Raw genomic sequence first — 40,912 nt, forward strand, 5'->3', positions numbered from 1 at the left:
GCCGCGGCCAGCCGCTCGGTGGTGGCGCCGGGCAGCGCGGCCGCGCGCTCGTCGAGCGCGCGACGCACCTTCAGCGCGAATTCGAGTTCTCGGTTTGCGGGAGCGGAGCTCATAGCGTGATTCCTTTGGCCTTGAGCGCTAGCGCCAGGGCGTGGGTGGCTCGCGAGCAATGCGTCTTGACGCTGCCTTCGGAGCATCCCATCGCGGCTGCAGTCTCGGCGACATCCATATCTTCCCAGTAACGCATCAGGAACGCTTCCCGTTGACGCGCCGGCAATTTCTGGATCTCTTCGTCGATCAGGGCCAGAACCTGTTCGCGCTCGAGGCGATGCTCGCTGCTCTCCACGCCGGGATTGTCGTCCGCGGTCTCGAGCGTTTCGAGCGGGTCGAAATCGTCGTCGTCGGTGGTATTGAGCGACGAGAACAGCGTGACCCACGTGTTGCGGACCTTCTGCCGGCGAAACCAGTCGTGGATCGCGTTCTGCAGAATCCGCTGGAACAGCAGCGGCAGCTCGGCCGCCGGCCGGTCGCCGTATTTCTCCGCCAGCTTGATCATCGCGTCCTGCACGATGTCCAGCGACGCATCGTCGTCACGCACCGCGTACGCAGCCTGCTTGAACGCGCGCCTTTCGACGCCCGCCAGAAAGTCGGCGAGTTCCTTGTCTGATGCCATTCCGTGAAGGTATGCGCTGCGGACCGCTGCGTGGTGTGAAAGGTCGAAAAATTTCGTAAAACCCGCGGATGCTAACAAATTTTCGCGCCGCTTGGCACCGACGCGCGGCGTACGCGTTGTGCGCGAGCCGCGCCGGTCGTGCGTGTCCGGCCGCGCATGATGCGCTGCGGGATATTTTGCTTGACGGCGCATCGGCGAGCCGCTATCGTCGGCGATTCGCAACATGAAGTGATGGTCTCATTTGAGGCTGGCCCATGAAGCCCGCCCTTCAACTGGACGCGCCGCTTGAACCCGAGCCACAAGCCCGGCAGAGAGCACCCGATCAATTTTTTGCCGAAAATTCGAAAGGTCAAAATGAACATGCCCAGCGCGGAATTCTCCACGTCGGAACCCCTTTCCCCTCCCGATAGCGACTCCATCGGCGCCACCGTGCTCATGAAGGCACTGGCCGACGAAAACGTCGAATTCATCTGGGGCTATCCCGGCGGCTCGGTTCTCTATATCTACGACGAGCTTTACAAGCAGGACAAGATTCAGCACGTGCTGGTGCGCCACGAACAGGCGGCCGTGCACGCAGCCGATGCCTATGCGCGCTCCACCGGCAAGGTCGGCGTGTGCCTCGTGACGTCGGGCCCCGGCGTGACGAACGCGGTCACCGGCATCGCGACGGCCTACATGGATTCGATCCCGATGGTCGTGATCAGCGGCCAGGTGCCCACCGCAGCGATCGGCCAGGACGCGTTCCAGGAATGCGATACGGTCGGCATCACGCGCCCGTGCGTGAAGCACAACTTCCTCGTGAAGGACGTGCGCGACCTCGCGCAGACCGTCAAGAAGGCGTTCTACATCGCGCGCACCGGCCGTCCGGGCCCGGTGCTGATCGACATCCCGAAGGACATCTCGAAGACGCCGTGCCAGTACGAGCCCGTCAAGAGCGTGTCGCTGCGCTCGTACAACCCGGTCACGAAGGGCCACTCGGGCCAGATCCGCAAGGCCGTGTCGCTGCTGCTGTCGGCCAAGCGTCCGTACATCTATACGGGCGGCGGCATCATCCTCGCCGATGCGTCGCGCGAGCTGAACCAGTTCGCGGATCTGCTCGGCTATCCGGTCACGAACACGCTGATGGGCCTCGGCGGCTATCGCGCGTCGGACAAGAAATTCCTCGGCATGCTCGGCATGCACGGCACGTACGAAGCCAACATGGCGATGCAGCACTGCGACGTGCTGATCGCGATCGGCGCACGCTTCGACGATCGCGTGATCGGCGATCCGGCGCACTTCGCATCGCGTCCGCGCAAGATCATCCACATCGACATCGACCCGTCGTCGATCTCGAAGCGCGTGAAGGTCGACATCCCGATCGTCGGCGACGTGAAGGAAGTGCTGAAGGAGCTGATCGAGCAGCTGCAGACGGCCGAGCACGGCCCCGATACCGAAGCGCTCGCGCAATGGTGGAAGGACATCGAGAGCTGGCGCGCGAAGGACTGCCTGAAGTACGACCGCGAGAGCGAGATCATCAAGCCGCAGTACGTGGTCGAGAAGGCATGGGAACTGACGGACGGCAACGCGTTCGTGTGCTCCGACGTCGGCCAGCACCAGATGTGGGCTGCGCAGTTCTACCGTTTCAACAAGCCGCGCCGCTGGATCAATTCCGGCGGGCTCGGCACGATGGGCTTCGGCCTGCCGGCGGCGATGGGCGTCAAGATGGCGCACCCGGACGACGACGTGCTGTGCATCACGGGCGAAGGCTCGATCCAGATGTGCATCCAGGAACTGTCGACCTGCCTGCAGTACGACACGCCCGTGAAGATCATTTCGCTGAACAACCGCTACCTCGGCATGGTTCGCCAGTGGCAGCAGATCGAATACAGCAAGCGCTATTCGCATTCGTACATGGATGCGCTGCCCGATTTCGTGAAGCTTGCCGAAGCGTACGGCCATGTCGGCATGCGGATCGAAAAGACTTCGGATGTGGAGCCGGCGCTGAAGGAGGCGCTGCGCCTGAAGGACCGCACCGTGTTTCTCGACTTCCAGACCGATCCGACCGAAAACGTCTGGCCGATGGTCCAGGCCGGCAAGGGCATCACCGAGATGCTGCTCGGATCGGAAGATCTGTAACGGCGCGACGCGCGCAGCGCGCGGGGCCGCCGCCTTCACGAAGGGCGGTGCGGCACCGGGCGGCGCGCGGCGCGAGTGAATCGACACGGACACATTCTGGAAGAAGCGAACATGAGACACATCATTTCCGTCCTGCTGGAAAACGAACCGGGTGCGCTGTCGCGCGTGGTCGGTCTGTTTTCCGCACGCGGCTACAACATCGAAACCTTGACGGTGGCGCCGACCGAAGACCAATCGCTGTCGCGGCTCACCATCGTATCCATTGGCTCCGACGACGTGATCGAACAGATCACGAAGCATCTGAACCGCCTGATCGAGGTGGTGAAAGTGGTGGACCTGACCGACGGTGCACACATCGAACGCGAGCTGATGCTGATCAAGGTCCGTGCAGTGGGCAAGGAGCGCGAAGAAATGAAGCGGATGTCGGATATTTTCCGCGGCCGCATCATCGACGTGACCGAGAAGACCTACACGATCGAATTGACGGGCGCGAGCGACAAGCTCGACGCATTCATCCAGGGGCTGGACGCGGGTGCGATCCTCGAGACCGTGCGCACCGGCAGCTCCGGCATCGGACGGGGCGAGCGCATCCTGAAGGTGTGATGCCGGGCGGTACGCCGCACGGCACGCCGGGTGCGCCGTCAGGTCCCGGCCCGCAGTACTCCATTTGAACGAATCGTTGAATTTTTGAATTAGCGAAGGAACCACCATGAACGTTTTCTACGACAAAGACGCCGACCTCTCCCTCATCAAGGGCAAGCAAGTCACGATCATCGGCTACGGCTCGCAAGGCCACGCACACGCGCTGAACCTGAAGGACAGCGGCGTGAACGTGACGGTCGGTCTGCGCAAGGGCGGCGCGTCGTGGAGCAAGGCCGAGAACGCGGGCCTCGCGGTGAAGGAAATCGCGGAAGCGGTGAAGGGCGCCGACGTCGTGATGATGCTGCTGCCGGACGAGCAGATCGCCGACGTCTACGCGAAGGAAGTGCACGCGAACATCAAGCAGGGCGCGGCACTCGCATTCGCGCACGGCTTCAACGTCCATTACGGCCAGGTGATCCCGCGCGCCGACCTCGACGTGATCATGATCGCGCCGAAGGCACCGGGCCACACCGTGCGCGGCACGTACTCGCAGGGTGGCGGCGTGCCGCACCTGATCGCCGTGGCGCAGAACAAGTCGGGCGCGGCGCGCGACATCGCGCTGTCGTACGCGGCAGCGAACGGCGGCGGCCGTGCCGGCATCATCGAGACGAACTTCCGTGAAGAGACCGAAACCGACCTGTTCGGCGAGCAGGCCGTGCTGTGCGGCGGTACCGTCGAGCTGATCAAGGCCGGCTTCGAAACGCTGGTCGAAGCGGGCTACGCGCCGGAAATGGCGTACTTCGAGTGCCTGCACGAACTGAAGCTGATCGTCGACCTGATCTACGAAGGCGGCATCGCGAACATGAACTACTCGATCTCGAACAACGCCGAGTACGGCGAGTACGTGACGGGCCCGCGCGTCGTCACGGAAGAGACGAAGAAGGCGATGAAGCAGTGCCTGACCGACATCCAGACCGGCGAATACGCGAAGAGCTTCATTCTGGAAAACAAGGCGGGCGCACCGACGCTGCAGTCGCGTCGCCGCCTGACGGCCGAGCACCAGATCGAGCAGGTCGGCGCGAAGCTGCGCGCGATGATGCCGTGGATCGCGAAGAACAAGCTCGTCGACCAGACGAAGAACTAAGCACCGCGTGCTGTTCCGGCCCTTCGAACGGAGGGTCGGTGTCAAAAAGCCGCCCGAAGGCAGCAGTGCCCCGGGCGGCTTTTGCTATGCTACGTGCTTTGCAATTCACCGAACACAGAACGAATCCATGAACTATCCTCATCCGATCATCGCGCGCGAAGGCTGGCCGTTCATCGCGATTGCAGCCGTCATCGCGCTGTTGATCCACGCCGTCGGGGGCTTCGGCTTCGCGTGGCCGTTCTGGCTCCTGCTCGTTTTCGTCGTCCAGTTCTTCCGCGATCCGCAGCGCCCGATTCCGGCGCAGCCGAATGCGGTGCTGTGCCCGGCGGACGGCCGGATCGTCGCGGTCGAGACCGCGCACGATCCGTATGCGAATCGCGAAGCGCTGAAAATCAGCGTGTTCATGAATGTCTTCAACGTGCACTCGCAGCGTTCGCCCGTCGACGGCGCGATCACGAAGGTCGAATACTTCCCGGGCGCATTCCTGAACGCGGCGATCGACAAGGCGTCGACCGAAAACGAGCGCAACGCGGTCGTGATCCAGACGGCAAGCGGCAAGACCGTGACCTCCGTGCAGATCGCCGGCCTCATCGCGCGCCGGATTCTCTGCTACGTGCGTGCCGGCGAGCCGCTGTCGCGCGGTCAGCGCTACGGTTTCATCCGCTTCGGTTCGCGCGTCGACGTGTATCTGCCGCTCGGCAGCCGCGCGAAGGTGTCGATCGGCGAGAAGGTGTACGCGTCGTCGACGATCCTCGCCGAGCTCGAACAGTAAGCGGCGAGGCGCACGATGGCCGCATTCAAACCGCGCCGCCCGCGCAACGGCGTCAACCAGCCGCCGCGCTCGTTCCGCCGCAACAAGGCGCTCACGCCCGAGCCGGCACCGATCGAGAGCCGCCGCGCCGCGCGCCAGCGGTTCCTGAAGACCCGCGGCATCTATCTGCTGCCGAACGCGTTCACGACGGCCGCGCTGTTCTGCGGCTTCTTCGCGGTCGTGCAGGCGATGAACGTGCGGTTCGAAATCGCCGCGATCGCGATCTTCGTCGCGATGGTGCTCGACGGAATGGACGGCCGCGTCGCGCGGATGACGCACACGCAGAGCGCCTTCGGCGAGCAATTCGACAGCCTGTCGGACATGGTGTCGTTCGGCGTCGCGCCGGCGCTCGTGATGTACGAGTGGGTGCTGAAGGATCTCGGCCGCTGGGGCTGGCTCGCCGCATTCGTCTACTGCTCGGGCGCCGCGCTGCGTCTCGCGCGTTTCAACACGAATATCGGCGTCGTCGACAAGCGTTTCTTCCAGGGCCTGCCGAGCCCGGCCGCCGCCGCGCTGATCGCCGGATTCGTCTGGCTCGCGACCGACAACCGCGTGCCGATGAAGCTCGGCTGGCTGCCGTGGGTCGCGTTCGCGCTGACGATCTACGCAGGCGTGACGATGGTGTCGAACGCGCCGTTCTACAGCGGCAAGGCGCTCGACGTCCGCCACCGCGTGCCGTTCGCGGCAATCCTGCTCGTCGTCGTCGCGTTCGTGCTGGTGTCGTCCGATCCGCCGCTGATGCTGTTCTGCCTGTTCGTGCTGTACGGGCTGTCCGGCTACGTGTTCTGGGCCTACATGGCCGTGCGCGGACGCGCGAATCCCGCGCGCTCGTCGCAGCGCGATCACTGACGCATCGCTCTGCATGCAACGGCGGCCTCGAGGCCGCCGTTTTTATTTGTCCCTGTTTCGCTGGCGCGTGCGTCGCGCTTCGGGCGCCGTCCGATTGCGTACGTTGCGGAATGCCGCTATAGTCTCCGGCATGACTGCGTTCTCCCGCCTCTCCCTCCTTCTAGCCGGTGCGCCGCTACGCGCGCTAGCTTCGGCGCGCCTGCCGCGCTGACCGTTCTCGCCCTCCGTCAAGCCTCGTCTGTTGTTGAGCGTCGCCAGCGGTGGCGCGATCTCATTACGTTGACTTCCGTATAAAGAGCCCTGGAGCCTCCCCATGACAGACAAGCTGATCATTTTCGATACGACCTTGCGTGACGGCGAACAATCGCCCGGTGCGTCGATGACGAAGGAAGAGAAAATCCGCATCGCGAAGCATCTGGAGCGCATGAAGGTCGACGTGATCGAAGCGGGCTTCGCGGCCAGCTCGAACGGCGACTTCGACGCGATCCATACGATCGCCGGTCTCGTGAAGGACAGCACGATCTGCTCGCTGGCACGCGCGAACGACAAGGACATCCAGCGTGCGGCCGACGCGCTGAAGCCGGCCGAGAGCTTCCGGATCCACACGTTCATCGCGACGTCGCCGCTGCATATGGAGAAGAAGCTGCGGATGACGCCCGACCAGGTGTTCGAGCAGGCGCGTCTCGCGGTGCGCTTCGCGCGCAAGTTCACCGACAACGTCGAATTCTCGCCGGAAGACGGCAGCCGCTCCGACATGGACTTCCTGTGCCGCGTGCTGGAAGCGGTGATCGCCGAGGGCGCAACGACGATCAACATCGCCGACACGGTCGGTTACGGCGTGCCCGAGCTGTACGGCAACCTCGTGAAGACGCTGCGCGAGCGCATTCCGAACTCGGACAAGGCGGTCTTCTCGGTGCACTGCCACAACGATCTCGGGATGGCGGTCGCGAACTCGCTGGCCGGCGTGAAGATCGGTGGCGCGCGTCAGGTCGAGTGCACGATCAACGGTCTCGGCGAGCGCGCGGGCAACACGTCGCTCGAAGAAATCGTGATGGCCGTGAAGACGCGCAAGGACTATTTCGGTCTGGACGTCGGCCTCGACACCACGCAGATCGTGCCGACCTCGAAGCTCGTGTCGCAGATCACCGGTTTCGTCGTCCAGCCGAACAAGGCTGTGGTCGGTGCGAACGCGTTCGCGCATGCGTCCGGCATTCACCAGGACGGCGTGCTGAAGGCGCGCGACACGTACGAGATCATGCGTGCGGAAGACGTGGGCTGGACCGCGAACAAGATCGTGCTCGGCAAGCTGTCGGGCCGCAACGCGTTCAAGCAGCGTCTGCAGGAGCTCGGCGTGTCGCTCGACAGCGAAGCCGAACTGAACGCCGCGTTCATGCGCTTCAAGGATCTCGCCGATCGCAAGTCGGAAATCTTCGACGAGGACATCATCGCGATCGTGTCGCAGGAATCGGCGCTCGCGCAGGAGCAGGAACACTTCAAGTTCGTGTCGCTGTCGCAGCATTCGGAAACGGGCGAGCAGCCGCACGCGAAGGTCGTATTCTCGGTCGACGGCAAGGAAGTGGCGGGCGAGGCTCGCGGCAACGGCCCGGTCGACGCGACGCTGAACGCGATCGAGAGCGAGGTGGGCAGCGGCTCCGAGCTGCTGCTGTACTCGGTGAACGCGATCACGACCGGCACGCAGGCGCAGGGCGAAGTGACCGTGCGGCTGTCGAAGAGCGGCCGGATCGTCAACGGCGTCGGCACCGATCCCGACATCGTCGCCGCCTCGGCGAAGGCGTACATCGCCGCGCTGAACAAGCTGCATTCGAAGGACGACAAGCTGAACCCGCAGCGCTCCTGAGCCTCGCGTCGCGCGCATGCCGAAACGCCCCGAGCGGCCTTGTGCCGCCGGGGCGTTTTTTATGCGCGCGTCATTCCGCGGCCGGCGCGCGGAACCCCCAGCGTCGCGGTGCGCTGCCCGGCTGCGCGTGCGGGCGGCGGAACTCGACGGCGATCCCGCGTCGCGGCGCATCGGCGATGAACGCGTCGAGCAGTTCGAGCACGTCGTGATCGATGTAGTCGGCGCGCGTCGCGTCGACGATCACGGCCGCGCGGTCCGGAATGTGCCGCAGATGGTGCTTGACCTGAACCTTGCCGAGGAACGATACGTCCTTGCGGAACGACAGCAGGAAGTGGTCGTCGTGCTGCGCGAGCGTGACCGGGCTTTTCAGGTTCGCGACCGCGACCGTCAGCACGCTGCACGCGAGACCGGCGGCGATGCCGAACAGCAGATCGACGGCCAGCACGCCGGCGATCGTGGCCGCGAACGGGACGAACGCGGCCGGCCCCTGCTTGAGCACGGCACGAAACAGTGCCGGCTTCGCGAGCTTGAGGCCCGTATGGATCAGGATCGCGGCGAGACTCGCGAGCGGAATCAGGTTGATCAGGCCGGTCAGCGCGAACACGCTCACGAGCAGCAGCACGCCGTGCACGACGGCCGACACGCGGCTTTGCGCGCCCGCATTGACGTTGACCGAACTGCGCACGATCACCGAGGTGATCGGCAGGCCGCCGACCGCACCGGCGACGAGATTGCCGACGCCTTGCGCCTTCAGTTCGCGATCGGGCTGCACGGGCCGGCGCTTCGGATCGATCTGCTCGACCGCTTCGAGGCACAGCAGCGTTTCGAGGCTCGCGACGACGGCCAGCGTGATCGCGACGCGCCACACGTCGGGATTGGCGAGCTGCGCGAAGTTCGGGCCCAGCTCCGCGTGCTTCAGCGACGCGGCGAACGCCGCGAACGATTCGAGTTCCGGCAGCGCGACGCGGTGCGCGGCGCCCGGCGCGACGGACGGTGCGACTGCGCCGAGCACGAGCGTCGCGCCGATGCCGAGCACGACGACCGCGAGCGGGGCCGGCACCGCGCGCGCCCATGCGAAGCGGCGCAGCACGCTCGAATCCCATGCGACCAGCAGCGCGAGCGACACGACGGCGATCGCGGTCGCGGCCCAGGCGGCAGGCTGAGCGGACCACGACGCAAACGATTGCGCGGACGCGCCGCCGATGCCGAGCGCGAACGGAATCTGCTTGACGATCAGCAGCACGCCGATCGCGGCGAGCATGCCCTTGATGACGGATGACGGCACGTACGCGGCGAAGCGCCCGGCGCGCAGCATGCCGAACACGAACTGCAGTACGCCGGACAGCAGCACGGCGAGCAGGAACGCGGAGAAGCTGCCGAGCTGCGCGATGCCGTCGACGACGATCACGACGAGGCCGGCGGCCGGCCCGCTGACGGACAGCGATGAGCCGCTCAGCAGCGCGACGACGATGCCGCCGACGATGCCCGACATCAGTCCGGCGAACGGTTCGACGCCGGAGGCGTTCGCGATGCCGAGGCAGAGCGGCAGCGCGACGAGGAATACGACAATGCCGGCGACGATGTCGCGCGGCACGGTGGAGAGACGCTCGTTGAGTTTCATGATGGGCGATGTTGAGGGCGAGGAAAGGGGCATCAGCCGAGCGCGTCGGCCATCGCGGCCGGGGCGGCGGCGGGATCGGCGGCGGCGGCCGCATATCCGGAATCGAGCTCCTTGAGGCGGCCGTCGGCGAGCGAGAAGATCCAGCCGTGCACGAGCGGCGGCCGTTCGCGCTCGCGCACGATCGGCGACGCGCGCAGCAGCCGCACCTGCTCGAGCACGTTCAGCTCCGCGAGGCGATCGGCGGCGGCCGCATCGTCGAGCCCGTCGAGCTCGCGACGATGGCGCCGCGCGAGCGAGCAGAGCGGTGCGATCCGGCGCGCGACGTGCGGCAGATCGGCGGGCGGCGGCAGCAGCGATGCGCGTACGCCGCCGCATCCGTAGTGACCGCAGACGATCACGTGATCGACTGCGAGCACGCGCACCGCGTATTCGAGCACGCTCGCGGCGTTGTCGTCGTCCGGATGGAACAGGTTCGCGATGTTGCGATGAACGAACAGTTCGCCGGGCGCGCAATGCGTGATCGTCTCGGCCGGCACGCGGCTGTCCGCGCAGCCGATCCACAGCACGCGCGGGTTCTGTCCGCGCGCGAGCGCGTCGAAGAAGCCGGGCGTGCGTTCGCGCGTTTCGCGGGCCCAGGCGATGTTGGCAACCAGCATGCTCTTGGGGCGGTTCATCAGGACTCCTTTTATATCGAGACAGAGAAATATCGCTCAAAGCGACGCATCGACATGCTTTCTGAATTGAAAGGTTGGTTTCGACTGATATTAGGGGTATGCCCTAGCGCTTCGGGTGAGGAGAAACAAATTGTTTCAAATTGACGTATCGAGGTGCATCGGCGCACCAAAGCAACGCATGCAATCGCGACGACGGCGGTCGGCGCGGAAGCCCGCCATACAAAGCGGCGCGGCCGAACGTGCGGCCGCGACGACGCGAAAGCTGCGACGCGCGATTGAATCGAGCGGTGAAATAAAGCAAATGGCCATTCACGATCGCTTGTGAATGGCCATTTCGAAAAAGCGGCGGAAAATCGTCCGGAAATGAATCGGCGCGATTCAAAACAGATTGCGGCGATCGGGGTCGTGCAACGGATCGGGCGTCTTTTGCGTCATGCGCAGAATGCCCTGCGGGTCGAAATAAAAGCTGTACATCAGGTACCAGACGTTGTCCTCGAGATACCGGTACGTCCACACCTCGCGCTTCATCAACGGGAAATACGACGTCTCGACCGGGCGGCCGAAGTTGACGAGCACGTCCGTCTTCGTCCACTTGCCGATCTCGGCGCGATAGAACTCGCTCGGCTGCAGCACCTGGCGGACGTTGAGGATCTTGCCCGCCGCGTCGACGTCGGCCGCGACGGTGATTTCGCCCATCGGCTGCGTCGGCCACATTAGCCGCTTGCCGCCGCCGGGCAGATCGTAGATCTCGCGCGGCGGGCCCATGCGGGCGACGATCGCCGACGAGTCCTGACCGGCCTGGTATTGCTGCCACGGTTGCGCGCAACCGGCCAGCAGCGCCGCCGCACAGGCGAGCAGGACCGGCAGGCGCGCGGGAATGCGAATGCGCATCGGGATTCTCCAGTACACGGGAAAACAGTCCAGTTGTATCACGGACGGCGCACGCCGGCGCGCGGCGTTGGAAAAAATCGGTGCGGATCGGCGACGCGGCGGACCGCTTGCCGGCGTGCGGGCAGCGGGCCTATGATTCGGCGCTTCTCGGAACGGATCGAAGGGCGGAAGACCGATGCACGGATGGAAGCGTTGCGCGCTCGCATGGAGCGCCGGATGGACGATCGCGGCGTCCGCGTTCGCGGGCGGCGAGCCGGTGCGGATCGCGCTGATCGAAGGGATGTCCGGGCCGTTCGCGAATGCGGGGGCGGCGGTCGAGCGCAACCTGCGGTTCGGCGTCGAGCAGGTCAACGCGGCGGGCGGCGTGAAGCTGCGCGACGGCGCGCATCCGCTCGAGCTCGTCGTACTCGACAGCAAGGGCAGCCCCGAAGAGGCGCTGATGCAACTGCGCGCGGCCGCCGACCGGCACATCGGCTTCGTGGCGCAGGGCAACAGCTCGGCCGTCGCGGCCGCGCTCGTGGCGGCGCTCGACAAGCAGAATGCACGCGATCCCGACAACCGGATGCTGTTCCTGAACTATTCGGCCGACGATCCGGCGCTGACCGGCGCACGCTGCAGCTTCTGGCACTTTCGCTTCGACGCGCACGCGGGCATGCGGATGGCCGCGCTGGCCGACGTGATGGCGCGCGACCCGGCGCTGCGTAACGTGTACCTGCTGAACCAGGACTACAGCTTCGGGCGCGACGTCAGCGCGCTCGCGCGGCAGACGCTCGCGGCGCGCCGTGCGGACGTGCGCATCGTCGGCGACGAGTTCCATCCGATCGGCCGCATCAAGGACTTTTCGCCGTATGTCGCGAAGATTCGCGCGAGCGGTGCCGACGCGGTCGTCACCGGCAACTGGGGCAACGATCTGACGCTGCTCGTGAAGGCGGCGCGCGAGCAGGGGCTGAACGCGAAGTTCTACACGTTCTACGGCAACAGTCTCGGTGCGCCGGCCGCGCTCGGCGACGCGGGCGTCGCGCGCGTGGTGGCGGTCGCCGACTGGCATCCGAACGTCGGCGGCGCGAAGTCCGACGCGTTCTACCGCGCGTTCCGCGCCCGTTTTCCGGCGGCGCAGGACGACTACCCGGTGCGGCGCATGAGCGAGATGATCGAAATGCTCGCCGCCGCGATCGACCGTGCGGGCTCGGCCGACCCCGTCGCCGTCGCGCGTGCGCTGGAGGGGCTGTCGTTCGACGACGGCTTTCACCCGGCGCGGATGCGCGCGCAGGATCACCAGTTGATCCAGCCCCTTTACGTGATGGAAATGGACAAGGCGGGCACGCCGGGCGTGCGCTTCGACAACGAAGGCTCCGGGTACGGGTTCCGGACCGTGCTCGCGGTGCCGGCGGCGCGCACGGAGGCGCCGTCGACCTGCTCGATGAAGCGCCCGTGACCGCAAGCGCTTAGGCGCGACGCGGAGTTGTGCTACAATGCGCGCCGGTTGTAAGTCACGGCACGGCCATTCTTCCGTGTCCGCCTGTTTAGTTTGAAAGGAAATCACATGTCTGTTGCAGATATCAAGAAGTCGGAAGTCGTTGCTCAGTTCGCCCGCGGTACCAACGACACGGGTTCGCCCGAAGTCCAGGTCGCACTGCTGACCGCACGTATCGTCGAACTGACGGGTCACTTCAAGACCCACGCGAAGGATCACCACAGCCGCCGCGGCCTGCTGCGCATGGTGAGCCGTCGCCGCAAGCTGCTCGACTACCTCAAGGGCAAGGATGCCGACCGTTACCGCGCGCTGATCGAGAAGCTGGGTCTGCGTAAGTAATCGCGGGGCGATTGCCGCCAGCAAGATGCCTGTGTCAGTCCGCTGATGCAGGCATTTTGTTTTTGCGCGGTGCGTAGCGTCACGCGCACCGCAGGCAGTCCGGCCGTTCTCGGCGGGCTGCCGCAACGATCGATACCGGGGTCGGGATTTGTGTCATTCCAGCGCGCCGCTTTGCGAGCGCCGCGCTGGAATGGCATAAAAAACACACCTTGCTCCGGGTGATTCGGTCGGGACGCCGCCGCGCGGGATGACCGGCGCGGCGAACGAAATGCATGAATACAAAGGAGCAACCATGTCCATGTTCAACAAGGTCGTGAAGGAATTCCAGTGGGGCCAGCACAAGGTGCGCCTCGAAACCGGTGAAATCGCGCGCCAGGCGAGCGGCGCGGTGATCGTCGACGTCGAGGACACCGTCGTGCTCGCGACCGTCGTCGGCGCGAAGTCGGCGAAGCCGGGCCAGGACTTCTTCCCGCTGACCGTCGACTACATCGAAAAGACCTATTCGGCCGGCAAGATCCCGGGCGGCTTCTTCCGTCGCGAAGGCCGTCCGTCGGAACACGAAACGCTGACGTCGCGCCTGATCGACCGTCCGCTGCGCCCGCTGTTCCCGGAAGGCTTCTACAACGAAGTGCAGGTCGTGATCCACGTGCTGTCGGTGAACCCGGAAATCCCGGCCGACATCCCCGCGCTGATCGGCGCATCGGCCGCGCTCGCCGTGTCCGGCCTGCCGTTCAACGGCCCGGTCGGTGCTGCGCGCGTCGCGTACGTGAACGACCAGTACGTGCTGAACCCGACCCGCGAGCAGCTCAAGTCCTCGCGTCTCGACCTCGTCGTCGCCGGCACCGAGCGTGCGGTGCTGATGGTCGAATCGGAAGCCGATCAACTGTCGGAAGAAGTGATGCTCGGCGCGGTCGTGTTCGGCCACGAGCAGATGCAAACCGCGATCGACGCGATCCACGAACTCGTGCGCGACGGCGGCAAGCCCGAGTGGGACTGGCAGCCGGCGCCGAAGGACGAGGCGCTGATCGCCCGCGTGACCGAAATCGCGCAGCCGGAACTGCTCGCCGCGTACCAGATCCGCGACAAGCAGGCCCGCTCGGCGAAGCTGAAGGAAGTGTACGCAGCGACGTCCGCGAAGCTGGAAGAGGATGCGCTGGCGGCCGGCACGGTCGCGGCCGACAAGGCCACGGTCGGCAACATCCTGTTCGATCTCGAAGCGAAGATCGTCCGCGGCCAGATCCTGAACGGCGAGCCGCGTATCGACGGCCGCGACACGCGCACGGTGCGTCCGATCGAGATCCGCACGGGCGTGCTGCCGCGCACGCACGGCTCCGCGCTGTTCACGCGCGGCGAGACGCAGGCGCTCGTCGTCGCGACGCTCGGCACGAAGGGTGACGAGCAGATCATCGACGCGCTCGAAGGCGAATACCGCGAGCGCTTCATGCTCCACTACAACATGCCGCCGTTCGCGACCGGCGAAACGGGCCGCGTCGGCTCGCCGAAGCGCCGCGAGATCGGTCACGGCCGCCTCGCGAAGCGCGCGCTCGTCGCGTGCCTGCCGAGCGCCGAAGAGTTCGGCTACTCGATTCGCGTCGTGTCGGAAATTACCGAGTCGAACGGTTCGTCGTCGATGGCGTCGGTGTGCGGCGGCTGCCTCGCGCTGATGGACGCCGGCGTGCCGATGAAGGCGCACGTCGCGGGCATCGCGATGGGCCTGATCCTCGAAGGCAACAAGTTCGCGGTGCTGACCGACATCCTCGGCGACGAAGATCACCTCGGCGACATGGACTTCAAGGTCGCGGGCACCGCGCAGGGCGTGACGGCGCTGCAGATGGACATCAAGATCCAGGGCATCACGAAGGAAATCATGCAGGTCGCGCTCGCGCAGGCGAAGGAAGGCCGCATGCACATCCTCGGCAAGATGACGGAAGCGGTGGCCGGCGCGAACACGCAGCTGTCCGAATTCGCACCGCGCATGATCACGATCAAGATCAACCCGGAAAAGATCCGCGACGTGATCGGCAAGGGCGGCTCGGTGATCCGCGCGCTGACCGAAGAAACGGGCACGACGATCGACATCTCCGACGACGGCGTCGTGACGATCGCGAGCACGAGCAGCGAAGGCATGGCCGAAGCGAAGAAGCGCATCGAGAACATCACGGCCGAGATCGAAGTCGGCCAGGTGTACGAAGGCACGGTGCTGAAGCTGCTCGATTTCGGCGCGATCGTGAACCTGCTGCCGGGCAAGGACGGCCTGCTGCACATCTCGGAAATCGTCAACGAGCGCGTGAAGGACATCAACGACTACCTGAAGGAAGGTCAGCAGGTGAAGGTCAAGGTGATCCAGACGGACGAGAAGGGTCGCGTGCGTCTGTCGGCGAAGGCGCTGCTGAACGAAGCAGCGGCTGCGGCGCAGTCGGATACGCCGCCGCAGCAGTAAGCGGAACGGCGAACGAACGGCCGGCTGCGCGAAAGCGGGCCGGCCGTTTTTTCTGTAGCATCGTTGTGCGGCGCAGCAGCGCCGGCCATGCGTCCGCGCGCGGCGGACGCGCATCCGATCCCGATCCAGGAGCGACGAAACCATGAAAGCGATCGAAATCACCGAATTCGGCGCCCCCGACGTGCTGAAGTTGACGGAGCGCCCGCGCCCCGAGCCGCAGCGCGGCGAAGTGCTGATCAAGGTGGCGGCGTCCGGCGTGAACCGGCCCGACGTGTTCCAGCGCAAGGGCGCGTATGCGCCGCCGCCGGGCGCGTCCGATCTGCCGGGTCTCGAGATCGCGGGCGAAATCGTCGGCGGCGATCTGTCCGACGCCGCGTTGAATCCGTTCGGGCTGAAGCTCGGCGACCGCGTGTGCGCGCTGCTCGCGGGCGGCGGCTATGCCGAATACGCGACCGTGCCGCTGCTGCAGTGTCTGCCGGTGCCGCGCGGCCTCACCGACATCGAAGCGGCGTCGCTGCCCGAGACGTTCTTTACCGTGTGGAGCAACGTGTTCGATCGCGCGCAGCTCGGCGCGGGCGAGGGCGGCGAGCAGGAAACGCTGCTCGTGCAGGGCGGTTCGAGCGGCATCGGCGTGACGGCGATCCAGATCGCGCATGCGCTCGGCTTTCGCGTGTTCGCGACGGCGGGCACGGCGGAGAAGTGCCGTGCGTGCGAGGCGCTAGGCGCGGAGCGCGCGATCGACTACAAGACCGAGGACTTCGTCGAAGTCGTGAAGTCGCTGACCAACGATCGCGGCGTCGACGTGATTCTCGACATGGTCGCGGGCTCCTACGTGCCGCGCGAACTCTCCGCGCTGGCCGACGGCGGGCGGCTCGTGATCATCGCGCTGCTCGGCGGCGCCAAGGCAGAAGTCAATCTCGGCGAGATCCTGCGCCGCCGGCTGACGATCACGGGCTCGACGCTGCGTCCGCGGCCCGTCGAGTTCAAGGCGCAGATCGCGGCGCAGCTCAAGGCGCGCGTGTGGCCGCTGATCGAGGACGGCCGCATCAAGCCCGTCATCTATCGCGTGCTGCCTGCCGCCGAGGCCGCGCAGGCGCATGCGCTGATGGAAAGCAGCGAGCACATCGGCAAGATCGTGCTCGATTGGGGTACGAGCGCGTAACGGCCGCGGCTGCCGGACTTGACATGCGCGGTTTGACCGGTTCAAGCCGCGCGCAGTAAAATTGCGGGTTTGCTTCGCCAGATCAAACCTGACGGCCGGCTCGCACGGCACGTCGATGACGAGACAGACACGATGTCGAAACAGAGAACAAAGCGGGTGATCGGCAACTGGAAGATGCACGGCCGGCTGGCCGGCAACCAGGCGTTGCTGAACGAAGTGGTGCAGGGTGCGGGCGCCGTGGCGGCCGACACGGCGATCGGCGTGTGCGTGCCGTTCCCGTATCTCGCGCAGGTTCAGGCGCAGCTCGGCGGCGGCCGTATCGCGTGGGGCGCGCAGGACGTGTCGGCACACGAGCAGGGTGCGTTCACCGGCGAAGTCGCGGCGGCGATGGTCGCTGAATTCGGCGCGTGCTACGCGATCGTCGGCCACTCGGAGCGCCGCGCGTATCACGGCGAGCGCAACGAGACGGTCGCGGCGAAGACGCAGCGCGCACTCGCCGCGGGGCTGACGCCCGTCGTCTGCGTCGGCGAGACGCTCGAGCAGCGCGAATCGGGCGCGACCGAGCAGGTCGTCGGCGCGCAGCTCGATGCCGTGCTCGCGGTGTTGAGCGCGGACGAAGCCGCGCGCATCGTCGTCGCGTACGAACCGGTGTGGGCGATCGGCACTGGCAAGAGCGCGACGTCCGCGCAGGCGCAGGACGTGCACGCATTCCTGCGCGCGCGGCTCGCGGCCAAGGGTGCGGCCGACGTATCGGTGCTGTACGGCGGCAGCGTGAAGCCGGACAACGCGGAAGAACTGTTCGCACAGCCGGACATCGACGGCGGCCTGATCGGCGGCGCGTCGCTGAAGGCGGAAGATTTTCTGGCGATCTGCCGGGCCGCGCGTTGAGCGGTCGGCGATCGAATTGAACCATGACGGCGGCCGGCGAGTCCGGTCGCCCGATCCAATCGGGTGGATGTGATGCTGTTATTCAAGACGCTGATTATTGTCGTGCAAGTGCTGTCTGCACTGGGTGTGATCGGACTCGTGCTGCTGCAGCACGGCAAGGGCGCCGACATGGGCGCCGCCTTCGGCAGCGGTGCCTCGGGCAGCCTGTTCGGCGCGACCGGTTCGGCGAACTTTCTGTCGCGCACGACCGCCGTGCTGGCGACGGTCTTTTTCGTCGCGACGCTCGCGCTGACGTACATCGGCTCGTACAAGTCGACGCCGTCGGCCGGCGTGCTCGGCGGCGTGGCGACCGCACCGGCACCTGTTTCGGCGGCATCGACGCCGGCTGCGCCTGCGTCCGCTGCGGCCGCCTCGACGGCGAGCGCGCCGGGCCAGGACGTCCCGAAATAAAAAATTAAAATTTTTCCGTTTGTGCGTTGAACAATTCTGGAAGTCAGGTTAGAATTTAATTCTTGAAGCGATTCGCGGGTAACAGCAGTCAAGCCCGGGTTGCATGCAGTGCCGACGTGGTGAAATTGGTAGACACGCTATCTTGAGGGGGTAGTGGCGAAAGCTGTGCGAGTTCGAGTCTCGCCGTCGGCACCAAAGTTACTCAATGCCAGCCGCTTCTCGTGGCTGGCATTTTTCATTTGTGGGGTGCGCTTTCGGATGTCTTGCGATCGCATGCACTCCGAAATGATCCCTTCCGCCGGATGGTGGTATTCTCCGGACGCTCAGAACCAACCGATAGAGGATTGCCTTGAACCTCGCAGCCTATTACCCCGTCTTGTTGTTCCTTCTCGTGGGCACTGGTTTAGGTATAGCGCTGGTCAGCATCGGCAAGCTCCTGGGTCCCAACAAGCCGGACGTCGAGAAGAACGCACCGTACGAGTGCGGCTTCGAAGCCTTCGAAGACGCCCGGATGAAATTCGACGTCCGGTACTACCTCGTCGCCATCCTGTTCATCATCTTCGATCTCGAAACCGCATTCCTGTTTCCGTGGGGCGTCGCGCTCCGCGACATCGGCTGGCCCGGTTTCATCGCAATGATGATTTTTCTGCTCGAATTCCTGCTGGGCTTTGCCTATATCTGGAAGAAAGGCGGCCTCGACTGGGAGTGATGGGTTAATCGCCGGTTTGCATGGGTGGCCGCGCCCGGTCGCCTGTCTGGAGTGGAAAGCAAATGAGTATCGAAGGGGTCTTGAAGGAAGGGTTTGTCACCACCACGGCTGACAAGCTGATCAACTGGACGCGTACCGGCTCGCTGTGGCCGATGACGTTCGGGCTTGCGTGTTGCGCCGTCGAGATGATGCATGCGGGCGCGGCCCGTTACGATCTGGACCGGTTCGGCGTCGTGTTTCGTCCGAGTCCGCGTCAGTCCGACGTGATGATCGTCGCCGGCACGCTGTGCAACAAGATGGCGCCCGCGCTGCGCCGCGTGTACGACCAGATGGCCGAGCCGCGCTGGGTGATCTCGATGGGGTCGTGCGCGAACGGCGGCGGCTACTACCACTACTCGTACTCGGTGGTTCGCGGCTGCGACCGGATCGTGCCGGTCGACGTCTACGTGCCGGGCTGCCCGCCGACGGCCGAGGCGCTGGTCTACGGCGTGATCCAGCTTCAGGCGAAGATCCGCCGCACCAACACCATCGCCCGTCAATAAGCCCCGAGCGTCCCCCAATATGGCAAGCAAAATCGAGACCCTCAAGGCAAACCTCGAAGCCGCGCTCGGCGCGCGCGTGGTGAGCCTTACCGAAGCGATCGGTGAACTGACGCTCGTCGTGAAGGCGAGCGATTACCTCGACGTCGCGACGACGCTGCGCGACGATCCGAAGCTGCGCTTCGAGCAACTGATCGACCTGTGCGGCGTCGACTACCAGACCTACGGCGACGGCGCCTACGACGGCCCGCGCTTCGCGGCCGTCACGCATCTGCTGTCGGTCACGAACAACTGGCGTCTGCGCCTGCGCGTGTTCGCACCGGACGACGATCTGCCGATCGTTCCGTCGCTCGTCGACATCTGGAACTCCGCGAACTGGTACGAGCGCGAGGCGTTCGACCTGTACGGCATCGTGTTCGAAGGCCACCCCGACCTGCGCCGCATCCTTACCGACTACGGCTTCATCGGCCATCCGTTCCGTAAGGACTTCCCGGTGTCGGGCTACGTCGAAATGCGTTACGCCCCGGAAGAGAAGCGCGTCGTGTACCAGCCGGTGACGATCGAGCCGCGCGAAATCACGCCGCGCGTGATCCGCGAGGATCGCTATGGCGGTCTGAAACATTAAGGGGGCGTCATGGCAGAAATCAAGAACTACACGCTCAACTTCGGCCCGCAGCACCCGGCAGCGCACGGCGTGCTGCGCCTCGTGCTCGAGCTCGACGGCGAAGTCATCCAGCGCGCCGATCCGCATATCGGCCTGCTGCACCGCGCGACCGAAAAGCTCGCGGAAAACAAGACCTTCATCCAGTCCGTGCCGTACATGGACCGTCTCGACTACGTGTCGATGATGGTCAACGAGCACGGCTACGTGCTCGCGATCGAGAAGCTGCTCGGCATCGCGGTGCCGGAACGCGCGCAGTATATCCGCGTGCTGTTCGACGAAATCACGCGCGTGCTGAACCACCTGATGTGGATCGGCGCGCACGCACTCGACGTCGGCGCGATGGCGGTGTTCCTGTACGCCTTCCGCGAGCGCGAAGACCTGATGGACGTGTATGAAGCGGTGTCCGGTGCACGGATGCACGCGGCGTACTATCGTCCGGGCGGCGTCTATCGCGACCTGCCGGACGCGATGCCGCAATACAAGGCGTCGAAGATCCGCAACGAGAAGGCGCTCGCGAAGATGAACGAAGCGCGCAGCGGCTCGGTGCTCGACTTCATCGACGACTTCTTCACGCGCTTCCCGAAGTGCATCGACGAGTACGAAACGCTGCTGACCGACAACCGGATCTGGAAACAGCGTCTGGTCGGCATCGGCGTCGTGAGCCCGGAACGTGCGCTGCAGATGGGGCTCACCGGCCCGATGCTGCGCGGCTCGGGCATCGCGTGGGATCTGCGCAAGAAGCAGCCGTACGAAGTGTACGACCGCATGGATTTCGACGTGCCGGTCGGCGTGAACGGCGATTGCTACGACCGCTATCTGGTGCGCGTCGAGGAAATGCGCCAGTCCGTCCGCATCGCGAAACAGTGTATTGAGTGGCTCCGCAAGAATCCGGGCCCCGTGATGACGGACAATCACAAGGTTGCGCCGCCGTCGCGCGTCGGCATGAAGACCAACATGGAAGACTTGATTCACCACTTCAAGCTCTTCACCGAAGGTTTCCATGTGCCGGAAGGCGAAGCGTACGCGGCGGTCGAGCATCCGAAGGGCGAGTTCGGCATCTATCTCGTGTCCGACGGTGCCAACAAGCCGTATCGTCTCAAGATTCGCGCACCGGGCTTCGCGCACCTGGCGTCGCTCGACGAAATGGCGCGCGGTCACATGATCGCCGACGCCGTCACCATCATCGGTACGCAGGACATCGTGTTCGGCGAAATCGATCGCTAATGGTTGCGCCGCCTGCGCGAGCGGGCGGCGAGCAGTAAGTCACACGCGATGCGCGCTGAACCGGCGCGGCTTCGCAAGCTGTCAACAGTGAGCGCCAGGTCTGCCGTCTACGCACGCCGTGCGGCAGGTTGTTCGTTCGGTAGGAATTGAAAGAGTCGTGTCTGAAAATGATCTCAGCTGAAGGCCTGAAGGAAATCGATCGAGCGTTGACGAAGTATCCCGCCGATCAGAAGCAGTCCGCCGTGATGTCGGCGTTGGCCGTCGCTCAGGAAGAGCATGGCTGGCTGTCGCCCGAACTGATGCAGTTCGTTGCGGACTATCTCGGCATGCCGGCCGTCGCCGTGCAGGAAGTCGCGACGTTCTACACGATGTACGAGCTCAAGCCGGTCGGCAAGCACAAGATCACGCTCTGCACGAACCTGCCGTGCCAGCTCGGACCGCACGGCGGCGCGGAGGCGACGGCCGACTACCTGAAACAGAAGCTCGGCATCGACTTCGGCGAGACCACGCCGGACGGCAAGTTCACGCTGAAGGAAGGCGAGTGCTTCGGTGCGTGCGGCGACGCGCCGGTGCTGCTGGTGAACAATCACAAAATGTGCAGCTTCATGAGCCGCGAGAAGATCGACCAGCTGCTTGAGGAGCTCTCGAAATGACGTCCCTTCACGACCGTCACATCAAACCGCTGATCCTCGCTGGTCTGAACGGCGAGAACTGGCATCTCGAAGACTACGTTGCGCGCGGCGGCTACAAGCAGCTGCGCCGCATTCTCGAAGAAAAGATTCCGCCCGAGCAGGTGATCGCCGACGTCAAGGCGTCGGGCCTGCGCGGCCGCGGCGGTGCGGGCTTCCCGACCGGCCTGAAGTGGAGCTTCATGCCGCGTCAGTTCCCGGGGCAGAAGTACCTCGTCTGCAACTCGGACGAAGGCGAGCCGGGCACGTTCAAGGATCGCGACATCCTGCGCTGGAATCCGCATGCGCTGATCGAAGGGATGGCCATCGGCGCCTACGCGATGGGCATCACGGTCGGCTACAACTACATCCACGGCGAGATCTTCGAAGTGTATCGACGCTTCGAGGCGGCGCTGGAAGAGGCACGCGCGGCCGGTTTCCTCGGCGACAACATCATGGGCTCGGAATTCTCGTTCCAGCTCCATGCGCACCACGGCTACGGCGCGTACATCTGCGGCGAGGAAACGGCGCTGCTCGAATCGCTCGAAGGCAAGAAGGGCCAGCCGCGCTTCAAGCCGCCGTTCCCGGCGAGCTTCGGCGTGTACGGCAAGCCGACCACGATCAACAACACCGAGACGTTCGCCGCGGTGCCGTTCCTGCTCGCCGTCGGCCCGCAGAATTATCTCGAGCTCGGCAAGCCGAACAACGGCGGCACGAAGATTTTCTCGGTGTCGGGCGACGTCGAGCGTCCGGGCAACTATGAAGTGCCGCTCGGCACGCCGTTCGCGACGCTGATGGAGCTCGCCGGCGGGATGCGCGGCGGCAAGAAGATCAAGGCCGTGATTCCGGGCGGCTCGTCCGCACCGGTGGTGCCGGGCGACATCATGATGCAGACCGACATGGACTACGACTCGATCGCGAAGGTCGGCTCGATGCTCGGTTCGGGCGCGGTAATCGTGATGGACGAGACGCGCTGCATGGTGCGCTCGCTGCTGCGCCTGTCGTACTTCTACTACGAGGAATCGTGCGGTCAGTGCACGCCGTGCCGCGAAGGTACCGGCTGGCTGTATCGCGTCGTCAACCGCATCGAGCACGGCGAAGGCCGCCAGGAAGACCTGGATCTGCTCAATTCGGTCGCCGAGAACATCATGGGGCGCACGATCTGCGCGCTGGGCGACGCGGCTGCGATGCCGGTGCGCGGGATGCTCAAGCACTACTGGGACGAATTCGCGTACCACGTCGAGCACAAGCGCTGCATGGTCGGCGGTCACGCGCACGCGGCGGCGGCCTGACGCGAAACCGGTTGCGGAATTTGAGCGCACGGTCGGGCGAATGCGCGAACGGGCGGAAATAGGTTAAGGACCATTCACCATCATGGTTGAACTTGAAATAGACGGCAAGAAGGTCGAGGTGCCCGAAGGCAGCATGGTGATCCAGGCTGCGCACAAGGCGGATACGTACATTCCTCACTTCTGCTATCACAAGAAACTGTCGGTCGCGGCCAACTGCCGGATGTGTCTCGTCGAAGTCGAGAAGATGCCGAAGGCCGTGCCTGCCTGCGCGACGCCCGTGTCGGCCGGCATGATCGTGCGCACGCAGTCCGACAAGGCCGTGAAGGCGCAGCAGTCGGTGATGGAATTCCTCCTCATCAACCACCCGCTCGACTGCCCGATCTGCGATCAGGGCGGCGAATGCCAGCTGCAGGATCTCGCGGTCGGCTACGGCAAGTCGTCGTCGCGCTACTCGGAAGAGAAGCGCGTGGTGTTCCACAAGAACGTGGGCCCGCTGATCTCGATGGAAGAGATGTCGCGCTGCATTCACTGCACGCGCTGCGTCCGCTTCGGCCAGGAAATCGCCGGCGTGATGGAGTTCGGCATGCTCGGCCGCGGCGAACATTCGGAAATCACGACCTTCGTCGGCAAGACCGTCGATTCCGAGCTGTCGGGCAACATGATCGACCTGTGCCCGGTCGGCGCGCTGACCAGCAAGCCGTTCCGCTACAGCGCGCGTACCTGGGAACTGTCGCGCCGCAAGTCGGTGAGCCCGCACGATTCCGTCGGCGCGAACCTCGTCGTGCAGGTGAAGAACAACCGCGTGATGCGCGTGCTGCCGTTCGAGAACGAAGCGATCAACGAGTGCTGGATCTCGGACAAGGATCGTTTCTCGTACGAAGGCCTGAACAGCGAAGAGCGCCTGACCAAGCCGATGCTCAAGCAGGGCGGCCAGTGGATCGAGACCGACTGGCAGACCGCGCTCGAGTACGTCGCGAAGGGCCTGAAGGGCATCGCGGCCGATCACGGCGCGAACGCGCTGGCGATGCTGTCGAGCGCGCACAGCACGGCTGAAGAACTGTTCCTGCTGAAACAGCTCGCAGACGAACTGAAGACGCCGAACGTCGATTTCCGTCTGCGTCAGCTCGATTTCTCGGCGCCCGTCGACGGCGCGCCGTGGCTCGGCATGCCGATCGCCGATCTGTCGATCGTGAACGCCGCGTTCGTCGTCGGTTCGGATCTGCGCCGCGATCACCCGCTGTTCGCAGCGCGCCTGCGTCAGGCCGCGAAGAACGGCGCGAAGGTGCATTTCCTGCACGCGACCGGCGACGACGCCCTGATCCCGACCGCGCAGCGCATCGTCGCCGCGCCGTCCGCCTGGCTCGACGAACTCGCCGGCATCGCCGCGGCGGTCGCGCAACTGCGCAGCGTCGCGCTGCCGGACACGCTCGCGGGCGTCACGGCGTCGGCGGCCGCGCAGGCTGTCGCACAGTCGCTCGCGAACGGCGAGCGTCGCGTGCTGCTGCTCGGCAACGCGGCCGTCCGTCATCCGGAATTCGCGACGCTGCACGCCGTCGCGCAGTGGATCGCCGACAACACCGGCGCAACCTTCGGCTTCCTGACCGAAGCGGCGAACACGGTCGGCGCGCACGTCGTCGGCGCACTGCCGGGCCACGGCGGGCTGAATGCGCGCGAAGCGTTCGCGCAGCCGCGCAAGGGCTACGTGCTGCTGAACGTCGAGCCGGAATTCGACACGGCCGATCCGGTGCAGGCGCTCGCCGCGCTGAACCAGGCCGAGATGGTCGTCGTGATGTCGCCGTTCAAGCACGGTCTCGACTATGCGGACGTGCTGCTGCCGATCGCGCCGTTCACCGAAACGGCCGGCACGTTCGTCAACGCGGAAGGCACCGTGCAGAGCTTCAACGGCGTCGTGCGTCCGCTCGGCGAAACGCGTCCGGCGTGGAAGGTGCTGCGCGTGCTCGGCAGCCTGCTCGGCCTGCCGAACTTCGAATACGAAACGGCGGAAGAAGTGCGCCTCGCCGCACTTGGCGAAGCAGGCGTCGCGAGCCGTCTGTCGAACCAGACGTCGGTCGCGCCGGCGCGCGTCGCGGCGAAGGCCGCGAACGGCAGCCTCGAGCGCCTCGCCGACGTGCCGATCTATCACGCCGACGCACTCGTGCGCCGTGCGGGTGCGCTGCACCTGACGGCGGCCGCGAAGGCGGCGAACACCGTCGGCCTGCCGGCCGCGCTGTTCGACAAGCTGGGCTTGAAGGAAGGCGACGCGGTGCGCGTGCGCCAGGGCGAGCGTGCGGTGCAGTTGCCGGCCGTGCGCGACGCGAATCTTGCGGAGACGGTCGTTCGCGTGTCGGCGGCGACGCCTGCCGGCGCAGCGCTCGGCAGCCTGTCCGGTGAACTGGTGGTGGAGAAGGCGTAAATGAGCTTGTTCGATACGATCAACGCGGGCGGAGCCCAGCTTCTCGGCGTCGCATGGCCGACGGTGTGGGCGCTCGTGCGCATCCTCGTCGTCGCCGTCGTGATCCTGCTGTGCGTCGCGTACCTGATTCTGTGGGAGCGCAAGCTGATCGGCTGGATGCACGTGCGTCTCGGCCCGAACCGCGTCGGCCCGGCCGGCCTGCTGCAGCCGATCGCCGACGTGCTGAAGCTGCTGCTGAAGGAGGTGATTCAGCCGACCGCCGCCAGCCGCTGGCTGTACCTGATCGCGCCGATCATGACCGTCGTGCCGGCGTTCGCGGTGTGGGCGGTGATCCCGTTCCAGGCCGAAGCGGTGCTCGCGAACGTGAACGCGGGCCTGCTCTACGCGATGGCGATCTCGTCGATCGGCGTGTACGCGGTGATTCTCGCCGGCTGGGCGTCGAACTCGAAGTACGCGTTCCTCGGCGCGATGCGCGCCGCGGCCCAGATGGTGTCGTACGAAATCTCGATGGGCTTCGCGCTCGTGCTCGTGCTGATGACGGCCGGCAGCCTGAACCTCTCGGAAATCGTCAATTCGCAGCAGCACGGCTTCTTCGCCGGCCACGGCGTGAACTTCCTGTCGTGGAACTGGCTGCCGCTGCTGCCGGCCTTCGTCGTCTACTTCATCTCGGGCATCGCCGAAACGAACCGTCACCCGTTCGACGTGGTGGAAGGGGAGTCGGAAATCGTCGCCGGTCACATGATCGACTACTCGGGCATGGCGTTCGCGCTGTTCTTCCTCGCCGAGTACATCAACATGATCGTGATCTCGGCACTGGCCGCGACGCTGTTCCTCGGCGGCTGGGATGCACCGTTCGAATTCCTGTCGTTCATCCCGGGCATCTTCTGGCTGGTGTTGAAGGTATTCGCGCTGCTGTCGGTGTTCATCTGGGTGCGCGCGACGTTCCCGCGCTTCCGTTACGACCAGATCATGCGCCTCGGCTGGAAGGTGTTCCTGCCCGTCACGGTGATCTGGGTGGTCGTGGTCGGCTTCTGGATGATGTCGCCGCTCAACATCTGGGTGAAGTAATCGGACGAAATCATGACGGCAATCCAACACTTCTTTAAGACCTTCTTCCTGACCGAACTGCTGAAGGGGCTCGCGCTGACCGGCCGTTACACGTTCCGGCGCAAGTTCACCGTGCAGTTCCCGGAAGAGAAGACGCCGATTTCGCCGCGTTTTCGCGGGCTGCACGCGCTGCGCCGCTACGAGAACGGCGAAGAGCGCTGCATCGCATGCAAGCTGTGCGAGGCCGTGTGCCCGGCGCTCGCCATCACGATCGAATCGGAAACGCGCGCGGACAACACGCGCCGCACGACGCGCTACGACATCGACCTGACCAAGTGCATCTTCTGCGGTTTCTGCGAAGAAAGCTGCCCGGTCGATTCGATCGTCGAGACGCAGATTCTCGAGTACCACGGCGAAAAGCGCGGCGACCTGTATTTCACGAAGGAAATGCTGCTCGCGGTGGGCGATCGCTACGAGAAGGACATCGCCGCGGCGAAGGCTGCCGACGCGCCGTATCGTTGATTGTGTTTGCAGTGCCGGCCCGCGCATCGGCGATGTACGGGCTGTGCCGCCGCGACGGGTGCGGCACGCGAGAGCGTCCCGCAAGCCGCGCCTGACTATGGCCTAACGATGAACCGGTAATCATGGAATTCACGACCGTACTGTTCTACATCTTCGCGCTGCTCCTGGTGGTATCAGGGCTGAAGGTGATCACTTCGCGCAACCCGGTGGCGTCTGCGCTTTTCCTTGTGCTGGCGTTCTTCAACGCCGCCGCGATCTGGATGCTGCTCGAAGCGGAGTTCCTCGCGATCCTGCTGGTGCTGGTCTACGTGGGCGCCGTGATGGTGCTGTTCCTGTTCGTCGTGATGATGCTGGACATCAACATCGACTTCCTGCGACGCGACTTCAAGCGCTTCGTGCCGATGGCGACCGTCGTCGGCGCGATCATCGTGATCGAAACGGCGCTGATCCTGTGGCGCGGCTACGGCGACACGCATGCCGTGCACGCGATGACGTCGGGTGCGACCGAAGGCTGGTCGAACACGCGCCTGATCGGCAAGGTGATCTACACGGACTACATCTTCGCGTTCGAAATCGCCGGCCTCGTGCTGCTGGTCGCGATCATCGCCGCGATCGGGCTGACCTCGCACAAGGGCAAGGACAGCAAGCGCCAGCGCGTGTCGGATCAGGTCAAGGTGCGTCGCGACGATCGCGTGCGCCTCGTGAAGATGGAAGCGGACAAGCCGCAGCCGGAAACGGCGCAGAGCGAAGCCGGTACGGGCGCGAACGGCTAAGCGGAGGAAAAGAAAACCATGTTGACTCTTGCTCACTACCTCGTGCTCGGCGCGATCCTGTTCGCGATCGCGATCGTCGGGATTTTCCTGAACCGCCGCAACATCATCATCATCCTGATGGCGATCGAACTGATGTTGCTCGCGGTGAACACCAACTTCGTCGCGTTCTCGCACTACCTCGGCGACGTGCACGGCCAGATCTTCGTGTTCTTCGTGCTGACCGTCGCCGCAGCGGAAGCCGCGATCGGTCTCGCGATTCTGGTGACCCTGTTCCGTAAGCTCGACACGATCAATGTCGAGGATCTCGATCAGCTCAAAGGTTAATTTCAGGCAACGCTGTTATGTCAACGACACTCAATGAAAACCTGCTGCTGGCGATTCCGCTCGCTCCGCTGGCCGGCTCGCTGATTGCGGGGCTGTTCGGGAACGCAGTCGGGCGCAAGGGCGCACACCGGATCACGATCCTCGGCGTATTGATCGCGTTCCTGCTGTCGGCGAAAGTCTTCGTCGACGTGATGGGCGGCGCAAGCTTCAACGCGACCGTCTACGAATGGATGCACGTCGGTTCGCTGAAGCTCGAAGTCGGCTTCCTCGTCGATTCGCTGACGGCGATGATGATGGTCGTCGTGACCTTCGTGTCGCTGATGGTGCACATTTACACGATCGGCTACATGTCGGAAGAGGACGGCTACCAGCGCTTCTTCTCGTACATCTCGCTGTTCACGTTCTCGATGCTGATGCTCGTGATGAGCAACAACTTCCTGCAGCTGTTCTTCGGCTGGGAAGCGGTGGGTCTGGTGTCGTACCTGCTGATCGGCTTCTACTTCACGCGTGAGAGCGCGATCTACGCGAACATGAAGGCGTTCCTCGTGAACCGCGTGGGCGACTTCGGCTTCCTGCTCGGCATCGGCCTGCTGCTCGCGTTCGCCGGCTCGATGAACTACGGCGAAGTGTTCGCGAAGCGCGCGGAACTCGCGAGCCTGCATTTCCCGGGCACCGACTGGGGCCTGCTGACGGTCGCCTGCATCTGCCTGTTCATCGGCGCGATGGGCAAGTCGGCGCAGTTCCCGCTGCACGTCTGGCTGCCCGACTCGATGGAAGGCCCGACGCCGATCTCCGCGCTGATTCACGCGGCGACGATGGTGACGGCCGGCATCTTCATGGTGTCGCGCATGTCGCCGCTGTTCGAGCTGTCGGATACCGCGCTGTCGTTCATCACGGTGATCGGCGCGATCACGGCGCTGTTCATGGGCTTCCTCGGGATCGTCCAGAACGACATCAAGCGTGTCGTCGCTTACTCGACGCTGTCGCAGCTCGGCTACATGACGGTCGCGCTCGGCGTGTCCGCCTATCCGGTGGCGGTGTTCCACCTGATGACGCACGCGTTCTTCAAGGCGCTGCTGTTCCTCGGCGCCGGCTCGGTGATCATCGGCATGCATCACGATCAGGACATGCGCAACATGGGCGGCCTGCGCAAGTACATGCCGATCACCTGGATCACGTCGCTGATCGGTTCGCTTGCGCTGATCGGTACGCCGTTCTTCTCGGGCTTCTACTCGAAGGACTCGATCATCGACGCGGTGAAGCTGTCGCACCTGCCGGGTTCGGGCTTCGCGTACTTCGCGGTCGTCGCGAGCGTGTTCGTCACGGCGCTGTACTCGTTCCGCATGTACTTCCTCGTGTTCCACGGCGAAGAGCGCTTCCGCCATCCGAAGCATCCCGAGTCGCCGATGGGCATGGCGGCCGCGCATGGCCACGACGATCACGGCCATGGCCACGGTCATGACGATCACGCGCACGAGCCGCACGAGACCCCGTGGGTCGTCTGGGTGCCGCTGGTCCTGCTGGCGATCCCGTCGGTGATCATCGGTGCGATCGCGATCGGCCCGATGCTGTTCGGCGATTTCTTCCAGCACGGCGTCGCGTTCGACAAGGTGATCTTCATCGGCGAAAACCATCCGGCGCTGGCCGAGATGGCCGAGGAGTTCCACGGCTGGGTCGGCATGGGCCTGCATTCCGTGTCGGGCCTGCCGGTGTGGCTGGCGCTGGCCGGTGTCGTCGTCGCATGGTTCCTGTATCTGAAGCGTCCGGATCTGCCGGCGTCGATCCGCCGCGCGTTCGGTCCGATCTATACGCTGCTGGATAACAAGTACTACATGGACAAGATCAACGAAGTGGTGTTCGCCCGCGGTTCGGTGGCGATCGGCCGCGGCCTGTGGAAGGAGGGCGACGTCGTGGTGATCGACGGCCTCGTCAACGGCAGCGCCAAGTTCATCGGCTGGTTCGCCAGCGTGATCCGCTTCCTCCAATCCGGTTACATCTATCACTACGCGTTCGCCATGATCATCGGCATGCTGGGGCTCCTGACCCTGTTTGTAACGCTCGGCGGCAAATAAGGCGGGGGGACAACTAATGCACGCTTTTCCGATTCTCAGTACCGCGATCTGGCTGCCGATCGTTTTCGGCCTCCTCGTGCTCGCGGTCGGTAACGACAAGAACCCGGGGCCGGCACGCTGGATCGCGCTGATCGGCTCGCTGCTCGGTCTCGCCGTCACGATCCCGCTGATCACGGGCTTCGATGCGAGCACCGCTGCGCTGCAGTTCGTCGAGCAATCGACGTGGATCGAACGCTTCCAGATCTCGTATCACCTCGGCGTCGACGGCATCTCGATGTGGTTCGTGGTGCTGACCGCGCTGATCACGGTGATCGTCGTGATCGCTGCGTGGGAAGTGATCACCGAGAACGTCGCGCAGTACCTCGCCGCGTTCCTGATCCTGTCCGGGATCATGATCGGCGTGTTCTCGGCGGCCGACGGCCTGCTGTTCTACGTGTTCTTCGAGGCGACGCTGATCCCGATGTACATCATCATCGGCGTGTGGGGCGGCCCGAACCGCGTGTACGCGGCGTTCAAGTTCTTCCTGTACACGCTGGCCGGCTCGCTGCTGATGCTGGTCGCGCTGATCTACCTGTACACCGAGACGCACTCGTTCGACCTCGCGACGTGGCAGAACGCGAAGATCGCCATGACGCCGCAGATCCTGCTGTTCATCGCCTTCTTCCTCGCGTTCGCGGTGAAGGTGCCGATGTGGCCGGTCCACACCTGGCTGCCGGATGCGCACGTGGAAGCGCCGACGGGCGGCTCGGTCGTGCTGGCGGCGATCATGCTGAAGCTCGGCGCATACGGTTTCCTGCGTTTCTCGCTGCCGATCACGCCTGACGCAAGCCACTTCCTCGCACCGGTCGTGATCACGCTGTCGCTGATCGCGGTGATCTACATCGGCCTCGTCGCGATGGTGCAGGCCGACATGAAGAAGCTCGTCGCTTATTCGTCGATCGCGCACATGGGCTTCGTGACGCTCGGCTTCTTCATCTTCAACCAGCTCGGCGTCGAAGGCGCGATCGTGCAGATGATCTCGCACGGTTTCGTGTCGGGCGCGATGTTCCTCTGCATCGGCGTGCTGTACGACCGCGTGCACTCGCGCCAGATCGCCGACTACGGCGGCGTCGTCAACGTGATGCCGAAGTTCGCGGCGTTCGCGATGCTGTTCTCGATGGCGAACTGCGGCCTGCCGGGCACGTCCGGTTTCGTCGGCGAGTTCATGGTGATTCTCGCGGCCGTCCAGTACAACTTCTGGATCGCCTTCGGCGCGGCGTTCACGCTGATCCTCGGCGCGGCCTACACGCTGTGGATGTACAAGCGCGTCTACTTCGGCGCGGTCGCGAACGATCACGTCGCGAAGCTGAAGGACATCGGCCGCCGCGAATTCCTGATGCTCGCCGTGCTTGCCGCGTTCACGCTGCTGATGGGCCTGTATCCGAAGCCCTTCACCGACGTGATGCACGTTTCCGTGGAAAACCTCCTCTCCCATGTCGCGCAGTCGAAGCTGCCGCTGGCCCAGTAATCGCGAGCGGAGGAAATCAAGATCATGAACGCTCCTATGAATGTCCTGTTGCCTGACGCGCTGGTGATGGCCGCCATCATCGTCGCTTGGCTGAACGACACCTTTACCGGTGCATCCGGCCGCCGCCTCACGTATCTGATCGCGGTGGTCTCGTCGGTGGTCGCCGGCGTCTGGTTTGCGGTGCAGGCGCTCGATCCGCAGCATTACTACTTCTTCTCGCGGATGGTCGTCGTCGATGCGTTCGCGAGCGCGATGAAGGCGGTCGTGTCGCTCGGTTTCGCCGTGTCGCTGATCTATTCGCGCAAGTACCTCGAAGATCGCGACATGTTCCGCGGCGACGTGTTCCTGCTCGGCATGTTCTCGCTGCTCGGTCAGCTCGTGATGATCTCGGGCAACAACTTCCTGACGCTGTACCTCGGCCTCGAGCTGATGTCGCTGTCGCTGTACGCGGTGATCGCACTGCGTCGCGACGGTGCGGTGTCGAGCGAAGCCGCGATGAAGTACTACGTGCTGGGCGCGCTCGCTTCGGGCTTCGTGCTGTACGGGATCTCGATGCTGTACGGCGCGACGGGCGGCTCGCTCGATCTCGCCGACGTGTACAAGGCCGTGAGCAGCGGCGGCACCGAAGACGCGGTGCTGATGTTCGGCGTGATCTTCATCGTGGCCGGTATCGCGTTCAAGCTCGGCGCCGTGCCGTTCCACATGTGGGTGCCGGACGTCTATCAGGGCGCGCCGACCGCGATGACGCTGTTCGTCGGCGGCGGTCCGAAGGTCGCGGCGTTCGCCTGGGGGCTGCGTTTCCTGGTGATGGGCCTGCTGCCGCTCGCGCAGAACTGGCAGACCGCGCTCGTGATCCTCGCCGCGCTGTCGCTGATCGTCGGCAACATCACCGGTATCGTCCAGCGCAACATCAAGCGGATGCTCGCGTACTCGGCGATCTCGAACATGGGCTTCGTGCTGCTCGGCCTGCTCGCCGGCATCGTGAAGGGCGACGCGGCCGCACCGGCAAACGCGTACAGCTCGGCGATGTTCTACGCGATCGTCTATCTGATCACGACGCTCGGCTCGTTCGGCGTGGTGATGCTGCTCGCGCGCCGCGACTTCGAAGCGGAAACGATCGACGACTTCAAGGGCCTCAACAAGCGCAGCCCGGTGTTCGCGTTCGTGATGATGGTGATGATGTTCTCGCTGGCCGGCATTCCGCCGACCGTCGGCTTCTACGCGAAGCTCGCGGTGCTCGAGGCGACCGTCAACGCGGGCCTCACGTGGCTGGCCGTGCTGGCCGTGATCACGTCGCTGTTCGGCGCGTTCTACTACCTGCGCATCGTCAAGCTGATCTACTTCGACGCACCGCAAGACTCGACACCGATCGCCGGCGATTTCTGCAAGCGCACGATCCTGGTGCTCAACGGCATCGCGATCGTCGTGCTCGGCCTGATCCCGAGCCCGCTGCTGACGGTGTGCCTGGACGCACTCCGTCACTCTCTGCCGACGCTGTAATGTCGGCCGCGGGCTGGTTTATCGTGCTGTTGGCGCTCGCGGGCGCCAACCTGCCGTTTCTGAACCAGCGTCTGTTCGCCGTCGTGCCGATCGGCGCGGCGAAGAAGGGCGCGTGGATCCGGATCGGCGAACTGATCGTGCTGTATTTCGTTGTCGGCGCGCTCGGCTTCTGGCTCGAATCGCGCGCCGGCAACCGCTTCGAACAAGGCTGGCAGTTTTACGCGATCACGTTCAGTCTGTTCGTCGTGTTCGCGTTTCCCGGCTTCACGTTCCAGTATCTCGTCAAACGACGCTGACAACGTCCCGGCCGCGCTCGTCGCGGCTTCGCACACGCGTGCGGCCGGGCGCAGTCCTTGCGCCCGGTTCGCATGACGGCCGGCGCAAGCACGTTTCCGGCGTGCCGGCCCTTCGTCGTCACGCCTCATCACGGAGCCGCCGATGGCCGAATTGCCCAATCACGACGCCGCACTCACCGAAACCTGCCTCGAAAGCGAATCGATTTTCGAAGGCGCGTTCCTGAAACTGAAGCGCGATACCGTCAGTCTGCCCGACGGCAAGCGCGCAACGCGCGAATACGTCCAGCACCCGGGCGCGGTGATGGTGATCCCGCTGTTCGACGACGGCCGCGTGCTGATGGAAAGCCAGTACCGCTACCCGATCGGCAAGGTGATGGCCGAATTTCCGGCCGGCAAGCTCGATCCGGACGAAGGCGCACTCGCGTGCGCCGTACGCGAACTGCGCGAGGAAACGGGCTATACGGCCCGCGAATACGTGTTCCTCACGCGGATTCATCCGATCATTTCCTACTCGACCGAATTCATCGACCTGTATCTCGCGCGCGGGCTCACCGCCGGCGAGCGCAAGCTCGACGACGGCGAATTCCTCGAAACCTTCACGGCGACGCTGCCCGACCTGCTCGAATGGGTGCGCACGGGCCAGATCAGCGACGTGAAAACGATCATCGGCACGATGTGGCTGGACCGCGTGCTGTCCGGCACATGGCCGCTCGGCCCCGTTCTGACGCCTTGAACGCAGCGTCAGCGGCGCGCGGAGCGGCGCGTTACAATCCGGTCACATGCGCGTCATCACGCGCCCGATCGTGATTTAGCACGACCGTTCACAAAACCGTTTTTTGCGCTACACTCGTCAGACGCCCTGATTCAGCATGAAGGTCCTCGATTTACAGTGCCCGCATGGTCATCGGTTCGAAGGCTGGTTCGCTTCGGCCGATGAATTCGAATCGCAGTTGTCCCGCAAGCTGGTCGAATGTCCGGTCTGCGGGACGACCGAGGTCAGCCGTATGCCGTCCGCGCCGCGCCTGAATCTGTCGGGGGCGACGCAGGCGCAGCCGGTCGATCCGCGTGCGCTGCAGGCGCAGGTGATGCGTGCGTTGCGCGAGGTGCTGGCGAAGACCGAGAACGTGGGCGAGCGCTTCGCCGAGGAAGCGCGGCGCATCCATTACAACGAAGCGCCGGCGCGCAGCATTCGTGGCGTCACGACGCCGGAAGATGCGCAAGCCTTGGTCGAAGAAGGCATCGATGTGATGCCGCTGCCGATTCCTGCCGCGCTGAAAGAACCGCTGCAATAACGTACGCAGTGTGTCCTTGCCCGGCCGGACGGCCGCGGCAAGCCTTGCCCGGGCCCGGTCGGCGCGTATCGCCGCATCGGGTGGATCGCGAAGCATGGGCCAGCGCAGTGCCGCCTCCGGTACGCGCGCTGGCGACAGGAGACACTGCGCATGGATCTGGATTATTCCCCCGCCGACGACGCGTTCCGCGCCGACATCCGCGCGTGGCTCGAGGCGAACCTGCCTCGAACGCTGCGCGCGAAGGTTCTCGATCACAAACGACTCGATCGCGAAGACTACGCGAGCTGGCACCGCATTCTCGGTCGGCGCGGCTGGTCCGCGCCCTCATGGCCGGCCGAATACGGCGGGCCGGGCTGGAACGCGACGCAGCGACACATCTGGGATGAAGAGTGTGCGCGCATCGGTGCGCCGACCGTGCTGCCGTTCGGCGTATCGATGGTCGCGCCCGTGCTGATGAAATACGGCAGCGAGGCGCAGAAGCGCCATTACCTGCCGCGCATCCTCGACGGCACCGACTGGTGGTGCCAGGGCTACTCGGAGCCGGGTTCCGGGTCGGATCTCGCGTCGCTGCGCACGCGCGCCGAACGTCGCGGCGATCATTACGTCGTGAACGGCCAGAAAACGTGGACGACGCTCGGCCAGTATGCGGACATGATGTTCTGCCTCGTGCGCACCGATCCGTCCGCGAAAAAGCAGGAAGGCATTTCGTTCCTGCTGATCGACATGAAGACCCCCGGCATCACGGTGCGGCCCATCATCACGCTCGACGAAGATCACGAAGTCAACGAGGTGTTCTTCGAGGACGTCAAGGTGCCGGTCGAGAATCTCGTCGGCGACGAGAACCGCGGCTGGACCTACGCGAAATACCTGCTCGGCCACGAGCGTACGGGGATCGCGCGCGTCGGCGCATCGAAGCGCGAACTCGCGTTCCTCAAGCGCATCGCATCGAACCAGCGCAAGAACGGCAAGCCGCTGCTCGCCGATCCGGTGTTCGCCGCGAAGGTCGCGGCGCTCGAAGTCGAGTTGATGGCCCTCGAGGTCACGGTGCTGCGCGTCGTGAGCCGCGAGACGAGCGGCAAGGGGCCGGGGCCGGAAGCGTCGATGCTGAAGATCAAGGGCACCGAGGTGCAGCAGGCGCTTACCGAGCTCATGTTCGAAGCGATCGGACCGCTTGCCGCGCCGTTCGACGTGCCGTTTCTCGAAGGCGAGCGCGAGCACAGCATTGCGAACGACGATGACGCGGCGCCGCTTGCCGCGTACTACTTCAATTACCGGAAGACGTCGATCTACGGCGGCTCGAACGAAATTCAGAAAAACATCATCGCGCAGATGATTCTCGGGCTCTGAGCCGGGCTCACGCGATCGGAGACAACGATGGATTTCACCTTTACCGATGAGCAGCAGCAGTTCGCCGAGGCGCTTCGCCGTTATCTCGGCGAGCAGTACGGCTTCGATGCGCGTCAGGCGATCGTGCGCAGCGACGCGGGCGTGTCGGAAACGCAATGGCAGGCATTCGCGGAACTCGGGCTGACCGCGTTGCCGGTGCCCGAGGCGCAAGGCGGCTTCGGCGGCGGCGCAGTCGATATGCTGGTCGCGATGCAGGAGCTTGGGCGTGCGCTCGTGGTCGAGCCTTACTGGGCGACCGCGGTCGGCGTCGAAGCGCTGCGCATCGCAGGTTCCGGCACCGGCGACGACGCGGCGCTGCTGGAAGCGGTCGCGCAGGGCCGCAAGCGTCTTGCCGTGGCATTTCACGAGCCGCATGCACGCTACGACCTGTTCGAGCTCGCGACGCGCGCGCACGAGCAGGGCGGCACGGTACGGCTGTCCGGCACGAAGTCGGTCGTGCAGCACGGTGCGCAGGCGCATGCGTGGATCGTTCCCGCGCGTCTCGACGACGGCGCGATTGCGCTGTTCGTCGTCGACCGCGAGACGGCCGGCGCGAAAGTCGTCGACTATCGGACCATCGACGGCCAGCGTGCAGCGACGATCGTATTCGACGATACGCCTGCGCGGCGGCTGACGGGCGGCGCGCGCGACGCGGCCGCACTCGAGCAGATCGCCGATTACGCGACGTTCCTGCTGTGTGCGGAAGCGGTCGGCGCGCTCGACGAGCTCAACCGTGCGACGGTCGACTACACGAAGACGCGCGAACAGTTCGGCATGCCGATCGCGCGTTTCCAGGTGTTGCAGCACCGGATGGTCGACATGCTGATCCACGCGGAGCAGGCGCGTTCGCTCACTTATCTCGCGGCCGTGCGTTATGCGAGCAGCGATGCCGATGCGCGACGCAAGGCCATCTCGGCCGCGAAGGCGCGTGCCGGCGCGGCCGCGCGCTTCGTCGGCCAGCAGGCCGTTCAGCTGCATGGCGGGATGGGCGTGACGAACGAAGTGGCGGCGGCGCATCTGTTCAAGCGGCTGTCGATCATCGAAACGACGCTCGGCGATACCGATCATCATCTTGCGCGCATCGCGGCGCTGCCCGACTTCGCGCAGACCGACGCGGCATGACGTCGGCGCGCCGGGCGCGCCAATCACCAGGAGACCCGCAGTGGGCATCAGCTACGAAGATCTCGAAGTCGGCAGTACCGTCGAAATCGGCCGCTACACGTTCGAAGCCGACGACATCAAGACATTCGCCTCGCGCTACGATCCGCAGCCGTTCCACGTCGACGAAACGGCCGCCCAGGCTTCGCCGTTCGGCGGCCTCGTCGCGAGCGGCTGGCATACGTGTTCGGTCTTCATGGGCCTGCTCGTCCGACATCTCGGCACCGATTCGACCAGCATGGGTTCGCCCGGCATCGACGAGATCCGCTGGATCAAGCCCGTACGCGCCGGCGACACGATCACGATGCATCAGAAGATCCTCGACAAGCGCGTGTCGGCGAGCAAGCCCGATCGCGGCATCGTGTCGACGGAATGGATCGGTGTGAACGGCAGCGGCGAGACCGTGATCACGGTGCGCTCGAAGGTGATCTTCGGGCTGCGTCATCCGGGAGGCGAGCGGGGATGACCGACGTCACGTTGCCGCTGATCGCGTCGGCGCAGGCGCTGCGCGCGCGGGTCGGCGAAGCGCCGCTCGTGAGCGGCTGGATCGAGATCGACCAGCGACGCGTCGACGGTTTCGCCGACGCGACCGGCGATCATCAATGGATCCACGTCGACCCCGAGCGCGCGCGACGCGAGTCGCCGTTCGGCGGCCCGATCGCGCATGGGTTTCTGACGCTGTCGCTGATTCCGGCGCTGATGATCGACGCGATGCGCTTCGAACAGAAGATGGGCGTGAACTACGGGCTGAACCGCGTGCGGTTCCTGAAGCCGGTGCCGGTCGGCGCGCGCGTGCGCGCGTCGTTCGCGGTGAAGGAAGCGGCCGACGCGGCGCGAGGCGGCGTGCAGGTCACATGGTCGGTCTCGATCGAAGCGCAGCGGCCCGACGGACCGCTCCCGGTCTGTGCGGCGGAATTCATCACGCTGCATTACTTCTGACGTCCTGACGCCGCGCATGGCCGCTGCCGAGCCGTACGGCGGCGTACCGCTCAGCGCTTCGCGTACTGCGTCGCGCCGAACAGCACCTCGCGCGCCTTGTCGTCCTGCAGCGCCTTGCGCAGCGACGCGAGCACCTCGACGCCGCGCTGCACGGCAGGGCGTGCGGCGATCGCTTCGTGCCAGCGCTTGACGTTCGGAAATGCGTCGAGCTCGATGCCCTGGTTCTGCCACGAACGCGTCCACGGGAACGTCGCGATGTCCGCGATCGTGTACGCGTCGCCGGCCAGATACTCGGATTCGCCGAGGCGCTTTTCCATCACGTTGTACAGCCGCTTCGCCTCGTTCGTGTAGCGGTTGATCGCGTACTCGATCTTTTCCGGCGCATAGATGCGGAAGTGATGCGTCTGGCCGAGCATCGGCCCGACGCCGCCCATCTGGAACATCAGCCATTCGAGCGTTGCATAGCGCGCAGCGGGATCGGTCGGCAGGAATTGGCCGGTTTTCTCCGCGAGATAGATCAGGATCGCGCCCGATTCGAACAGCGAGATCGGCCGCCCGCCCGGGCCTTCATCGTCGACGATCGCGGGGATCTTGTTGTTCGGACTGATCTTCAGGAACTCGGCGTTGAACTGGTCGCCTGCGCCGATATCGATCGGATGCGCGCGATACGCGAGGCCGGTTTCCTCGAGCATGATGTGCACCTTGTGACCGTTCGGGGTCGCCCAGCTGTAGACGTCGATCATCGTCAAACTCCTTCGGTTCATCAACGGAAGCGGAGGCGGCGCGCGCGCCGCAGCAGGCGGTCATTACAGCACGGATCGATGCGCGCTGCAGGGCATGCCTCTACACGCGGAGGGGCGCCGCGCGCGCAGGCGGCGTGGCGTCAGCGCTTGTAGTGCGGCTGACGCTTGTCGAGAAACGCGGTGATGCCTTCGAGCGCGTCCGGATGATGCAGCGACGCGACGAAATGATCGCGCTCCGTGCCGAGGTGCGACTCGAGCGGCTGCGCGAGCGCATCGTCGAGCAGCGTCTTGATGCGCGTCAGCGCATTCGGCGAGATGCCGGCGAGCGTGTCGGCCCACGCGAGCGCATCGCTCAGCGCGGCGCCCGGTGTCGCGAGCCGGTTGACGACGCCAAGCGCGTGCAGGCGTTCCGCGGCGACGGGCTTGCCTTCGAGCAGAATCTCGGCCGCCAGCGCGCGCGGCAACGCACGGGCGAGGAACCACGAACCGCCGCCGTCGGGCGTCAGGCCGACCCGCGCGTACGACATCGCGAACTTCGCATCGTGCGCCGCAACGATCAGGTCGCACGCGAGTGCGAGCGAGAAGCCCGCGCCGGCCGCCGCGCCTTCGACCGCGGCGATCACCGGTTTCGTCGACGCGCGGATCGCGGCCACCCACGCCGCGAGCTGATCGATGCTCGCCGCCTGGAACGACGGGTCCTTCGATCGATTGTCGAGCAGCCGGTTCAGGTTGCCGCCGGCGCAGAAGAAACGATCGGCGCCCGTGAGCACGACCGCACGAATGCTCGGGTCGCGCTCGGCGGTCGCGAGCGCTTCGACGCCGGCCGCGTACATGTCGGGATGCAGCGCGTTGCGTGCGCCGGGATTCGAGATCGTGAGGACGAGCGTCGATTCGCTCTCGGGCGGGCGCGTGGCCAGCAGTTCGGCACTCATGCGAGCGTGTCTCCATCGGATGGCGAGGCGGCCGCACCGCGTTCGGTGCGGCGGCAGACGAAGCGGCTGCTTCGGCGGATGCAATGTTGTCGTGACGGCGCGAAACTGCTTTAGACTAGCACGAACGTGCTTTTTCAGCGCGACATCCCCGGCGCGGCGAACCGTGTGCGACCGTGCCGACAACGAAGGAGGCTCCGATGCTACAGCTGTGCGGTATTCCGTTGTCGAACTACTACAACAAGGTGAAGTTCGTGCTGCTCGAGCACGATATTCCGTTCGAGGAATGCGCATGCAGTCTGCCGATCACGGATCCGGCGCAACTCGCCGATTCGCCGCTCGGCAAGATTCCGTTTCTGAAAACCGAAGAAGGCGCGCTGTTCGAGTCACAGGCGATCGTCGAGTATCTGGCGGCGCGCTATCCGGAGAAGCCGATTTTTCCGTCGGGCGCATTCGCGGCCGCGAAGGTGCGTGAACTCGTCCAGACGCTCGAGCTGTATATCGAGTGGACCACGCGCGAGGTCTATGCGGAAGCGTTCTTCGGCGGCAAGGTCAGCGTCGGCACGAAAGCGCACGTCGAGAAGCGGCTGCCGCGCGCGATCGACGCGTTCAAGCGGATGACGCAGTTCTCGCCGTACGTGCTCGGCGAGTCGTTCGGTCTTGCCGACATCGCGGCATCGATCCATTTGCCGATCGTCGCGATGGCGACGAAGACGATCTTCGGCCGCGACTTCGTGCTCGATGCGGGCATCGACTGGAAGGCGCATGCGAAGAAGGTCGGCGAGCGACCGGCCGCGCAGCGCGTCGCGGCGGACCGCAAGGCCTACATGGAGGCTGCGAGCGCCGCGCGCGCGTAAGCGGCGCTCGAGCGAAGCCGGCGGCCGCGTCGCGTGCGGGCGGGATGCGTCGCCTGAGCGAGCGCAGCATCGGCCGGCGTCGTG

The 40,912-nt window shown here is 65.0% G+C and carries 41 protein-coding genes and 1 tRNA gene; 35 read left to right on the forward strand and 7 right to left on the reverse strand.

What is annotated here, in order from left to right; genetic code table 11:
* Together HMPREF3115_RS31370 and HMPREF3115_RS26145 are read right to left on the reverse strand one after the other, a co-directional pair.
* The coding region (locus HMPREF3115_RS31370) for a DUF3619 family protein (RefSeq protein WP_141751745.1) at positions 1-113 on the reverse strand (113 nt) is incomplete at its 3' end.
* Positions 110-673, reverse strand: a complete 564-nt coding sequence (locus tag HMPREF3115_RS26145; RefSeq protein ID WP_012213003.1) for an RNA polymerase sigma factor — start codon at positions 671-673, stop codon at positions 110-112. The genes HMPREF3115_RS26145 and HMPREF3115_RS31370, both read right to left, overlap by 4 nt.
* A gap of 354 nt (positions 674-1,027) precedes the next feature.
* Between HMPREF3115_RS26145 and HMPREF3115_RS26150 the strand changes: the two genes are divergently transcribed.
* The 6 genes from HMPREF3115_RS26150 (at position 1,028) to HMPREF3115_RS26175 (ending at position 8,035) form a co-directional block, all read left to right on the forward strand.
* Positions 1,028-2,791 carry an acetolactate synthase 3 catalytic subunit gene (locus tag HMPREF3115_RS26150; RefSeq protein WP_059940758.1) on the forward strand — a complete coding sequence of 588 codons (1,764 nt, stop codon included), beginning with the start codon at positions 1,028-1,030 and terminating at the stop codon, positions 2,789-2,791.
* A 111-nt stretch (positions 2,792-2,902) separates the two neighbouring features.
* Positions 2,903-3,394 carry an acetolactate synthase small subunit gene (gene ilvN, locus HMPREF3115_RS26155; protein ID WP_006398781.1) on the forward strand — a complete coding sequence of 164 codons (492 nt, stop codon included), beginning with the start codon at positions 2,903-2,905 and terminating at the stop codon, positions 3,392-3,394.
* A gap of 106 nt (positions 3,395-3,500) precedes the next feature.
* Positions 3,501-4,517, forward strand: a complete 1,017-nt coding sequence (ilvC, locus tag HMPREF3115_RS26160; protein WP_006398782.1) for a ketol-acid reductoisomerase — start codon at positions 3,501-3,503, stop codon at positions 4,515-4,517.
* Between the two features lie 127 nt (positions 4,518-4,644).
* On the forward strand, positions 4,645-5,289 hold the full coding sequence (locus tag HMPREF3115_RS26165; RefSeq protein ID WP_006398783.1) for a phosphatidylserine decarboxylase: 645 nt from the start codon (positions 4,645-4,647) through the stop codon (positions 5,287-5,289).
* Positions 5,290-5,304: 15 nt separating this feature from the next.
* Positions 5,305-6,177, forward strand: a complete 873-nt coding sequence (gene pssA, locus HMPREF3115_RS26170) for a CDP-diacylglycerol--serine O-phosphatidyltransferase (RefSeq protein WP_006398784.1) — start codon at positions 5,305-5,307, stop codon at positions 6,175-6,177.
* A 313-nt stretch (positions 6,178-6,490) separates the two neighbouring features.
* On the forward strand, positions 6,491-8,035 hold the full coding sequence (locus tag HMPREF3115_RS26175) for a 2-isopropylmalate synthase (RefSeq protein ID WP_006405574.1): 1,545 nt from the start codon (positions 6,491-6,493) through the stop codon (positions 8,033-8,035).
* A gap of 70 nt (positions 8,036-8,105) precedes the next feature.
* Here the strand turns inward: HMPREF3115_RS26175 and HMPREF3115_RS26180 are convergent, their stop codons facing one another.
* The 3 genes from HMPREF3115_RS26180 to HMPREF3115_RS26190 all read right to left on the reverse strand — a co-directional run bounded on the left by HMPREF3115_RS26180 (position 8,106) and on the right by HMPREF3115_RS26190 (position 11,221).
* On the reverse strand, positions 8,106-9,656 hold the full coding sequence (locus HMPREF3115_RS26180; protein ID WP_070556731.1) for a SulP family inorganic anion transporter: 1,551 nt from the start codon (positions 9,654-9,656) through the stop codon (positions 8,106-8,108).
* A gap of 32 nt (positions 9,657-9,688) precedes the next feature.
* On the reverse strand, positions 9,689-10,330 hold the full coding sequence (locus HMPREF3115_RS26185) for a carbonic anhydrase (RefSeq protein ID WP_070556733.1): 642 nt from the start codon (positions 10,328-10,330) through the stop codon (positions 9,689-9,691).
* A 378-nt stretch (positions 10,331-10,708) separates the two neighbouring features.
* Positions 10,709-11,221: a hypothetical protein gene (locus HMPREF3115_RS26190; protein WP_053297007.1), complete on the reverse strand. Its 513-nt coding sequence runs from the start codon at positions 11,219-11,221 to the stop codon at positions 10,709-10,711.
* Positions 11,222-11,396: 175 nt separating this feature from the next.
* On the opposite strand from HMPREF3115_RS26190, the gene HMPREF3115_RS26195 reads away from it, so the two are divergent.
* The 28 genes from HMPREF3115_RS26195 (at position 11,397) to HMPREF3115_RS26330 (ending at position 38,299) form a co-directional block, all read left to right on the forward strand.
* Entirely contained in the window at positions 11,397-12,656 is a 1,260-nt protein-coding gene (locus HMPREF3115_RS26195; RefSeq protein ID WP_059940760.1) for a branched-chain amino acid ABC transporter substrate-binding protein, read from the forward strand.
* Between the two features lie 108 nt (positions 12,657-12,764).
* Positions 12,765-13,034: a 30S ribosomal protein S15 gene (gene rpsO / locus HMPREF3115_RS26200; RefSeq protein WP_006398792.1), complete on the forward strand. Its 270-nt coding sequence runs from the start codon at positions 12,765-12,767 to the stop codon at positions 13,032-13,034.
* Positions 13,035-13,326: 292 nt separating this feature from the next.
* Positions 13,327-15,474, forward strand: a complete 2,148-nt coding sequence (gene pnp / locus HMPREF3115_RS26205; RefSeq protein ID WP_006405567.1) for a polyribonucleotide nucleotidyltransferase — start codon at positions 13,327-13,329, stop codon at positions 15,472-15,474.
* 142 nt (positions 15,475-15,616) lie between these two features.
* Complete coding sequence (locus HMPREF3115_RS26210) at positions 15,617-16,636, forward strand: NAD(P)H-quinone oxidoreductase (RefSeq protein ID WP_006410110.1); 1,020 nt, start codon at positions 15,617-15,619, stop codon at positions 16,634-16,636.
* Between the two features lie 132 nt (positions 16,637-16,768).
* Positions 16,769-17,524 (forward strand): triose-phosphate isomerase, encoded by a 756-nt coding sequence (tpiA, locus tag HMPREF3115_RS26215; protein ID WP_070556735.1) that lies wholly within the window; start codon positions 16,769-16,771, stop codon positions 17,522-17,524.
* A gap of 72 nt (positions 17,525-17,596) precedes the next feature.
* The gene (gene secG / locus HMPREF3115_RS26220; RefSeq protein ID WP_006398797.1) at positions 17,597-17,974 is read left to right on the forward strand and encodes a preprotein translocase subunit SecG; all 378 of its coding nucleotides are present in this window, start codon (positions 17,597-17,599) and stop codon (positions 17,972-17,974) included.
* 110 nt (positions 17,975-18,084) lie between these two features.
* Positions 18,085-18,169: transfer RNA gene (locus HMPREF3115_RS26225), tRNA-Leu, on the forward strand.
* Positions 18,170-18,323: 154 nt separating this feature from the next.
* Positions 18,324-18,683 carry an NADH-quinone oxidoreductase subunit A gene (locus tag HMPREF3115_RS26230; RefSeq protein WP_006398798.1) on the forward strand — a complete coding sequence of 120 codons (360 nt, stop codon included), beginning with the start codon at positions 18,324-18,326 and terminating at the stop codon, positions 18,681-18,683.
* Between the two features lie 62 nt (positions 18,684-18,745).
* Complete coding sequence (locus HMPREF3115_RS26235; RefSeq protein WP_006398799.1) at positions 18,746-19,225, forward strand: NuoB/complex I 20 kDa subunit family protein; 480 nt, start codon at positions 18,746-18,748, stop codon at positions 19,223-19,225.
* 19 nt (positions 19,226-19,244) lie between these two features.
* Positions 19,245-19,847: an NADH-quinone oxidoreductase subunit C gene (locus HMPREF3115_RS26240; RefSeq protein ID WP_070556736.1), complete on the forward strand. Its 603-nt coding sequence runs from the start codon at positions 19,245-19,247 to the stop codon at positions 19,845-19,847.
* A 9-nt stretch (positions 19,848-19,856) separates the two neighbouring features.
* Positions 19,857-21,110, forward strand: a complete 1,254-nt coding sequence (locus HMPREF3115_RS26245; protein ID WP_006398801.1) for an NADH-quinone oxidoreductase subunit D — start codon at positions 19,857-19,859, stop codon at positions 21,108-21,110.
* Between the two features lie 167 nt (positions 21,111-21,277).
* Positions 21,278-21,763 (forward strand): NADH-quinone oxidoreductase subunit NuoE, encoded by a 486-nt coding sequence (gene nuoE / locus HMPREF3115_RS26250; protein ID WP_006398802.1) that lies wholly within the window; start codon positions 21,278-21,280, stop codon positions 21,761-21,763.
* A complete protein-coding gene (gene nuoF / locus HMPREF3115_RS26255) occupies positions 21,760-23,070 on the forward strand; it encodes an NADH-quinone oxidoreductase subunit NuoF (protein WP_006398803.1) in 1,311 nt (436 codons plus the stop codon). The genes nuoE and nuoF overlap by 4 nt, the downstream gene beginning before the upstream one ends.
* An 82-nt stretch (positions 23,071-23,152) precedes the next feature.
* Positions 23,153-25,483 carry an NADH-quinone oxidoreductase subunit NuoG gene (gene nuoG, locus HMPREF3115_RS26260; RefSeq protein ID WP_070556737.1) on the forward strand — a complete coding sequence of 777 codons (2,331 nt, stop codon included), beginning with the start codon at positions 23,153-23,155 and terminating at the stop codon, positions 25,481-25,483.
* A complete protein-coding gene (gene nuoH, locus HMPREF3115_RS26265; protein ID WP_006398805.1) occupies positions 25,484-26,551 on the forward strand; it encodes an NADH-quinone oxidoreductase subunit NuoH in 1,068 nt (355 codons plus the stop codon).
* Positions 26,552-26,563: 12 nt separating this feature from the next.
* Complete coding sequence (nuoI, locus tag HMPREF3115_RS26270) at positions 26,564-27,052, forward strand: NADH-quinone oxidoreductase subunit NuoI (RefSeq protein ID WP_006398806.1); 489 nt, start codon at positions 26,564-26,566, stop codon at positions 27,050-27,052.
* A 122-nt stretch (positions 27,053-27,174) separates the two neighbouring features.
* On the forward strand, positions 27,175-27,825 hold the full coding sequence (locus HMPREF3115_RS26275; RefSeq protein ID WP_006405563.1) for an NADH-quinone oxidoreductase subunit J: 651 nt from the start codon (positions 27,175-27,177) through the stop codon (positions 27,823-27,825).
* An 18-nt stretch (positions 27,826-27,843) separates the two neighbouring features.
* Positions 27,844-28,149 carry an NADH-quinone oxidoreductase subunit NuoK gene (gene nuoK, locus HMPREF3115_RS26280; protein WP_004185739.1) on the forward strand — a complete coding sequence of 102 codons (306 nt, stop codon included), beginning with the start codon at positions 27,844-27,846 and terminating at the stop codon, positions 28,147-28,149.
* Between the two features lie 17 nt (positions 28,150-28,166).
* On the forward strand, positions 28,167-30,221 hold the full coding sequence (gene nuoL, locus HMPREF3115_RS26285; protein ID WP_006405562.1) for an NADH-quinone oxidoreductase subunit L: 2,055 nt from the start codon (positions 28,167-28,169) through the stop codon (positions 30,219-30,221).
* Between the two features lie 16 nt (positions 30,222-30,237).
* Positions 30,238-31,728 carry an NADH-quinone oxidoreductase subunit M gene (locus tag HMPREF3115_RS26290; protein WP_006398809.1) on the forward strand — a complete coding sequence of 497 codons (1,491 nt, stop codon included), beginning with the start codon at positions 30,238-30,240 and terminating at the stop codon, positions 31,726-31,728.
* Positions 31,729-31,752: 24 nt separating this feature from the next.
* A complete protein-coding gene (gene nuoN, locus HMPREF3115_RS26295; protein ID WP_070556739.1) occupies positions 31,753-33,228 on the forward strand; it encodes an NADH-quinone oxidoreductase subunit NuoN in 1,476 nt (491 codons plus the stop codon).
* Positions 33,228-33,524: a DUF2818 family protein gene (locus HMPREF3115_RS26300; RefSeq protein ID WP_006398811.1), complete on the forward strand. Its 297-nt coding sequence runs from the start codon at positions 33,228-33,230 to the stop codon at positions 33,522-33,524. The genes nuoN and HMPREF3115_RS26300 overlap by 1 nt, the downstream gene beginning before the upstream one ends.
* Before the next feature lie 142 nt (positions 33,525-33,666).
* Positions 33,667-34,257: an NUDIX domain-containing protein gene (locus HMPREF3115_RS26305; protein WP_070556741.1), complete on the forward strand. Its 591-nt coding sequence runs from the start codon at positions 33,667-33,669 to the stop codon at positions 34,255-34,257.
* A 136-nt stretch (positions 34,258-34,393) separates the two neighbouring features.
* Positions 34,394-34,816 (forward strand): DUF1178 family protein, encoded by a 423-nt coding sequence (locus HMPREF3115_RS26310; RefSeq protein ID WP_006398813.1) that lies wholly within the window; start codon positions 34,394-34,396, stop codon positions 34,814-34,816.
* A 150-nt stretch (positions 34,817-34,966) separates the two neighbouring features.
* On the forward strand, positions 34,967-36,163 hold the full coding sequence (locus tag HMPREF3115_RS26315) for an acyl-CoA dehydrogenase family protein (protein ID WP_006410117.1): 1,197 nt from the start codon (positions 34,967-34,969) through the stop codon (positions 36,161-36,163).
* Positions 36,164-36,190: 27 nt separating this feature from the next.
* On the forward strand, positions 36,191-37,324 hold the full coding sequence (locus HMPREF3115_RS26320; protein WP_070556743.1) for an acyl-CoA dehydrogenase family protein: 1,134 nt from the start codon (positions 36,191-36,193) through the stop codon (positions 37,322-37,324).
* Positions 37,325-37,364: 40 nt separating this feature from the next.
* Positions 37,365-37,826: a MaoC family dehydratase gene (locus HMPREF3115_RS26325; protein WP_006398816.1), complete on the forward strand. Its 462-nt coding sequence runs from the start codon at positions 37,365-37,367 to the stop codon at positions 37,824-37,826.
* A complete protein-coding gene (locus tag HMPREF3115_RS26330; protein WP_006405554.1) occupies positions 37,823-38,299 on the forward strand; it encodes a MaoC family dehydratase in 477 nt (158 codons plus the stop codon). The genes HMPREF3115_RS26325 and HMPREF3115_RS26330 overlap by 4 nt, the downstream gene beginning before the upstream one ends.
* A 50-nt stretch (positions 38,300-38,349) precedes the next feature.
* Here HMPREF3115_RS26330 and HMPREF3115_RS26335 read toward each other — a convergent pair whose 3' ends face one another.
* Both HMPREF3115_RS26335 and HMPREF3115_RS26340 read right to left on the reverse strand, forming a co-directional pair.
* Positions 38,350-39,042, reverse strand: a complete 693-nt coding sequence (locus tag HMPREF3115_RS26335) for a glutathione binding-like protein (RefSeq protein ID WP_065494602.1) — start codon at positions 39,040-39,042, stop codon at positions 38,350-38,352.
* Between the two features lie 140 nt (positions 39,043-39,182).
* Positions 39,183-39,974, reverse strand: a complete 792-nt coding sequence (locus HMPREF3115_RS26340) for an oxepin-CoA hydrolase, alternative type (RefSeq protein ID WP_006405552.1) — start codon at positions 39,972-39,974, stop codon at positions 39,183-39,185.
* Positions 39,975-40,171: 197 nt separating this feature from the next.
* Here HMPREF3115_RS26340 and HMPREF3115_RS26345 point away from each other — a divergent pair, with 197 nt between their 5' ends.
* A complete protein-coding gene (locus HMPREF3115_RS26345; RefSeq protein ID WP_070556745.1) occupies positions 40,172-40,828 on the forward strand; it encodes a glutathione S-transferase family protein in 657 nt (218 codons plus the stop codon).
* Positions 40,829-40,912 lie beyond the last annotated feature (84 nt).

Source organism: Burkholderia sp. HMSC10F09 (genome assembly GCF_001806955.1).
Lineage (GTDB): Bacteria > Pseudomonadota > Gammaproteobacteria > Burkholderiales > Burkholderiaceae > Burkholderia > Burkholderia multivorans.

Bases quoted from the DNA above. Each gene is read 5' to 3' on its own strand.
- HMPREF3115_RS26340 (WP_006405552.1), bottom strand. From the start codon at position 39,974: ATGAGTGCCGAACTGCTGGCCACGCGCCCGCCCGAGAGCGAATCGACG.
- HMPREF3115_RS26330 (WP_006405554.1), top strand. From the start codon at position 37,823: ATGACCGACGTCACGTTGCCGCTGATCGCGTCGGCGCAGGCGCTGCGC.
- HMPREF3115_RS26290 (WP_006398809.1), top strand. From the start codon at position 30,238: ATGCACGCTTTTCCGATTCTCAGTACCGCGATCTGGCTGCCGATCGTT.
- nuoN (WP_070556739.1), top strand. From the start codon at position 31,753: ATGAACGCTCCTATGAATGTCCTGTTGCCTGACGCGCTGGTGATGGCC.
- HMPREF3115_RS26210 (WP_006410110.1), top strand. From the start codon at position 15,617: ATGAAAGCGATCGAAATCACCGAATTCGGCGCCCCCGACGTGCTGAAG.
- HMPREF3115_RS26190 (WP_053297007.1), bottom strand. From the start codon at position 11,221: ATGCGCATTCGCATTCCCGCGCGCCTGCCGGTCCTGCTCGCCTGTGCG.
- HMPREF3115_RS26235 (WP_006398799.1), top strand. From the start codon at position 18,746: ATGAGTATCGAAGGGGTCTTGAAGGAAGGGTTTGTCACCACCACGGCT.
- nuoG (WP_070556737.1), top strand. From the start codon at position 23,153: ATGGTTGAACTTGAAATAGACGGCAAGAAGGTCGAGGTGCCCGAAGGC.
- pssA (WP_006398784.1), top strand. From the start codon at position 5,305: ATGGCCGCATTCAAACCGCGCCGCCCGCGCAACGGCGTCAACCAGCCG.
- nuoK (WP_004185739.1), top strand. From the start codon at position 27,844: ATGTTGACTCTTGCTCACTACCTCGTGCTCGGCGCGATCCTGTTCGCG.
- HMPREF3115_RS26185 (WP_070556733.1), bottom strand. From the start codon at position 10,330: ATGAACCGCCCCAAGAGCATGCTGGTTGCCAACATCGCCTGGGCCCGC.
- HMPREF3115_RS26315 (WP_006410117.1), top strand. From the start codon at position 34,967: ATGGATCTGGATTATTCCCCCGCCGACGACGCGTTCCGCGCCGACATC.
- secG (WP_006398797.1), top strand. From the start codon at position 17,597: ATGCTGTTATTCAAGACGCTGATTATTGTCGTGCAAGTGCTGTCTGCA.
- HMPREF3115_RS26245 (WP_006398801.1), top strand. From the start codon at position 19,857: ATGGCAGAAATCAAGAACTACACGCTCAACTTCGGCCCGCAGCACCCG.
- HMPREF3115_RS26310 (WP_006398813.1), top strand. From the start codon at position 34,394: ATGAAGGTCCTCGATTTACAGTGCCCGCATGGTCATCGGTTCGAAGGC.
- HMPREF3115_RS26240 (WP_070556736.1), top strand. From the start codon at position 19,245: ATGGCAAGCAAAATCGAGACCCTCAAGGCAAACCTCGAAGCCGCGCTC.
- nuoE (WP_006398802.1), top strand. From the start codon at position 21,278: ATGATCTCAGCTGAAGGCCTGAAGGAAATCGATCGAGCGTTGACGAAG.
- pnp (WP_006405567.1), top strand. From the start codon at position 13,327: ATGTCCATGTTCAACAAGGTCGTGAAGGAATTCCAGTGGGGCCAGCAC.
- HMPREF3115_RS26165 (WP_006398783.1), top strand. From the start codon at position 4,645: ATGAACTATCCTCATCCGATCATCGCGCGCGAAGGCTGGCCGTTCATC.
- HMPREF3115_RS26175 (WP_006405574.1), top strand. From the start codon at position 6,491: ATGACAGACAAGCTGATCATTTTCGATACGACCTTGCGTGACGGCGAA.
- rpsO (WP_006398792.1), top strand. From the start codon at position 12,765: ATGTCTGTTGCAGATATCAAGAAGTCGGAAGTCGTTGCTCAGTTCGCC.
- ilvN (WP_006398781.1), top strand. From the start codon at position 2,903: ATGAGACACATCATTTCCGTCCTGCTGGAAAACGAACCGGGTGCGCTG.
- HMPREF3115_RS26145 (WP_012213003.1), bottom strand. From the start codon at position 673: ATGGCATCAGACAAGGAACTCGCCGACTTTCTGGCGGGCGTCGAAAGG.
- tpiA (WP_070556735.1), top strand. From the start codon at position 16,769: ATGTCGAAACAGAGAACAAAGCGGGTGATCGGCAACTGGAAGATGCAC.
- HMPREF3115_RS26195 (WP_059940760.1), top strand. From the start codon at position 11,397: ATGCACGGATGGAAGCGTTGCGCGCTCGCATGGAGCGCCGGATGGACG.
- HMPREF3115_RS26150 (WP_059940758.1), top strand. From the start codon at position 1,028: ATGAACATGCCCAGCGCGGAATTCTCCACGTCGGAACCCCTTTCCCCT.
- HMPREF3115_RS26275 (WP_006405563.1), top strand. From the start codon at position 27,175: ATGGAATTCACGACCGTACTGTTCTACATCTTCGCGCTGCTCCTGGTG.
- HMPREF3115_RS26305 (WP_070556741.1), top strand. From the start codon at position 33,667: ATGGCCGAATTGCCCAATCACGACGCCGCACTCACCGAAACCTGCCTC.
- nuoF (WP_006398803.1), top strand. From the start codon at position 21,760: ATGACGTCCCTTCACGACCGTCACATCAAACCGCTGATCCTCGCTGGT.
- ilvC (WP_006398782.1), top strand. From the start codon at position 3,501: ATGAACGTTTTCTACGACAAAGACGCCGACCTCTCCCTCATCAAGGGC.
- HMPREF3115_RS26345 (WP_070556745.1), top strand. From the start codon at position 40,172: ATGCTACAGCTGTGCGGTATTCCGTTGTCGAACTACTACAACAAGGTG.
- nuoH (WP_006398805.1), top strand. From the start codon at position 25,484: ATGAGCTTGTTCGATACGATCAACGCGGGCGGAGCCCAGCTTCTCGGC.
- nuoL (WP_006405562.1), top strand. From the start codon at position 28,167: ATGTCAACGACACTCAATGAAAACCTGCTGCTGGCGATTCCGCTCGCT.
- HMPREF3115_RS26335 (WP_065494602.1), bottom strand. From the start codon at position 39,042: ATGATCGACGTCTACAGCTGGGCGACCCCGAACGGTCACAAGGTGCAC.
- HMPREF3115_RS26320 (WP_070556743.1), top strand. From the start codon at position 36,191: ATGGATTTCACCTTTACCGATGAGCAGCAGCAGTTCGCCGAGGCGCTT.
- HMPREF3115_RS26300 (WP_006398811.1), top strand. From the start codon at position 33,228: ATGTCGGCCGCGGGCTGGTTTATCGTGCTGTTGGCGCTCGCGGGCGCC.
- HMPREF3115_RS26180 (WP_070556731.1), bottom strand. From the start codon at position 9,656: ATGAAACTCAACGAGCGTCTCTCCACCGTGCCGCGCGACATCGTCGCC.
- nuoI (WP_006398806.1), top strand. From the start codon at position 26,564: ATGACGGCAATCCAACACTTCTTTAAGACCTTCTTCCTGACCGAACTG.